Genomic DNA, 57,671 nt, shown 5'->3' with positions numbered 1-57,671 from the left:
TTTCTCTTTAAAAAGCAGAAAAATTGGAATAAATAGGTCCTGTTTTTATACCATCAGAAAGAGTATAATGAAGGTGACTTTATAAAGTGAGGTAACCATATGCTTACATTTCCAAAAGACTTTGTTTGGGGTTCTTCCACATCTGGTCCGCAAACTGAAGGACGCGTGTCTGGTGACGGCAAGGGGGACAATCTCTGGGATTACTGGTACCAAGTGGAGCCCAATCGTTACTACAATGAAATCGGTCCAGAACAAACATCTACTTTTTATCAACATTGGGAGCAAGATATTGATCTTCTAGTCGAGACAGGTCATACAGCCTTCCGAACTTCTATCCAGTGGTCACGGATTTTCCCACAAGGCCGAGGCGAAGTTAATCCTCAAGGAGTGGCTTTCTATAGACAGGTCTTTGGAGCCATTAAGGCTAAGGGAATCCGCCTTTTAGTCAATCTCTACCACTTTGACCTGCCTTTTGCCCTTCAAGAAGATGGGGATGGTTGGGAAAATAAGGCAACCATCAAGGCCTATGTTGACTATGCTCGTTTCTGTTTTGAGACCTATGGGGACTTGGTAGATCAATGGATTACCTTTAATGAACCTATCGTTCCGGTGGAGTTTGGCTATTTTTATGATGCCCATTATCCTCACAAGGTGGATGCAAAAGCAGCAGTTCAGGTTGCTTATCATACACAACTAGCTAGTACCCTTGCAGTCAAGGCTTGTCATGAAATCTTGCCTGACTCTAAGATTGGGATTGTCCTAAACTTGACACCAGCTTATCCACGAAGCCAACATCCTGCTGATGTGAAGGCTGCGCGTATTGCGGACCTCTTCCAAGCCCAATCTTTCTTAGATCCATCTGTTTTAGGGACTTATCCAGAGGAGTTAGTGAAGATTTTGTCTGAGCATGATTTGCTGCCAGATTATACAGCGGAGGAGTTGGAACTCATTCGCGAGCACACCGTGGACTTCCTTGGAGTCAATTACTACCAACCTTTGCGGGTTATGGCACCGCGTTTTGCCAAGCATCCAGACAGTCCACTCCTGCCAGAGCATTTCTATGAGCCTTATGTCATGCCTGGTCGTAAAATCAATCCCCACCGTGGCTGGGAAATCTATGAGCAAGGGATTTATGATATCGCTCAAAATATCAAAGAAAATTATGGCAATATCGAATGGATGCTGACGGAGAATGGAATGGGAGTCGAAGGTGAAGAAAGATTCCGTGAAGATGGCTTTATCCAAGATGATTATCGAATTGACTTTGTCAAAGGACATCTGCGCCAGCTCTACCGTGCCATTCAAGACGGGGCCAACTGTACTGGCTATCTCATGTGGACCTTTATCGATTGCTGGTCTTGGCTTAATAGCTATAAAAACCGTTATGGTCTGATTGAATTGAATTTGGAAACTCAAGAACGAATTATTAAGAAATCAGGTTATTGGTTCCGTAAGCTTAGTCAGCAGAATGGATTTGAAGAATAAATAAGAAGGCCTATCAACAAAAGGTTGGTAGGCCTATGCTATGATTTGAATATCAAAATATGTTATAATAGCACCAATATTTTTGAAAAATGGAGAATAAAAGGTGGATTTCAAGACAGAATTGGGACAAAGGATTCAAAATCTCCGTGAAAGCAAAGGATTAAGTAGACAGGCAATCTGTGATTTAGAAGATGTGTTAACGACACGTCAGCTCCAGCGGATTGAGAAAGGACAGTCTCTGCCCACGATTGCAACAGCAAAGTATATTGCTGACAAGCTAGATGTTTCTTTAGATGTCTTGGCTAACAATAATAGTTTAGAATTACCTCCTGAATACATTGATTTGAAATATCAATTACGAACCTTGTATCATTATGGCGATCCAGAACGTCTTCGTTTACTTGAAAAAATTATTGATGAAATTTATGAAAACTATTTTGAGAATTTACCAGAAGAGGAGCAAATATCTATTCAGGTAGCTCAGGCAACTGTTGACATGATTGGTGCTAAAGATCCTTCCTTTGATCAAGGTTTATTAGATGAGTACCTAGAGCAGGCAATGAAGAAAAAGGAATTAAGCTTTAATGATGTGGAGATTATTCAATTGCGCTTGCTTTCCTTAGCACTAGGAGACTTTAATCAGGAAGAATTTGTAGACTTACTGAGTAAAGTGATCTTGGCTGCAGACTACTTTCCATTATCGGAGCTGGAAAAGGTTCAAAATACGATTGTTTCAGCAGCAGGTGTATTGGCCCATTATGGGATATACGAGATATTACCTGATATTGTAAACGTACTAAATGATATTATGACAAAAAGACGTAATTTTCAGGACAACATTTTTGTTCATGCCCTAAATTGGAAGGTTGCTTTATTTGTAGAAGATAATCTAGAGAAAGCAAAAAATGATTATCAAAAGGTATGCATGATGGCAGATTTATTATCTGAGGATTTAGTGAAAAGAAATATGCAAGAAGAATGGATTGAAGATCTTGGGAAAAAGGGTCTTAAATATACTAATATTTAAAGAATTTAGGCTATCCAGAAGAAACTTGCCAGAAGTTTTTTCTGAGAAGAGTTGCTAATTGATTAAGTTGCCTCAAGGAAATATCAACTATTCAAATTCAGGAAGTTATCATGTGTTAGTTTATTCAACAAATAACCTATCAACTAGAAGGTTGATAGGTTTTTCTTAAGCTTATCTTAACTAGACCAATTTTTAAAGATTTACAGCTTGACAAACAGAAAGAAGCATTGTATACTGACTTCGCCAATGATTTTTCTATAAAATCAGACTATACCAATTTTAAAGGAGAGTAGTGATGTCCTTAGAACATCACTCAATTAGTAAGTATGTGTGGAATTGTCGGAGTTGTTGGAAATCGCAACGCAACTGATATCTTGATGCAGGGTTTGGAAAAATTGGAATACCGTGGTTATGACTCAGCTGGAATTTTTGTAACAACAGGAAAAAATTCTAGCTTGGTCAAATCTGTCGGCCGTATTGCAGACCTGCGTTCTAAAATTGGAATCGACGTAGCAGGTTCGACGGGTATTGGTCATACCCGCTGGGCTACTCATGGGAAACCAAGCGAGAGCAATGCCCACCCTCATCGCTCTGAGGCAGGGCGTTTTGTGCTGGTTCACAATGGTGTGATTGAAAACTATTTGGAAATCAAAGAAGAATACCTTGCTGGTCACCACTTCAAAGGACAGACAGATACTGAAATTGCAGTGCATTTGATTGGGAAATTTGTTGAGGAAGACGGTTTATCAGTCCTAGAAGCCTTTAAAAAAGCTCTTCACACCATCCGTGGTTCATATGCTTTTGCCTTGGTTGATTCAGAAGATTCTGAAGTCATTTACGTTGCAAAAAATAAATCTCCGCTTCTAGTTGGTCTGGGAGAAGGCTATAATATGGTCTGCTCAGATGCTATGGCCATGATTCGGGAAACCAATCAATTTATGGAAATCCATGACCAAGAGTTGGTTATTGTTCGTAAAGACAGTGTAGAGGTTCAGGACTATGACGGTAACCTTCAGAAACGCGAAAGTTATACTGCTGAGTTAGACTTGTCTGATATTGGTAAAGGAACCTATCCTTACTACATGCTCAAGGAAATCGATGAGCAACCAACTGTCATGCGCAAACTCATCCAAGCCTATACAGATGAAAATGGCCAAGTAGTCGTAGATCCAGCTATCGTCAAGGCTGTACAAGAAGCTGACCGTATTTACATCCTTGCAGCAGGTACTTCTTACCATGCTGGCTTTGCTTCTAAGAAAATGCTTGAGGAATTAACAGATACGCCAGTTGAGCTGGGAATTTCATCTGAATGGGGCTACAGTATGCCACTTCTCAGTAAAAAACCACTCTTTATCTTTATTAGTCAGTCAGGCGAAACAGCTGATAGCCGCCAGGTCTTGGTCAAGGCCAATGAAATGGGGATTCCAAGCCTAACAGTTACAAATGTGCCAGGATCAACCTTGTCTCGTGAAGCTAACCATACCATGCTTCTTCATGCGGGGCCTGAAATCGCAGTTGCTTCAACCAAGGCCTATACTGCACAAATTGCTGCCTTGGCATTCTTAGCCAAAGCAGTAGGAGACGCCAATGCTTCTGAAAAAGCTGCAGCCTTTGACCTGGTTCATGAACTATCCTTGGTAGCCCAGTCTATCGAATCAACTCTTTCTGAGAAAGAACTCATTGAGAGCAAGGTTGACAATCTCTTGGGAACAACTCGCAATGCCTTCTATATCGGCCGTGGTCAAGATTACTATGTAGCCATGGAAGCCAGCCTCAAGCTTAAAGAAATCTCTTATATTCAGTGTGAAGGATTTGCAGCTGGTGAATTAAAACATGGTACGATTGCCTTGATTGAAGAAGGAACACCAGTTCTGGCCCTCTTATCAGATCCTGTCCTTGCCAACCACACGCGCGGAAATATCCAAGAAGTAGCAGCTCGTGGTGCCAATGTATTGACCATTGCTGAAGAAAATGTAGCCAAAGATAATGATGATATTGTACTCAGTCAAGTACACCCTTATCTATCACCAATTTCTATGGTTGTTCCAACCCAGCTTGTTGCTTATTATGCAACCTTGCATCGTGGTCTGGATGTCGATAAGCCACGTAACTTGGCTAAGTCAGTAACCGTTGAATAAGATCATAAAACCTAGTTTTGCTAGGTTTTATTTGTTTTCTCAAAAATATTCTGTTATGCTATAAGTTATAAGGACACATTTCTTATATACTACTTATAGATACATGGGGGATCGGATGAAGAAAAAAGGTAATGTCATTGCTCTGATTGTCGGTTTTGTTTTTGGGAGTTCATTTTTGGTTAGAACCTTCTTAATTTATCAGGCTAGAGAGGTCAAAAGACAGGAAGTTGCTAAGGTCAAAGATGTACAGAAAACAATTCAATCTCTGGATGAGGAAAGAAGTGAAGAGGTGAAGAAACAATTGAGTAAAACTCTCAGTAGCGCCTTAGCTTCCAAATCAGCTTATGAAAAGTACACTCAGATTGATAATCAGTACGCGCTAGGTGTTCGAGCAGGAGCTTACTATTTGGTAACCCTTAGTACAAAAGAGGAGCGCTTGCTAGAGGGTGTGGATCAGGCATTTTCTACAACATACAAAGATGAAGATAGCGGAGAGAATGGTGTTGCTTTGCTAGGACATAAAGATGGTGCTTGGCATATATTGGATGAAAAAGGTGAAACGATTATAACACTAGAACAAACGGATATCTCACCAGAATCAAAAATGATCATAAAAAATAATACAGTCAGCTTCCAATGATTTATGAGTAAGAAGTGAATTGACAACTCCCCCGAGAAAACTTGGGGGATATTTTTTAGGAGTAGGATATTGGTTAAATGTCTTGAAAAAAGCATGAAAAAAATTTAGTTTGGTGAAATAGTTGCCGTGAGATATGCTATAATAAATTGAATGCAAAAAAGAAAAACTTGCGAATCAGATTAAAAGTGTCAGGGAAGTCTGATTAACTTAAATCTGATAGCATAAAAGAAGAGGAATTTTATGACAAAATTATATGGAAGTTTGGAAGCTGGCGGGACTAAGTTTGTCTGTGCGGTTGGTAATGAGAAGTTTGAAATTGTTGAAAAAACACAGTTTCCTACTACAACACCGATTGAAACTTTAGATAAAACGATTGAATTTTTCTCTCGTTTTGATAATTTAGCTGGTTTAGCTGTTGGCTCTTTCGGACCAATTGATATTGATCAAAATTCAAAAACATACGGTTTCATTACGACAACTCCAAAGCCTCATTGGGCGAATGTGGATATCGTTGGTGTCCTTCGTCGTGCTCTTAATGTACCAATTTACTTTACTACTGATGTCAATAGTTCCGCTTTTGGAGAAGTGGTAGCTCGCAACAATGCTGGTGGCCGTATTGAAAACTTGGTCTATTATACAATTGGGACAGGAATTGGAGCTGGAGCGATTCAACGTGGAGAATTTATCGGTGGTGCTGGTCACCCAGAAATGGGTCACTACTATGTAGCTAAGCATCCGATGGACGTAGAAAAAGAATTTAATGGTGTCTGTCCTTTCCACAATGGCTGTTTGGAAGGTCTGGCAGCTGGTCCAAGCTTGGAAGCTCGTACCGGAATCCGTGGTGAAAATATTGAGCTTAACAGCTCTGTCTGGGATATTCAAGCTTACTACATTGCTCAAGCTGCGATTCAAGCTACTGTAACTTTCCGACCAGATGTGATTGTCTTTGGTGGTGGAGTAATGGCGCAACAGCACATGTTGGACCGTGTTCGCGAGAAATTCACAGTGCTACTCAATGGCTATCTTCCTGTTCCAGATGTTCGTGATTATATTGTGACACCAGCTGTAGCTGGTAATGGATCTGCAACGTTGGGTAACTTTGTACTGGCTAAAGAAATCAGCGAACGACATGCAAAATAAAGGAGTAAAGGTCTGACTTGATCAGGCCTTTATTATATGAGGTGTAACATGCAACAATCTATTGTAAAAGATATTCTCTTTTTACAGCAAAAATCAGAAGTAGCTGTAAAATCCGATCTCTACCTTGCTCAAGATCTGCAGGATACTCTGCTAGCCAATCAAGAAAACTGTGTCGGTCTTGCGGCAAATATGATTGGGGTTAAGAAGCGCGTGATCATTTTCATGTATGGGATGGTTCCAATCATTATGTTTAACCCAGTCTTGCGCGCTAAGTCAGGTCCTTATCAGACAGAGGAAGCTTGCCTGTCTCTTGTTGGTAGCAGATCTACAACCCGTTATCAAGAAATTACTGTCGATTACCTAGATCGAAATTGGCAACCACAAACCATAACTCTGAAAGACTTTCCGGCTCAAATCTGTCAGCACGAGCTGGATCATTTGGAAGGGATTCTTATATAGGGAGATAGAATGAAAGTATATAAGCGCGATGGCTCAACTTTTTATTTCATAGGCTTTCTCTTGCTCTTGGGTATCTTTTTTACTATGGCTTTTGCCTCTTTAGATAACCAGACCCCTGCATCAGAAAGTCAGAATAATGCTAATCAAATAATTTATCGTAATCCAATCAGCAAAGAGGATGAGAGAAATGGTCAGACTTCTGAAGAAAGTGATGTTATGTTAAATATGGTCTATTGGGGAGTGGGGATCATTGCTATTTTGATGTTTGTTTTAGGCTATATTTCCAATCATAGACCTCCGATTCTAGAGATGGATCAATCGGGAATGAGATTAAGAGGCCTATCTGATAAAAGCGAGAAGTTCTTCTTATGGCAGGAGATTGAGATGATTGAATATGATCTTTACCGGTCTCATAGGACGTCTGCAGATCCGGACATTAGAATTCTATATTTTTATCCTAAGGATCAAGACGCAAGTGCCATTTCTTTAAATTTGGACCATGTGAAAGATGTTAGTTTCAACGAACTCCATCAACAGATTTCCGAATTGGCTCCTCATATTAAGTGGCTATTTCCATAGAAAAGAAGAAAGTAAAGATGAGACGAGGGAACCTCATTTTTCTATTTAATAGACGTTTTTAGAGCATTAAAAGAAGAGTTAATGAGGCGTAGAATAGCTGAAGGGCGAGATCTTTTGAATAGATAGAACTGGGACTTTGGTTCCCAGTTTCTTTTTTTAAAAAATATAGTTCTCACGGAAACTTTTTTCTTGACTTTCATTTTTGAAGTGTTAGAATAGTTCTCACGGAAACTTATTTGTTCTCAAGAGAACTAAATGGAAAGGAGCATGTATTGGAAAAGCCTTTATTAGAATTCAAACGCTTTGGCAGAAAAACTCAACGGATCATAGAGAAACGCGCTAAGGTTTGTGGGATGGAATTTATGGGAGGTCCACAAGGTCAAGTTCTTCATATCGTATCTCACCGAGCGAAGAGAGGACTTTCGACCTTTATTAGGGATATTGAGCATGAGTTAGATATTTCTAAGTCGGTGGCCAGCAATCTAATCAAACGGATGGAAAAAAATGGATCCATCTTTCTTGAGGTAAGCGAGACAGATAAAAGGGCCAAGATGATTCATTTAACAGCCCAGTCTAAACAACAATTGAAAGAGTTACATGATTTTTTTAATGAAATCGATCGCTGTCTCCTCCAGGGTGTTTCAGAAGAAGAATTGGCAACCTTCACTCTGGTTATGGCGAAATTCCACCAAAATATTGAGAAATTAGAAAGCGAGGATGCCAATGTTTAAATTATTTAAACGCTTGACGTCAAAAGAAATCGGCCTGATTTTGATGACAGTTGTTTTTATCTGTCTGACCGTTTATCTAGAGTTGGAAGTGCCAACTTATATGTCGGAAATTACAACCTTACTACAGACACCGGGGACAACGACAGGAGATCTATGGGTGCCAGGTTTGAAAATGCTAGGCCTATCCTTTGCCAGCTTATTCTCCTTGGTAATAGCTGGTTTTGTGTCCTCTCGGATGGCTTCTAGCTATACTACCCGCTTGCGTGAGGATATTTTTAATCGTGTCTTGGATTATTCTAATTCAGAGATTAAAAAATTCTCTATCCCAAGTCTTCTGACCAGAACAACCAACGATATTACCCAAATTCAGGTGTTTATCGCTATGGGACTACAAGTTGTTATTCGAGGAAGCATCATGGCGATTTGGGCTATGACGAAGGTTGTTGGCAAATCAGATGCTTGGTTGATCGCTGTTTTAGTTGCGGTTGCGGCCATTATATTAATGACGATTGTCTTAGTGACTTTGGCTTTTCCAAAGCAATCTATTGTACAAACCTTGACAGATAAATTAAATAGTGTGACACGTGAGAGTTTGACAGGGATTCGGGTTGTTCGGGCCTATAATGCAGAAGATTACCAGGATGCAAAATTTGGTGCAGCAAACGACGAGGTAACTAGCCTTAATATTTTTATTAACCGCTTCATGTCTTTGTTCAATCCGATTATGAGCGGAATTTCAAGTGGTTTAACGCTGGCTATTTATTGGATTGGAGCTTATTTGATTCATAGCGCAGCATCTGCTGATAAGCTTGGTCTATTCAGTGATATGGTTGTTTTCATGTCTTATGGTATGCAGGTTGTAATTGGCTTCTTGCTGATGGGGGCTTTATTTATTGTTTTACCACGTACCCTTGTTTCGGCAGGACGGATTAACAAAGTGTTAGCACTGGATAGCAGTATCAAAGAAAAAGATCAAGCAAAGACTGAAGGCCAAAGCAAAGGTCAAGTAACTTTTGAAGATGTTTCTTTCCGTTATGCCAAAAATTCTGAGGCAGTCATTGAGCATGTTAGCTTTACGGCTAAAGCTGGTGAAACAGTTGCCTTTATTGGATCTACTGGTTCAGGTAAATCAACCCTTGTCAATTTGATACCTCGTTTCTATGATGTGTCAGAAGGTAGGATTCTAGTCGATGGTATAGATGTCCGTGACTACGAGCTTAAAGCTCTACGTAATAAGGTAGGATATATTCCGCAGAAAGCTGTACTTTTCTCAGGAACAATTGCTTCAAATTTGGACTTTGGAGAAAGCATGGAAACTCCACTAGATGAAGAGAAAATGTGGGAAGCCCTTGAACTAGCACAAGCCAAATCATTTGTAGAAGAAAAAGAGGCAGAGCTTGAGTCTGAAGTGTCTCAAGGAGGCACCAACTATTCTGGTGGTCAACGCCAACGTCTGGCTATTGCGCGTGCATTGGCCCGTAAGCCGGAAATTTTAATATTTGATGATTCTTTCTCTGCTTTGGACTATAAGACAGATCGTATTTTACGAAAAGAATTGGCAGAACAGACCCAACATATGACAAAGCTGATTGTCGCTCAACGAATCTCCACTATTATGGATGCCGATCAAATCCTAGTTCTAGACAATGGTAAAGTCGTTGGACAAGGTACCCATAAAGAGTTGTTGACTACGAATGAAGTGTACCAAGAAATTGCTTATTCTCAATTATCAAAGGAGGAACTAGAAAATGGAAAATAAAAAAACACCTTTATTTACCCAGATGAAGCCCTATATTAAAGGCTTCCAGCTTCCTTTTGTCATTGCAGTAACCGGTGCAATCATCTCTAGTATTATTACAGTCTTTGGTCCTTATAAGTTGCGTGAGATCACGAACTTAATTACAGATGGTCTAGTAGGTGAGATGGATTTGGGAGCTATCTCAAATATAGGTTTGTTCTTAGTTTTTCTTTATGTTGTGGGCTCTCTTATCAATTATGCACAGGGTTATGCTATTTCGGATATGATTCAGCACTTTTCAAAACGTTTGAGAACTGCGATTGCAGAGAAAATCAACCGCCTGCCATTAAGTTACTTTGATAGTCATTCTCAAGGCGATACCCTATCACGGGTGACAAATGATGTAGATACAGTCGGACAATCGTTGACACAGAGCTTGGGGACTCTGATTTCTTCGGTCTTACTTTTAATTGCTGTACTCTTTATGATGTTTTATACGAATGTTGTACTTTCATTTGTGACGATTGGTTCGGTCTTATTGGGATTTGTTTTCTCAGCAGTTCTGATGGCGAAATCTCAAAGATATTTCCAAGAACAGCAAAGTAATCTAGCAGCTATTAATGGTTATGTGGAAGAAATGTACTCCGGGCACAATGTTATCACTAGTTACAATGGTGCAGAAAAGACGCGCCTGGCCTTCAATGCCCTCAATCAAAATCTGTATACTAGTATGTGGAAGTCACAATTTATTTCAGGAATTATGTTTCCACTGATGAACTTTGTTGGTAATTTTGGCTATGTGATGGTTGTGATTGTAGGTGCTATAATGGCTATTAATGGCTCCATTAGCATGGGAACGATTGTAGCTTTCATGGTCTATGTACGAATTTTTTCTCAACCTCTTTCCCAAATCGCCCAGGGAATTACAACCCTCCAATCTGCTAGTGCAGCCATGGGACGAGTCTTTGAGTTTTTAGCAGAAGGGGATATGGAAGATGATTCTCATAAACTTCAACAATTAACAAGTGTAAAAGGACATGTCCAGTTTAAAGATGTCTTCTTTGGTTACAATCCTGATAAGACTATTATTCACGATTTCTCAGCAGAAGCAAAGGCTGGACAAAAAATTGCAATTGTTGGCCCTACTGGTGCTGGTAAGACAACAATTGTCAACCTACTCATGAAGTTCTATGATATTGAACGTGGGCAAATCATGATTGACGGTGTGGATATCAAGGATATGCAACGCTCAGAAGTTCACGGTGCTTTCTCTATGGTTCTACAAGATACATGGCTTTTTGAAGGGACTATTAAAGAAAACTTGATCTATAATCAGAAAGATATCACAGACCAAGCAGTTGTTGAAGCTGCAAAAGCGGTTGGTGTCCACCACTTTATCATGACCTTGCCGGACGGCTATGATACAGTTCTGGATGACACAGTCAGCCTTTCTGTTGGTCAAAAGCAGCTCCTGACTATTGCAAGGGCTCTGCTCAAAGATGCACCACTCCTTATCTTAGATGAGGCGACTTCCTCAGTCGATACACGGACAGAGGAATTGATTCAAAAAGCGATGGACAAGCTGATGGAAGGCAGGACTTCCTTTGTCATTGCTCACCGCCTATCCACTATTCGCAATGCTGATCTGATCTTAGTTATGCGTGATGGTAATATTATCGAGCAAGGAAGCCATGACCAGCTCATGGAGCAGGGAGGTTTCTACGCCGATCTTTACAACAGTCAGTTCGTCGAAGAAGAGCAAGAATAAAGAAGAAAGCACTGCAATTGCGGTGCTTTTGAATTTTTCCTAGAAATAAGAGTAATTACTAAATTTACTGTAATTTTTGATATAGAAAGGTGAAGGGAGATTATTTTAGCTTATCTATTTTTTGATATAATAGAGAAAAGTACATTTTGGGGGTAAGATATGTCAGAACCATTATTTCTACAATCAGTCATGCACGAAAAAATTTGGGGTGGAACCAAGCTGAGAGACGAGTTTGGCTATGAGATTCCTAGTGATAAGGTCGGTGAATATTGGGCGATTTCAGCCCATCCAAATGGTGTATCCACTGTGAAAAATGGCCGTTTTGCTGGTCAAAAGTTAGATACGCTTTATGCTGAACACAGGGAACTTTTCGGGGACCGTTCTGAGCCGGTCTTTCCTCTCTTGACCAAGATTTTGGATGCCAATGACTGGCTTAGTGTTCAGGTCCATCCAGATGATGCATACGGCTTGAAACACGAGGGTGAGTTAGGAAAAACTGAATGTTGGTATATTATTGCTGCAGACGAAGGTGCAGAGATTATCTATGGCCACAATGCCAAGAGTAAAGAAGAACTTCGCGAACAAATCGAATCCAAGAACTGGGATCAGCTCTTGACGAAGGTAAAGGTTAAAGCAGGTGACTTCTACTATGTACCAAGTGGAACCATGCATGCTATTGGTTCAGGTATCTTGATTTTAGAAACTCAACAGTCTAGTGATACAACTTACCGTGTGTACGACTTTGACCGCAAGGATGATGCAGGAAATCTCCGTGAATTGCACCTAGAAAAATCTATCGATGTTTTAAATATTGGGGAACCCGCAAATAGCCGACCAGTCAATTTACAAGTGGATAATCTGTCTTCAACTTTACTGGTTGCCAATGATTTCTTTGCTGTCTGCAAGTGGGAACTGACTGGTCAGGCTGATTTCACTAAAACAGCTGACTATACGCTCAACAGCGTATTAAATGGACAAGGTCAGTTGACAGTAGATGGTCAAGTCTATCCAATTCATAAGGGAGACCATTTTATCCTACCGAGCGATGTGGCTAGCTGGAAGTTAGAAGGTCACGATCTAGAAATGATTGTTAGCCATCCATAAATTAAGCTAAGCGGGGAGCGTTCATATTTTTGAAAAACTAAGTAGTATTCGAACAAATAATTTTCAAGTCAATCATTGCTCTCTGGCTGGAACAAGAAGTAGCTCTGGGTGTAGCCCAATGATCCCGTGAATCAATGCTACGAAATTGTTTTTAAAAAATCAGAACGATCTAGTCCTATTTAGCGGAGTCTATACCCTATGTAGAACTTAAACTACATGTCCTTATGTCGATAAAAAAGAGATGAAAACTGACTGAAAACATTTGACAATTTTTCAGGTTTGCGATATCATACTGTTCGGGCACCTCTTTTAGAGGTCAGAGCTTCCTGTTTTCAGGGAGCTATTTTTCTTTTTTAGACAGATTATGGAAAATCCTCCCCTAGATAAGATTCCAGTAACCTTGAGGTTGCTGGAACGAATTGTTTTATGAAAAGGAGCATGTATGTCAACTAAATACATTTTTGTCACCGGCGGTGTAGTTTCTTCTATCGGGAAAGGGATTGTAGCAGCTAGTCTGGGTCGGCTTTTGAAGAATCGCGGCCTCAAGGTTACGATTCAGAAGTTTGATCCCTATATCAACATTGATCCTGGTACCATGAGCCCTTACCAGCATGGAGAAGTGTTTGTCACAGATGATGGAGCTGAGACGGATCTGGATCTGGGGCATTATGAGCGTTTTATTGACATCAATCTCAATAAATACTCCAATGTCACCACTGGTAAAATCTATAGCGAAGTCCTGCGCAAGGAGCGTAAAGGCGAGTATCTGGGAGCGACGGTTCAAGTTATTCCACATATTACAGATGCTCTCAAGGACAAGATCAAGCGGGCAGCACGGACGACGGACTCGGATGTGATTATCACAGAGGTCGGAGGCACAGTGGGCGACATCGAGTCTCTTCCTTTCTTAGAAGCTTTGCGCCAGATGAAGGCGGATGTTGGAGCAGACAATGTCATGTATATCCATACAACCCTCCTGCCCTATCTCAAGGCAGCCGGCGAAATGAAGACCAAGCCGACTCAGCATTCAGTCAAGGAATTGCGAGGTCTAGGAATTCAGCCAAATATGTTGGTCATTCGGACAGAGCAACCAGTTGGACAAAACATCAAAAACAAATTGGCTCAATTCTGCGATGTAGCGCCTGAGGCGGTCATTGAGTCACTAGATGTGGAGCATCTCTACCAAATTCCTCTCAACTTGCAGGCGCAAAATATGGACCAAATCGTCTGTGACCATCTGAAACTGGATGTACCGGTAGCGGATATGACAGAGTGGTCGGCTATGGTAGAAAAAGTGATGAACTTGAAAAAGCAGGTCCATATTGCTCTGGTCGGCAAGTATGTCGAGTTGCCAGATGCCTATATTTCAGTTGTCGAAGCGCTCAAGCATGCTGGCTATGCCAACGATGCAGAGGTTAAGATTGACTGGATTGATACGAATCAGGTAACTGCTGAAAATGCAGCAGAGCTTCTTGGAAATGCGGATGGGATTATCGTTCCGGGTGGCTTTGGTCAGAGGGGAACCGAGGGTAAGATTGAGGCAATCCGCTATGCGCGTGAGCAGGATGTACCTATGTTGGGGATTTGCTTGGGTATGCAGCTGACCTGTGTCGAATTTGCCCGTCACGTCCTAGGTCTGGCAGATGCTAACTCAGCGGAGCTCAATCCAGACACACCGTATCCAATCATTGACCTCATGCGTGATCAGATTGATGTCGAAGACTTGGGTGGAACGCTGAGGTTGGGGCTCTATCCTTCTAAGCTTAAGCGTGGCTCTAAGGCTGCAGAAGCTTACGACCATCAAGAAGTCGTACAGCGCCGTCACCGTCATCGCTATGAGTTTAACAATGCTTTTCGCGAGAAGTTTGAGGCAGCTGGATTTGTATTTTCTGGAGTTTCACCAGACAATCGCTTGGTAGAAATAGTAGAAATCCCAGAAAATAAATTCTTCGTGGCCTGTCAATACCACCCAGAGCTTTCCAGTCGACCAAACCGACCCGAAGGTCTTTATACGGCCTTTGTCACAGCAGCGGTAGAAAAGAGCCAGGAGAGATAGACTTGCTTTGTCTGACCTAAGCGACTTTTCTAGAGAAATGTTATAATGAAAAGCAAAAGGAGGGAAGAAGATGTTTCTAAACATTTTAGCTAGTATTCGTACTAATAATTTTCAAGATGAGCATTGTATAGAAAAAATCCAAACTCTCTGGCAGGAACAAGAGGGAGCTGTGAAAGAAGCTTTTGCCAAAGGGGAACCGGTTTATGCTGTCTATCATGACTATGCTAGTGATTACAAAGGAGACTACAGTCTCTCTATCTGTCGTTTGACAGATGGGGACATCTATGATTTTGATACATCCGAGCAGACCTATCAAGTATTTGAGGCTGATAAGGAGGATCCGCAAGCGATTCTTCATGCTTGGCAGAGGATTTGGCAGGCAGAAGAAAAAGGTGATCTTCATCGAGATTACACTATTGACTTTGAAAAATACGATCCCGACCAAACTGTGGCTGTCTTTGTTGCGACTCAGCAGCACTAAGTTTTCTGTGTTCCTGCATTAGCTTCATTTTCGCTTAGATTTCCTAGCCTTGTTGATTGAGTAGAAAGTTGGTTTTTTGAAATAAACTAAAAAATTTTCTTGACAAGCCTTAACTGTCCTGTTATACTAGTAAGGTACTCAATCGCGGGGATGGCGGAATTGGCAGACGCGCAGGACTAAGGATCCTGTGACCGCTTTAGGTCGTGAGGGTTCAAGTCCCTCTCTCCGCATCGGATAAGCTGGCTTTGGCCGGCTTTTTTATTTTTCAAAGCGAGTCCTTTAGGAAACATTGTTTTTAAGATCTTAAGAGCTCTGTATGGTAAATTCTATATGAGAAAGCGTTTTATATCTATGAAGAAGCTGGTGTTTTTTTTGAAAAAGTGATAAAATAAACAATGTAAGTGGTTTAACCACAAAAAATAAGAGGAGGCCGATTATAATGGCAATCGTTTCAGCAGAAAAATTTGTCCAAGCAGCTCGTGACAACGGTTATGCAGTTGGTGGATTTAACACAAACAACCTTGAGTGGACTCAAGCTATCTTGCGCGCAGCAGAAGCTAAAAAAGCTCCAGTTTTGATCCAAACTTCAATGGGTGCTGCTAAATACATGGGTGGTTACAAAGTTGCTCGCAACTTGATCGCTAACCTTGTTGAGTCAATGGGTATCACTGTACCAGTAGCTATCCACCTTGACCACGGTCACTACGAAGATGCACTTGAGTGTATCGAAGTTGGTTATACTTCAATCATGTTTGACGGTTCACACCTTCCAGTAGAAGAAAACCTTAAATTAGCTAAAGAAGTTGTTGAAAAAGCACATGCTAAAGGTATCTCAGTAGAAGCTGAAGTTGGTACTATCGGTGGTGAAGAAGACGGTATCATCGGTAAAGGTGAATTGGCTCCAATCGAAGACGCTAAAGCAATGGTTGAAACTGGAATCGACTTCTTGGCAGCTGGTATCGGTAACATCCACGGTCCATACCCAGCAAACTGGGAAGGTCTTGATCTTGACCACTTGAAGAAATTGACAGAAGCTCTTCCAGGCTTCCCAATCGTATTGCACGGTGGTTCAGGTATTCCTGATGACCAAATCCAAGCAGCTATCAAACTTGGTGTTGCGAAAGTTAACGTAAACACTGAGTGCCAAATCGCATTTGCAAACGCAACTCGTCAATTTGTACGTGAGTACGATGCAAACGAAGCAGAATACGACAAGAAGAAACTCTTCGACCCACGTAAATTCTTGAAACCAGGATTTGAAGCAATCACAGCAGCTGTTGAAGAACGTATTGACGTATTTGGTTCAGAAGGTAAAGCTTAATCTAGCTGAACATGACAAAACAGAAACCTGCCCGCAAGGGTAGGTTTTTTGGTGTGTGATAAAATATGATAAGTATTTTTAAATTACCTATGTTAGTTTAGAAGTAAAAGTGGTAGTATAGTGAGGAGATAAGATTCTATTTTCCTGAGTTAGGTAGGAAGATGGTCTGTAACATGAATGATAGGATGTTGAGAAACGTATGGCAATGATAGAAGTAGAGCATCTTCAGAAAAATTTTGTGAAGACAGTCAAGGAACCAGGGTTGAAAGGGGCGTTGCGCTCCTTTATTCATCCTGAAAAGCAGATCTTTGAAGCGGTCAAAGATTTGACCTTTGAGGTTCCCAAAGGGCAGATTTTAGGCTTTATCGGGGCCAATGGTGCAGGTAAATCAACAACCATCAAAATGCTAACAGGGATTTTGAAACCGACATCTGGTTTTTGTCGGATTAACGGCAAGATTCCGCAGGATAATCGCCAAGACTATGTCAAGGATATTGGAGTAGTTTTTGGGCAACGCACCCAGCTGTGGTGGGATTTGGCTCTGCAAGAGACTTACACGGTCTTGAAAGAGATTTACGATGTGCCAGACTCGCTCTTTCATAGGCGTATGGACTTTTTGAATGAAGTCTTGGATTTGAAGGAATTTATCAAGGACCCCGTGCGAACTCTTTCACTTGGTCAACGGATGCGGGCGGACATTGCGGCTTCCTTGCTCCACAATCCTAAGGTTCTCTTTTTAGATGAGCCGACCATTGGTTTGGACGTTTCGGTCAAGGATAATATTCGTCGGGCCATTACTCAAATCAATCAGGAGGAAGAAACAACCATTCTCTTGACCACTCACGACCTGAGTGATATTGAGCAACTCTGTGATCGGATTTTTATGATTGACAAGGGGCAGGAGATTTTTGATGGAACGGTCAGCCAGCTTAAGGATACCTTTGGCAAGATGAAGACTCTTTCCTTTGAACTACTACCAGGTCAAAGTCACCTAGTTTCTCACTATGAAGGCTTGTCTGATATGACCATTGATAGACAAGGAAATAGCCTCAATATTGAATTTGATAGTTCCCGTTACCAGTCAGCTGATATTATCAAGCAAACCCTGTCTGATTTTGAAATTCGTGATTTGAAGATGGAGGATACGGATATTGAGGATATCATCCGTCGCTTCTACCGAAAGGAGCTCTAAGATGGTCAAATTGTGGAGACGTTATAAACCCTTTATCAATGCAGGGATTCAGGAGTTGATCTCCTATCGAGTCAATTTTCTTCTCTATCGGATTGGCGATGTCATGGGGGCTTTTGTGGCCTTTTATCTCTGGAAGGCAGTCTTTGATTCCTCGCAAGAGTCCTTGATTCAGGGATTTAGCATGGCAGATATCACCCTCTACATCATCATGAGTTTTGTGACCAATCTTTTGACCAAGTCGGATTCTTCTTTTATGATTGGAGAGGAGGTCAAGGACGGCTCCATTATCATGCGCTTGCTGCGACCGGTGCATTTTGCGGCCTCCTATCTCTTCACCGAACTTGGTTCCAAGTGGTTGATTTTTATCTCTGTCGGACTTCCGTTCCTATGCGTCATTGTTTTGATGAAAATCCTATCTGGGCAAGGCATTGTTGAAGTGCTGGGATTAACTGTCCTTTATCTCTTTAGCTTAATGCTGGCCTACCTGATTAACTTTTTCTTTAATATCTGCTTTGGTTTTTCAGCCTTTGTGTTTAAAAATCTATGGGGTTCCAATTTACTCAAGACTTCCATAGTAGCCTTTATGTCTGGGAGTTTGATTCCCTTGGCATTCTTTCCTAAGGTTGTTTCAGAGATTCTGTCCTTTTTGCCTTTTTCATCCTTGATCTATACTCCGGTCATGATTATTGTTGGGAAATACGATGCCAGTCAGATTCTTCAGGCGCTTTTGCTACAGTTTTTCTGGCTCTTAGTGATGCTTGGCTTGTCTCAGCTGATTTGGAAACGAGTCCAGTCATTTATCACTATTCAGGGAGGTTAGTATGAAAAAATATCAACGCATGCATCTGATTTTTATCAGACAATACATCAAGCAAATCATGGAATACAAGGTCGATTTTGTAGTTGGTGTTCTAGGAGTCTTTCTGACCCAAGGCTTGAATCTCTTATTTCTCAATGTCATCTTTCAACACATCCCCTCGCTAGAAGGCTGGACCTTTCAAGAGATTGCCTTTATCTATGGTTTTTCCTTGATTCCAAAGGGACTGGACCATCTCTTTTTTGACAATCTCTGGGCACTGGGGCAACGATTGGTGAGAAAGGGAGAGTTTGACAAGTATCTGACTCGTCCTATCAATCCTCTCTTTCACATCCTAGTCGAGACTTTTCAGATTGATGCCTTGGGTGAGCTCTTGGTCGGTGGAATTTTACTAGCGACAACGTTCTCTAGCATTACTTGGACTATTCCCAAGTTCTTGCTTTTCCTAGTCTGCATTCCTTTTGCGACCCTGATTTATACTTCTTTGAAAATCGCGACAGCCAGTATCGCTTTTTGGACCAAGCAGTCAGGTGCTATGATTTACATTTTTTATATGTTCAATGATTTTGCCAAGTACCCGATTTCCATTTACAATTCGCTCCTTCGTTGGTCGATTAGTTTTATCGTGCCTTTCGCCTTTACGGCCTACTATCCTGCCAGCTATTTCTTGCAGAACAAGAATGGACTCTTTAATATCGGTGGTTTGATTCTGATTTCCCTTGTTTTCTTTTTCATTTCGCTCAAACTCTGGGATAGGGGATTGGATGCGTATGAGAGTGCAGGTTCGTAAGAAGAATTTCAAAGCCTTGTCTCAGGACAGGCTTTTTTAATCGTGACGAAAATTTCTTGACATCTATTCTCAGAGTGCTATACTGAAAGGGTGATCGCCGATTTAGCTCAGTTGGTAGAGCAACGCACTCGTAACGCGTAGGTCACAGGTTCGATCCCTGCAATCGGCAGATGAAAAGTAAGGAAGCCTTCTAAGAGGGCTTTTTTCTTATCTAAATATTGTGTGAGAAATGATCTAAGGTTATATCGAATGTTTATGACCACTTACCACCTGAAAATAACCACTTACTGAAAATGCCTTGTTTCTTTTTTGAAAATTGTTATAATGAAGTCAGAAGCAAGGAAAGGAGTGGCTATGAAGATTAGGATTGAGCTTGATACAGATATGGCAGAAACTGAAGTCGTTATCCGAACGGCTCAATATGGTGAAGAGGTGGCTCGGATTCAAGCAGCTCTTGAACAAGCCAACCGTCAACCGATAGCTTTCTATAAGGATACAAGTGAATATTTTGTCGATTTGAAGAATATTTTATTTTTTGAAACAGATGGCACTAAAATTTATGCTCATAGTAGGGATGATGCTTATGAAGTCAAATTGAAGCTATACGAATTAGAAGAGAGACTTCCGGCATATTTCTGTCGCATTTCAAAGTCTACTATTGCCAATGCCAAGGCTATTTACGCTTTGGATAAATCATTTTCGGGAACCAGTACTATCCAATTTTATGACACACATAAACAAGTGCACGTTTCCCGACACTATTATCAAATTTTAAAAGAAAAGTTAAACGAAACGAGGTAATTTTCATGAAAAAAACACTGATTGGAATTCTCTTCCTTGGACTAGCAGCATTGGTTTTATTCCAGGGGCAGTTTGGATTTCCTTATTTGAATATTAATATTTGGACTCTTGCAGTGATTGCCGGCTTTGCTTATTTTTCAATTGAGAATTTTGTGAAGCGAAATATGGCTGCTGGTTTTATATTTGGGTACATTGCTTTAGTTATCGCAAATAGTCACTACCACTTCTTGCAAATTTCTAGTGGGACCTTGTTTGCTGCTAGTGTTTTAGCTTGTATTGGTTTAAGCTTGATTCTAAAACCTAAGACGATTTGGCCATCTAGTCGTTTTTGGAAGGAAAAAGCCTTGTCTACAAAAGAAGGTGAAATAGCATTTGGAACTGGGACACGCTATATTCATTCAGAGAATTTCACATATGAAAAAATAGATTGTTCTTTTGGCAGTGCTTCCGTATACTTCGATAATGCGACTATTTTGGGAGAGTCTGCAACCTTCGAGGTAGACTTATCTTTTGGTAACGTGACCCTGTATGTTCCTAGTAAATGGCGAGTAGAAATTGAAGTAGATAATGCCTTTGGTTCTGTTACTAATCCTCGCAATGTCAACGAGAAAGAAAAGACTTTGTATGTCAGAGGTGACGTTGCTTTCGGCTCATTAAAGATTATATATATTTAAGAAAACGGATTAATTTCGAAAGTTTGGAGAATGTACTTGTCAAACGTCAAGTTTTTTGGTAATATAGGAAGGTATGTGGTGCTAGCACATCCGTAATATTAGATCTAATAGGAGGAAACACGATAATGGCTAAAGTATGTTACTTTACTGGTCGTAAGACTGTATCAGGAAACAACCGCTCTCACGCGATGAACCAAACAAAACGCGCTGTTAAACCAAATCTTCAAAAAGTTACTGTTTTGATCGACGGTAAACCTAAAAAAGTTTGGGCTTCAGCTCGTGCCCTTAAATCAGGTAAAGTTGAACGCGTTTAATTAATAAGGTAAAGGAGCCTATCAGGCTCTTTTTCTTTGGGATTGTAAATGAGAAAGGTTTGGATGTATTTTGCTATGCTAATTGTTGATTTTCTAAGTTATTCCCGCCCTTCTCTTTTACAGCCTGTCTAAAATATGGTAAAATAAACTATAAAAACTATCGAGGTACATGTCATGACTGTAAAAATCAATACAAAAGATGGCCAAATCGAGCTGACTGATGACGTCATTGCAACAATTGTTGGCGGAGCAGCGACTGAGATTTTTGGCGTAGTAGGTATGGCTAGCAAGAATGCAATTAAAGACAACTTCCAAGCTCTTTTAGGTAAAGAGAATTACGCAAAAGGTGTTGTTGTGAGAACCACAGAAGAAGGAAGCATTGCAGTTGATGTTTTTGCAGTACTTAGTTACGGAACAAAGATTAGTGAAGTTTCAAAAAACATTCAAGAGCGCGTGAAATTTAGCTTAGAAAATCAACTAGGCATCACAGCACAAACAGTAAATGTCTATATTCAAAATATCAAGGTCGTAGGAGAATAATCGTGACAAATATTACAACTAGTTTATTTCAAGAAATGGTGCAGGCAGCATCAACTCGTCTGAATAAACAAGCCGAATATGTGAATTCTTTAAATGTCTTTCCTGTTCCAGACGGTGACACAGGGACCAATATGGGAATGACTATTGAAAATGGTGCAAAGGAAGTTTCTAGCAAGTCAGCTTCTACAGTGGGTGAAGTAGCTAGTATTTTTGCCAAAGGCCTCTTGATGGGTGCTCGTGGTAACTCTGGGGTTATTACTTCTCAGCTCTTCCGTGGTTTTTCACAAAGTGTGAAAGAAAAAGAGGAATTAGACGGACATGATTTGGCGCATGCTTTTCAGTCAGGTGTAGAAGTTGCATATAAGGCTGTCATGAAGCCAGTTGAAGGAACTATTTTGACAGTTTCTCGTGGTGCAGCAATCGGAGCCAAGAAAAAAGCAGAAGAATCAGATGATGCTGTTGAGGTTATGAAGGCAGCGCTTGAAGGTGCTAAAACTGCTTTGGCTAAAACACCAGATATGTTACCAGTTTTAAAAGAAGTTGGTGTCGTTGATTCAGGTGGTCAAGGCTTGGTCTTCATTTATGAAGGTTTCTTATCTGCTTTGACAGGTGAGTACATTGCCTCTGAGGACTTCCAAGCAACCCCTGCTACTATGAGTGAAATGATCAATGCTGAACACCATAAGTCTGTTGCAGGTCATGTTGCGACAGAAGATATTAAGTTTGGCTATTGTACAGAAATTATGGTTGCTTTGAAGCAAGGTCCAACTTATGTAAAAGACTTTGACTATGATGAATTCCGCAACTACCTAAACGAGCTTGGGGATTCTTTGTTGGTCGTTAATGATGATGAAATTGTAAAAGTCCATGTCCATACAGAAGATCCAGGCCTTGTTATGCAAGAAGGACTTAAGTATGGTAGCCTAGTCAAGGTGAAAGTGGATAATATGCGGAACCAGCATGAAGCGCAAGTTGAAAAAGAAGAAAATGCAGCAAAACCAGCTCAAGAAAAAGAATATGCCATCATTGCCGTCGTAGCGGGTGATGGACTAGCAGAAATCTTTAAGGCGCAAGGTGTTGACTACATTATCTCTGGTGGTCAAACGATGAATCCGTCAACAGAAGATTTCATCAAGGCCGTTGAGCAGGTCAATGCTCGCAATATCATTATCTTGCCAAATAATAAGAATATTTTCATGGCTGCCCAGTCAGCTGCAGAAGTCTTGGAACAACCAGCAGCTGTCATCGAAACACGTACAATTCCACAAGGTTTGACAAGCTTACTTGCCTTTGACGAAAGTAAATCAATTGAAGAAAACCATGATCGCATGACAGCTTCTCTGTCAGATGTTGTTAGTGGTAGCGTGACGACTGCTGTCCGTGACACAACGATTGATGGACTTGAGATTCATGAAAATGACAATCTAGGAATGGTTGATGGAAAAATTGTTGTATCTAATCCAGATATGTTTGCGACCTTGACTCAAACCTTTGAAAAGATGCTAGATGAGGACAGTGAAATTGTTACAATCTACATTGGTGAAGAAGGGGATGAAGACTTGGCCAATAACCTGGCTCAAGATCTGATGGAAAAATATGAAGATGTAGAAGTTGAAATCCATCAAGGAAATCAACCGGTTTATCCATACCTCTTTAGTGTAGAATAATCTATTATTTATTTAATAAGTAGAGATCGGAAAATTTCCGGTCTTTTTTTATGTCATGACATTTGTCATATCAGCTAGTGACAAAATCAACTAGTAGGAAAAATTTCTTTGCCTTATAATATAGTTAACAACATGATAAAAGGTTGCTGTAAAAATTCAAAAAGCATTTGGTCTTTATTCTTATTCCGGCTTTGGAAAAATAAAGGAAAGATGCACAGACGCTTTATCGAATCAAAGGAGGAGCAAAATGGAACTGATTGAAGTAAAGAAGCTTTCAAAAAGCATTCACGGTAAGGAGATTTTAAAGGATATTTCGTTTGAAATCTCCCAAGGTGACTGTGTGGCCTTGATTGGTCCCAACGGAGCAGGGAAAACGACTCTCATGGATTGTTTGCTGGGCGATAAGTTTCTGACAGCGGGTGAAGCAAGGATTCAGGGACTCAAACCAACTGATAATCATCTCAAGCAGTCGGTAGCGATTTTACCACAAGAAAATACAGTGGTGGAGGATTTGAAGGTCAAGGAACTTTTGACTTTCTTCCAAGCAATTTATCCAAATAGTTTATCCAATCAAGAAATTGATGATTTGTTGCAATTTACAGACAAGCAAAAGAATCAGTTGGCCAGCAAGCTATCTGGTGGACAAAAACGTCTCTTCTCTTTTGTTCTGAGTCTGATTGGCCGTCCTAAGATTCTGTTCTTGGACGAACCGACTTCAGCTATGGACACCTCCACTCGTCAGCATTTCTGGGAAATTATTGATCAGCTCAAGAAGCAGGGAGTGACCATCGTCTACTCCTCTCACTATATCGAAGAAGTTGAGCATACAGCAGACAGGATCTTGGTGTTGCACAAGGGTGAGTTGATTCGGGATACAACGCCTTATGCTATGCGCAGTGAGGAGCAGGAAAAACACTTTACCTTGCCACTGACTTATCAGTCTGTGCTGGAAAAGCTGGATAATGTGACTGATTTAGAAATCAAGCAAAAGGCTTTATCTTTTGCTACTAGGGATGCTGGACAGGTCTGGCAGGTTCTTCAGGAAAACGGCTGTACAATCGAAGAGATTGAAGTACGTAACCGTACCCTCTTGGATAGTATTTTTGAAACGACACAAGAATAGGAGAGTAATCATGAAAAATATGGCAAGTCTTATGAAGATTGAGTTGATTTTGATGAAACGGCAGGCTGCTTATTATCTCTTGTCTATTGGTCTGCCCAGCGTCTTTTACCTGATTTTCTCAGGAATGATGTCTGGAAGTGATACGCCTGAACCTGTGCTTCGAGGTTACCTCTTCTCTATGACTCTTTTTAGTATCATGTCTAGTGCCTTCTTTAGCATTCCAAGCACTTTGCAGTCTGATAAAAATAATAACTGGCAAAAAATGATTCAGCACTCGCCAATTTCTATGGTAAAATATTATATATCAAAGCTCTGTAGTACGCTGTTGACTTTTATGCTTTCTATCATCGTAGTCTTCTCGATTGGGCATTTTGTTCGCGGGGTTAATCTGCCAATGGTGGACTGGCTTCTTATTGCCTTGATCCTTCTGGTAGGAAGTGTGGTCTTTATTGCCATGGGGGTATTGGTCAGTCTCTTGCCAAGTGCTCAGCTCATGTCTGTAGTGGGCAATATCGTCTATATGGCACTGGCTGTTCTAGGAGGTCTATGGTTCCCTCTGACTATGTTTCCAAAATGGCTCCAGCCAATTGGTAAGTTGACACCAAGTTATCAACTGATGCAGGTCGTGTCTTCTTATCTAGAACACCATCAGTTTAATGGCAAGGCAGCTTTGATTGTTCTGATTTATACGGTTTTGGTTAGCATTCTTGTGCTACAACTCAAAAAGCGAATTGAGGTAAAATAAAACCATGTGGGAAAAACTTAAACGAGTCCACTATATGTTTCATATTGCGCTGGTTTTTATCATCTTTCCAGTGGCGGGAGCGATTAGCGGGGAATACCCGCTTTTCCTCTTGATGTGGACAGCTATTTTTGTTACGGCTTATTATGCAGTCTTGTTAAGTAACCATCGCCTTATCCAGTTTCTTTCTTGGTGGTTCTTGGTGGCTTACATCTATTATGGTTCTGTCTGGTTAAATGGAGGGTTTACTTGGTACATTTTTTATCTATCCAATCTGCTCATTTATGAATTAGATGATATTTCCTTTAAATCCTGGCGTTTTTTGACCTTTGTCGCCTTGCAGCCTGCTATTGTGATAACTAATTATTTGATGGGGAATTTTGGCCCAGCAGAGCTACTCTTCTTTATTGTAACCTTTCTCTTTTCGGATGGTTTGACTTTTGGTCTCTATCGAATTCAAACTACAGAGCGAATCAAGGAAGAAAAGGTCAAGCAAAATGCCCAGCTGAATCTTTTTATGGCAGAAAATGAGCGCAATCGGATTGGTCGTGACTTACATGATAGTCTAGGACATACCTTTGCTATGCTCAGTGTTAAGGCGGAGCTAGCTCAGCAGTTTTTGCAGATGGAAGCTTACGATAAGGCAGCAAAAGAACTGCAGGAAGTGCAAGAGATTAGTAAGAAGTCTATGGCTGATGTTCGACGGATTATAAATAATCTAAAGGAGCGAACTCTGGATGAAGAACTAGTGACCATTCGAGCTATGCTTGAGATGAGCGGTATTCAGGTAGAAATAGATAATCAACTCAATGTTGCCAGTATCCCACCGAGTCAGCAGTCAACGATTAGTATGATCTTACTGGAGGCGGCGACCAATATCATTAAGCATGCCCAAGCTAAAAAGAGCTGGTTTTCTTTAGTGAAGAAAGACGACAAACTTGTTTTGGACATTCGAGATGATGGTTGTGGTTTTCAAAAACTAACTGGTCAGGAGTTGCATAGCATTCGAGAGCGATTAGTTACTATGTCAGGAAGGGTCGAGATTCTTAGCAGTAAGAACCCGACACAAGTTCGAATAGAATTACCATACGGAGGGAAGGAAGCATGAAACTTTTGTTAGCAGAAGATCAAAGTATGCTGAGAGATGCTCTAGCTCAGCTCTTGCAGTTGCAGCCAGATGTTGAAGAAGTCTATCAGGCAGAGGATGGGCAGAAAGCTATCGATTGTCTCAAGTCAGAAAATCTTGATGTAGCAGTTTTGGATGTGGAAATGCCCAACAAAACTGGACTAGATGTTCTCGAATGGGTCAAGGCTAATCGACCCAACATCAAGGTCATCATCGTCACAACCTTCAAGCGACCGGGCTACTTTGAGCGAGCTGTTAAGGCGGATGTAGATGCCTATGTGCTCAAAGAGCGCAGCATTGCGGATTTGATGAAGACCATCCATACCGTTCTAGATGGGCAAAAGGAATATTCGCCGGAATTGATGGAGGTGCTAATGACCAGTAGGAATCCTCTCTCTCAGCAGGAGAGGCTAGTCCTGCAAGCTGCGGCGACTGGCCTGTCCAATAAAGAAATTGCTGAAAAACTCTACCTGTCAAATGGAACGGTTCGTAACTATATGTCGGCTATTTTGACCAAGCTAGATGCTGAAAATCGAACAGAAGCAGTCCGAATCGGGCAAGAGAAAGGTTGGTTATAAGATCTCGGTTAAAAAAGAAGGTGTCAGATGAATAGCCTTTTGATATTGAACCTTGTCATAGGCATATATCTAAAAGTAAATAGGTTGAATCCTCTAATCCTGTAAGTTCAGAGAATAGCTGACAGGATTTTTTGTTGAAGAAAAAATGCCCATTTCCTTTAGTTATAAAAAGGAAGAGAGTTTCCAAATCACTTTGAAAATATTTTTCTTTTTTGTTGATTTTTCTTTGCTCTCATTTTTGCCTTATGCTATAATACATTCTATAAAAACATGATTTAAAAGGTAGAGTTTAAGCCGTTTCAAGACAGTTTAAAACCCTTTGAATCAAAAAAGGAGAAACACATTATGGGAATTGTTATTCTATTGGTTGTCATCTTTTTAGCTATTTTATTGCTAATAAGTTCCATTTATGTTGTTAGACAACAATCCGTTGCCATTATTGAACGGTTTGGTCGCTACCAAAAGACAAGTTCAAGTGGTATGAACTTCCGTATTCCTTTTGGAATTGATAAAATTGCAGCGCGTGTTCAATTACGTTTGTTACAAAGTGATATCGTCGTTGAAACAAAAACGCAAGATAATGTATTTGTTACGATGAATGTTGCGACACAGTATCGAGTAAATGAAAATAACGTTACAGATGCCTATTACAAGCTGATGCGTCCTGAGTCACAAATTAAGTCATATATTGAAGATGCCTTGCGTTCTTCTGTTCCTAAATTGACCCTCGATGAGCTCTTTGAAAAGAAAGATGAAATCGCACTTGAAGTTCAAAAACAAGTGGCTGAAGAAATGTCTACTTATGGATACATCATCGTTAAAACATTGATTACAAAAGTTGAACCAGATGCAGAAGTTAAGCAGTCTATGAATGAAATCAATGCTGCTCAAAGAAAGCGTGTCGCTGCTCAAGAATTGGCTGAAGCGGACAAGATCAAAATCGTTACTGCTGCTGAGGCTGAGGCTGAAAAAGATCGTCTGCACGGGGTTGGTATAGCCGAGCAACGGAAGGCTATTGTTGATGGTTTAGCAGATTCTATTAAAGAGTTGAAGGGTGCCAATGTAGAGTTAACGGAAGAACAGATTATGTCTATTTTGTTGACCAACCAATACCTTGATACACTGAATAATTTTGCAGATAAACAGGGAAATAATACAATCTTCCTGCCAGCAAATCCTGATGGAGTTGAGAGTATTCGGACTCAAATTTTATCTGCTTTAAAAGCTAAATAGAAGTTATCAGAATATTCTGAAATATTTAATTTCCGTTTACTATCTTGTTCTTATTGACAAATCAACTAAAAAGCTTTAGAATTAAATATCGATAATAATTAGATAGGAGAACGAAATGGCAAAAACAAGTTTTGAAAAAGTAGAAGCAGTCGTAGGTTGGGTTCGTGAAAAAAAATTAACAGGTTACCGTATCAGTAAAGAGACAACAGCCCGCGAAATGTCTATTATTGCTCTAGCTCAAGGTCGTGCTCAAGTTAAAAATATCTCATTTGAAACAGCTCTTAGTTTGATTGACTTTTATGATAAAAACCACGATAAGTATGAAGATAAATAAGGAGTAGGCATAGCCTACTCCTTTGTTTATTTACACAATAACAAACATTTTTTTACAGTTGTTTTTAGGGGCATGTGTTTGTTTGTAGATAAAAGTTTGGAGAAATTATCTAATAAGTCTAAAAATGAATGGCTTTGTCTTTAAACTAGACATTCAAAATGCAAGTTATTTGAAAGTTAAATAGTTTGATTTAAAAATGAATAAAAACACAGAATGAATATCTACCATTCTGTGTTTTTTAGTTGGTCGTTAAGTTAGAACTTATTAGGTATTTTTTTAGATTATTTAAGATAGCGTTGAAGGAATTCTCTGGTACGTTCTTCCTTTGGCTGAGTGAAGATAATTTCAGGTTTAGCTTCTTCAGCAATGACTCCCTTGTCCATAAAGATGACTCGATGCGAGACATCTCGAGCAAATTCCATTTCATGGGTAACGACGATCATGGTTAGGCCTTCTTGAGCCAATTCTTTCATGATCTTTAAGACTTCGCCAACCATTTCAGGGTCCAAGGCAGAGGTCGGCTCATCAAAGAGAATAGCATCTGGATTCATGGATAGGGCGCGAGCGATAGCGACACGCTGCTTTTGACCACCTGACAATTGTTTAGGCTTGGCTTTCCAGTATTGTTCGCCCATGCCTACTTTTTCGAGATTTTCTTTAGCAATCTTCTCTGCTTCAGATCGTTCGCGTTTGAGGACAGTTGTTTGGGCAACGATTGTATTTTCTAAGACATTTAGATTTTCAAATAGATTGAAAGATTGGAAAACCATTCCTAGTTTTTCACGATAGTGCGTTAAATCATAATTTGGTTCAAGGACATTTTGACCTTTGTAAATGATTTCTCCAGCGCTAGGTATTTCAAGTAAATTAATAGAGCGAAGGAAGGTTGATTTCCCACTTCCAGAGCTTCCGATAATGGAAATAACTTCTCCCTTGCGAACGGTGAGTGAAATATCTTTTAGGACTTGATTTTCACCGTAGGACTTTTTCAAGTGTTTGATTTCTAAAATTGTTTCTGTCATGGTTTCAATTCTCCCGTCTGCATTTGATTGGCTCCGGTGGTGTAGCTATCAGTATCAAAACGATGCTCAACATAACGAAGGATTCGGGTTACTGTAAATGTCAGAACAAAGTAGATAACGGCGATGATGGTGAAGGTTTGGAAATACTTGTAGGTTTGAGTCGCTATGGTATTTCCAGAGAAGTAGAGCTCTACTACAGAAATAACATTCAGTACGGAAGTATCTTTAATATTGATGACAAATTCATTCCCTGTAGCTGGTAGAATGTTGCGAATGACTTGTGGTAACACGATTTTTCTCATGGTTTGTCCGTGGGTCATGCCAAGAGCAGTAGCAGCTTCAAATTGTCCTTTATCAACAGCGAAAATTCCTCCACGTACGATCTCACTCATATACGCACCGGTGTTAATGGAAACGATAAAAATAGCAGCAATTGTTCTGTCGATTGAAATACCAAATGCTTGGGCAGAACCGTAGTAGATGACCATGGATTGAACAATCATCGGTGTACCGCGGAAGATTTCAATGTAGACATTTAGGAACCAGCCAAATAGTTTTTGTAAAATAGCAAGAGCTTTATTTTTTGATGTTGGAGCAGTACGGAAAACTCCAATGAGAAGTCCAATCAATAAACCTGTGATGGTTCCTGTGATAGAGATGAGTAAAGTTAAGCCCGCGCCTCTAAGAAATTGAGGCCAATTTTCTTGCCAAATCTTTGTGACTTCTTTTAAAAAGTTTTGTTTTTCTTTGGCAGGTGTTTTTTCTACAGGCTGTTTCTTGATCATCTCATCCATTAACTTCACTTGGTCTTGAGAGCTAATTTTAGAGATCGCTTCATTGACTTTTGCCATTCGTTGATCATCTTTTTGCATCCCAATTGCGATGGAAGCATCTTCTTTTCCAACCTCGAAGCCTTTTTTGAATTGAATCATCTTAAAGGATGAATTGGCTGCTTCTGCTGTCAAAGCTTCTGGACGTTCAGAGATGTAGCCATCTATCACTCCAGATTCGAGGGCTTGGCGCATTTGAGCAAAATCCCCCATTGCAGTTTCTTGTTTAGCTCCCTTGAGTTGCGAAATCAGATTGTAGAGGTAAACTCCTTGTTGGGAGGTGATTTTAGCTCCCTTAAAATCATCCAGTGTTTTGGCTTGGGCATACGCTCCATTTTTTTGGACAAGAACAACTGGTTCGCTGGTATAGTAACTGTTAGAGAAGGCAATTTCTTTCTTTCTCTCTTCAGTTGGGCTCATACCTGCAATAATCATATCGATCTTTCCGGAGGTCAAAGCGGGAATTAATCCATTCCAAGATGTTTTAACAATGAGGGGCTTTTTCCCAAGTTCTTTTGCGATTTTTTTTGCCACTTGAACATCGTAGCCATTGGCATATTGGTTGGTGCCATCTATTTTGACAGCGCCGTTTGAATCATCGTCTTGGGTCCAGTTAAAGGGGGCATAGGCAGCCTCCATTCCAATTCGAAGGTATTCATCCGCCTGAACAATCTGGCTGGCGCCAAAAGTCAGCAGAATCAAAGATAAGATGCTAAAAAATATCTTTTTCATGGGTTCTCCTATCTATCATGTTAAAAAGTAAGTTCTTTCTATTGTACAAGAAAATGTCCTTCTTTTCAATCTTAGAAAGTCTCTATAAGAAAAAAATGATATAATGAGATGAAAATGAAGCCGAGGAATTGATGCTAATTGAATAGTAGGATAGCTGACCTCCTAGCTTCTTTTCGATAATAATTCCTGAATGTGCATGAGGATAAGTGGAATTGGCAGTATATAAAGATGCATCCGAGGGAAGTGCTAGTGATGATTTTGAAGGAATAGAATGGAGAAAACACGTGAAAAAAAGATTACTATTCATTATATCCATCTTATTTTTGGTGACTTTACTGATACCTTTTAGGGGTAAGGCAGCTGAAATTGACAGTCGAATTGAACAATACAATGGGAGATTGGAAATCCATCAAGACAATACAGCAACTTTTATCGAAGAGGTGACCTATGTCTATGATGATCCCTACAATGGTCAATACATTACCCTAGGGCGGGCGGGAAAGGTGCCCTCGAATTTTCAAATAGAATCTAACCCTTTGGTAGAAATTGAGACGAATGGCAAAACCAAGGAACCCGAAAGTATTGAGGATGTACCGATTGAAGACGGGAAAAAACTCAAGATATATAATTCTGGAAATAGTGGGGATCGAGTTAAAATCAAAATTACTTGGCAATTAAAAAACCTTCTTTTTCTGTATCCGGATGTAGCTGAGTTAAATTGGATTCCAATTTCTGACTGGGAGGTTGGGATGGATCATGTCTCATTTGTGGTCACCTCTCAGCTGGATTCTAGTGCTCGCTTGGTTGCTCATACTGGTTTTTTCAAAAAAGATCCAGAAGTAAAGAAAATTGAAAATGGTTTTGAAGTAACTTTGGATTCTTTAGGAGCTAGACACCATTTTGAACTTCATGGTATCTGGGATCGGTCGCTTTTTAGTCAATCATTAACCAATGACGCTGGTACTACAAATCGACGGGATGGTTTTGAAAAACAGGAGCAGGACATTGTCCGAAAAACGGTATTTTATCAGAATCTAGTTTACAAGATACTTCCGGTGGTTTTCTTAGTTATTTTTGTGATTTCTATATACTATTTGATTCGGTATTTTAAGAAGACTCGTCAAAAAACAAGCTTTTCGGATCAGGCTCGACTTTATGAAGTTCCACAAGATCTTCCACCCATGCTAGTAGCTCTAAATATCTATGATGTAGATATCGAAAAGGTAGGGCCTGTACAAGGCAAAAAGGGGCGCCTATTATTTTCTAACTTAATTCAGGCGACCTTACTTGATCTGGTAGATAGAGGGAATCTCAAATATGTGACAGAGGGCCAATCTCATCGCTTAGAGATTGTGCATTATGAAGGGATGGCAGGTTTTGAGTTGACTTTTGTGGAGATGGTATTCGGTGATAAGAGCTCCGTTGAACCAGATACGATGTTTTCTGCCTATCAGATTGACAAAAAAATTCTCAAAGGAGTTAAGGATAAGGACGACGAGGCAGAGGTTCGTAAGGAAGGGAGCGATAAGAGATATCGTTTTATCAAAGATTTACGCAAATTATCAAATAATATAAAAGAAGAGGAACAAAGACTGGGCTTACATCCGCATTTTCGTAGTCTAAACAAGGAAGAAGAAAAAATGAGGAATCGTGGTTGCTTGCTCTATCTCTTTGTTTTTCTGCTACTAATGTTTTCTTTAATTGGATTTGGTTTCCTATTTAGGGAGTTCTTTTGGCAATATTCTTTGGGATTTTTGCTGGTCTTGATTATAGGAATTCCTTTGAATGCCCTTGTGACCAAACGTAGCGATAATCTCCTGAATGAAGATTACATTGATGAAGTGGTGGAGTGGCGGAGTTTTGCCAATATGCTTCGCGATATTGCTAAATTTGATAAAACAGAAGTTGAGGGTGTGATTCTTTGGAATCGTCTGTTGGTCTACGCTACTCTTTTTGGTTATGCAAAACGAGTCAGCAAGGTGATGAAAGTCCAAGATATTCATCTAGAAAATAAAGAGCTAGAAAGATTTGTTTTGACGGATCAAAGTCTTCATTTTGCGGGTGGTGTTAACCTGCTAAACTCCTATGTTCAAACTGCTAGTTCAGCAAGTACTTTCTCCATATCAAGTGGAAGTGATTCAGGCGGTTTTGATGGTGGTGGCTTCTCTGGTGGAGGAGGCGGAGGGGGCGGAGGCTCCTTCTAGAAATTCCCCAGTGACACAGTTTTTAATTGAATTTTTTATCGATGTTTTTTATAATTTTTAAAGTATAAAAGTAAATTTAGGAGAAAAGATGTTCTTCATTGAGATTATAAAGTCCGTTATTTTTGGAATTATCGAAGGGATTACAGAATGGTTGCCCATTTCTAGTACTGGACACCTGATTCTGGTTCAAGAGTTTATTCATTACCAAAAGCAAAATGCTGCTTTTATGGAAATGTTCAACGTGGTTATCCAGCTGGGGGCTATCTTAGCTGTTGTCTTCATTTATTTTGATAAGCTCAATCCTTTTAAACCGGATAAAACACCCCGCCAAGTTCAGAAAACATGGCAACTCTGGGCTAAAGTAGTAGTGGCTTCCTTGCCAGCAGTTATAATAGGAATTCCACTTGATAACTGGTTTGAAAAGAATTTCCATAATTTTGTTTCTGTAGCAATTATGTTGATTATTTATGGGATTGCCTTCATTCTTATAGAACGACGTAATCAGGAAGTAGAGCCAACTGTGACAAATATAGAGAAGCTTCCTTACAAAACAGCTCTCTACATAGGTTTCTTCCAAGTTTTGTCGCTCTTTCCAGGGACCAGTCGGTCAGGAGCAACTATTGTTGGTGGTCTTTTAAATGGAACTAGTCGTTCTGTTGTGACAGAATTTACCTTTTTCTTAGGAATCCCAGTTATGTTTGGGGCTAGTGGTATTAAGGTTCTGAAGTTTATCCTAAAAGGAAATAGTCTTGATTTGGGTCAATTGACTCTCTTGCTGGTGGCTATGATTGTGGCCTTTGGAGTGAGTATGTATGTCATTCGATTCTTGACTGATTATGTGAAAAAACATGATTTTACCGTGTTCGGTAAATATCGGATTGGCCTGGGCGCTTTATTGCTTATTTATTGGGTTTTTAAGGCTTTGTTTGCAAAATAAACTGAAAGAGTTGGGATGCCAGCTCTTTTCTTTTGAAATCAAGAAGAAGACTGACTTTAACCTTTGAAAAACAAAGGGGAATTTAGTATAATGGAAGGACTAGTATGTACGAGGTAGAACAATGGAAGTGAAGCAAATTAGTGAATCAACAATCAAGATCACCATCAAATTAGAAGATCTAGAAGAGCATGGTATGGAAATGGCTGATTTTCTGGTTCCTCAAGAAAAGACGGAGGAATTTTTCTATACCATTTTGGACGAACTAGAAATGCCAGAAAGCTTTTTAGATAGTGGAATGCTGAGTTTTCGGGTGACTCCAAAACCAGACAAATTAGACGTTTTTGTCACAAAATCTAAAGTAGACAAAAATTTAAATTTTGAAGATTTGGCTGACTTGCCTGGTATGGACGAACTTTCTCAAATGACTCCGGATGAATTTCTAAAGACGCTTGAAAAAAACATCTTTGAAAAAAGCCGTGATGATATAGATGCTGTTCAAATGCTGGAAAAAGCAGAAGAGGAAGATACATCTGAACCAGAGGAAGGGCAAGAACAAGATCGCTATATTTATTATATCTTGCGTTTTTCTGACTTGAAAAATCTGATTGCATTCACCAAAACAGTTGACTATCCGGTGGATACATCAGAGTTATACAAGATGGATCAGCATTACTATTTGACTATTTTAGTAGATATTGAAGGTCGTCCGAGTCGTTATCCAGCTTGGCTTCTGGCAGCAATGCGTGAACATGCTGAGGATACAGATACGACGAGAGCCCTTCTTCAAGAGCACGGTCACTTGTTGATTGTAACAGATGCTGTGCAACATCTTCAAAAGGTAAACTGCTGATGGTTACATTTCCTTTGAAATTTATTATGGTCTTGCTGTGCACCTTTTTTATTGGTATCTTGTTAACGCCTCTGGTTCGCATTTTGGCCTTTAAAATTGATGCAGTTGACTATCCTAATGCCCGACGAATTAATAAAAAGCCTATGCCTAGTGCAGGTGGCCTAGCGGTCGTTATAGCTTTTTCTATCACAAGTTTAATCATGATGCCAACCATTGTGCAGGTTACTTTTCGTGGAGAAACTTATTTCGATTATATTTGGCCAGTTGTCCTAGGAGGTGGAGTGGTAGCCTTAACAGGTCTGATTGACGATGTAAAAGAGTTATCTCCTTTGCCTAAGTTGCTTGGAATTGTTGTTGCTGCTTCTTTGATTTGGCTTTTGACAGATTTTCGCTTAAATGACTTTAAAATTCCTTTCGGTGGTCCTCATCTCTTTTTCCCTCCTTGGTTATCCTTTATTTTAACCTTGATTTGGATCGTATCTATTACAAATGCAGTGAATCTTATGGATGGGTTAGATGGTTTGGTTAGCGGTGTATCAATAATCTCCTTGCTAACAATGGGAGTTGTATCTTATTTCTTTCTACCTGACCATAATTTATTCTTAACCCTGACAATTTTTGTCTTAGTAGCTTCGATTGCAGGCTTCTTCCCTTATAATTACCATCCAGCAATTATATATGGTGGAGATACTGGAGCCCTTTTTATTGGGTTTATGATTTCGGTTCTGTCTTTGCAAGGTTTGAAAAATGCAACGGCTGTTGCTGTGGTGACGCCTATGATTATTTTAGGTGTGCCGATTGCGGATACTTTCTTGGCGATTGTCCGCCGGACTTTATCTGGTCAAAAATTCTATCAGCCTGACCGCAATCACTTGCATCACCGTTTGCTTTCTTTAGGCTTGACTCATAGAGGAACGGTTTTGGTGATTTATGGGATTTCGTTGATTTTTGCTACAATCTCTCTATTACTAAATATTTCCAGTAGAGTTGGTGGTGTACTTCTAGTTATTGGTTTGCTTTTTGGAGTAGAGCTGTTGGCAGAACTGATTGAAATTTTAGGACCAAACCGTACACCGCTTTTAAAGATTATGCGGTATATTGGAAACTCTTCTTATAGGGAAGAAGTGCGTCGACATTGGAAAAATAAAGAACATAAATAAGAACAATTCTAATCAAAATAAAAGCCTTTTGGGCTTTTTTTTGCTATACTAATGAGTGGAATACGATAAAGAAAGGAATGGACGCAATGTCTGTATTAGAAATCAAAGATCTTCATGTTGAGATTGAAGGAAAAGAAATTCTCAAGGGGGTTAACCTTACCTTGAAAACAGGAGAAGTGGCTGCTATCATGGGACCAAATGGTACAGGTAAATCCACTCTTTCTGCTGCTATTATGGGGAATCCCAATTACGAAGTTACCCAAGGAGAAATCCTCTTTGACGGAGTTAACATTTTAGAATTGGAAGTAGACGAGCGTGCTCGTATGGGACTCTTCCTTGCGATGCAGTATCCTAGTGAAATTCCTGGTATTACCAATGCCGAATTTTTGCGAGCAGCCATGAATGCTGGCAAAGAAGATGAGGATAAGATCTCTGTCCGTGATTTTATCATGAAGCTAGACGAAAAGATGGAATTGCTCAACATGAAAGAAGAAATGGCTGAGCGCTACCTTAATGAAGGTTTCTCCGGTGGTGAAAAGAAACGCAATGAAATCCTCCAGTTACTTATGCTTGAGCCTACTTTTGCGCTTTTAGATGAGATTGACTCAGGGCTTGATATTGATGCTCTTAAGGTTGTGTCTAAAGGGGTTAATGCCATGCGCGGTGAAGGATTTGGTGCTATGATTATTACCCACTACCAACGTCTGCTTAACTACATCACTCCAGATAAAGTTCATGTTATGATGGAAGGTAAGGTTGTTCTTTCTGGCGGTCCTGAATTGGCAGTACGCTTGGAAAAAGAAGGTTATGCTAAGTTGGCTGAAGAATTGGGCTTCAACTACAAGGAAGAAGTTTAGTCAAACACTCTTTTGACTTTGATAAAAGATAGGAGAATGACATGACTAAAGAATTAATTCAAGAATTTTCACAGTTGCACGCAGAGCCAGAATGGTTGGCTAGTCTCCGTCAGAAGGCTTTTGACAAGATTGACCAACTAGATTTGCCTGTCATTGAGCGGGTTAAATTTCATCGCTGGAATCTGGGAGACGGACGGATTTCTGACAGCGAGCCTTTGAACAGTGTGCCAGATTTTACGTCTCTTGGGGACAATCTCAAGTTTATCCAAATGGGGACTCAAACAGTCCTTGAGCAATTGCCAGCTGACTTGGCAGAGCAAGGGGTTGTTTTTACAGATTTTCACACGGCCTTAGAAGAGATTCCAGAGCTGGTAGAGAAGCATTTTATGTCTGCGGTTAAGTATGACGAGGATAAATTGGCTGCTTACCATACGGCTTATTTCAACAGCGGCGCAGTTCTTTATGTACCTGACAATGTTGAGATTGACCAGCCGATTGAAGGAATTTTTTATCAGGACAGCGAAAGCGATGTTCCTTTTAACAAGCATATTTTGATTATCGCAGGCAAGCATTCTAAGGTTAACTACTTGGAACGCTTGGAAACTTATGGTGAAGGAGCTGTTCCAGCGACAGCTAATATCACAGTAGAAGTCATTGCTCAGGCTGGAGCTCAGATTAAGTTTTCAGCGATTGACCGCTTGGGCCAAAACGTCACAGCCTATATCAGCCGCCGTGGTAAGCTGGACAACGACGCTATGATTGACTGGGCTATCGGTGTTATGAACGAAGGCAATGTCGTAGCGGACTTTGATAGTGACCTCTATGGCAAGGGTAGTCATGCGGATATGAAGGTGGTGGCTCTCTCAAGTGGTAAGCAGGTTCAAGGGATTGATACCCGCGTAACTAACTATGGCTGCAACTCTATCGGAAATATCCTGCAGCACGGGGTTATCCTGGAAAAAGGGACTCTGACCTTCAATGGTATCGGCCATATTATCAAAGGCGCTAAGGGAGCAGACGCCCAGCAGGAAAGCCGGGTTCTCATGCTGTCTGACCAAGCACGATCAGATGCTAATCCAATTCTCTTGATTGATGAGAATGATGTGACAGCTGGTCACGCTGCTTCTATCGGCCAGGTGGATCCAGAAGATATGTACTATCTCATGAGTCGGGGTCTTGATAAGGCGACGGCAGAGCGCTTGGTTGTACGTGGTTTCTTAGGCTCAGTGATTGTAGAAATCCCTGTTAAAGAAGTCCGTGATGAAATGATTGAAAATATTGATATTATTCTCGCGAAAAGATAAAAAGCTGGGCCTTGGCCCGTGTAGTAGATAGGAGTCTTTATGTCTGGATTTAATGCAGAAGCAATCAAGCAAGATTTTCCCATTTTGGACCAAATTGTCAATGATGAGCCTTTGGTTTATTTAGACAATGCTGCGACAACTCAGAAACCCACGCGGGTGCTAGCAGCTATCGAAAACTACTATCTTAGTGACAATGCCAACGTCCACCGTGGTGTGCATACGCTAGCCGAGCGGGCAACAGCGTCCTATGAAACAGCCAGAGAAAGAGTTCGTGCTTTTATCAATGCCGCTTCTAGCAGAGAAGTCCTCTTTACACGAGGAACCACGACGAGTCTCAATTGGGTAGCTCGCTTTGCAGCTGAAAGGCTACAGTCTGGTGATGAAGTGATGATTTCTATCATGGAGCACCATTCTAATGTCATTCCCTGGCAGGAAGCTTGTAGGAAGACTGGAGCCAAGCTGGTCTATGTCTATCTCAAGGATGGTGCTCTGGATATGGAAGATTTCCGTGCCAAGCTCAATGAGCGGACCAAGTTTGTCTCGCTGGCTCAGGCTTCTAATGTCCTCGGTGTCATCAATCCCATCAAGGAGATTGCCCAGCTGGTTCATCAGCAAGGAGCGCTTTTGGTGGTGGATGGAGCTCAATCCATTCCGCACATGAAGGTTGATGTGCAGGATTTGGATGTGGACTTCTTCGCCTTTTCGGGACATAAGATGGCAGGCCCAACTGGTATCGGGGTTCTCTATGGTAAGGAAGAACTGCTAGAGCAGATGTCACCGGTCGAATTCGGTGGCGAAATGATTGATTTCGTTTATGAGCAGGAAGCGACATGGAAGGAGTTGCCTTGGAAGTTTGAGGCTGGAACGCCAAATATAGCAGGAGCAATCGGTCTTGCAGCGGCTATTGATTATTTGGAAGGCTTGGGTATGGATGCCATTGCTCAGCATGAGCAGGACCTGATTGCCTACGTATTTCCTAAGCTGCAGGCGGTAGAAGGTTTGACCATTTATGGCTCTCAGGATTTAGCTCAGCGCTCAGGCGTGATTGCCTTTAACCTGGATGGTCTTCATCCGCATGATGTCGCGACGGCTCTAGACTATGAGGGAGTGGCTGTTCGGGCAGGTCACCATTGTGCCCAGCCTTTGCTCACTTATCTGCAGGTACCAGCGACTGTGCGAGCCAGCTTTTATATCTACAATACCTATGCGGATTGTGACAAGCTGGTAGATGCTTTAGAAAAGACAAAGGAGTTTTTCAATGGCGCTTTCTAAGTTAGACAGTCTTTACAAGGCGGTTGTGACCGACCACTCGGCTCACCCTCATCATCATGGTAAGTTGGAAGATGTGGAGCAAATAGTCCTCAATAACCCGACCTGTGGCGATGTCATCAGTTTGTCTGTGAAGTTTAATGATAAAGATGAGATTGAGGATATTGCCTTTGTGAATTCTGGCTGTACTATTTCAACGGCTTCGGCCAGCATGATGACGGATGCGGTTCTGGGCAAGACAAAAGAGCAGGCGCTGGAATTAGCAGAAGTCTTCTCGCAAATGGTTCAGGGCCAGGAAGACAGTCGCCAGAAAGAATTGGGTGATGGAGCCTTTTTAGCTGGCGTTGCCAAATTCCCGCAGCGGATTAAGTGTGCGACCTTGGGTTGGAATGCCCTCAAGCGAGCAATTGAAGAAGATAAAAAGTAAGAATGTGAAAGGAAATTATGTCAGAAGAAAGAGTAGAACCAAAACCGATTGATCTCGGTGAATACAAGTTTGGTTTCCATGACGATGTTGAACCTGTCCTCTCGACAGGAAAAGGGCTGAATGAAGCGGTCATTCGCGAGCTTTCTGCAGCCAAGGATGAACCAGAATGGATGCTGGAGTTTCGCCTCAAATCTTACGAGACTTTCAAGAAGATGCCGATGCAGACTTGGGGTCCGGATTTGTCAGAAATTAATTTTGATGACTTGATTTACTATCAAAAGGCGTCTGATAAACCGGCTAGAAGTTGGGATGAAGTGCCTGAGAAGATCAAGGAAACCTTTGAGAAGATTGGGATCCCAGAAGCGGAGCGGGCATATCTGGCTGGTGCGGCAGCCCAGTATGAGTCCGAAGTGGTCTACCACAATATGAAAGAAGAGTTCCAAAAGCTAGGCATTGTCTTTACGGATACCGACTCAGCTCTTAAGGAATACCCTGAGCTTTTCAAGCAGTATTTTGCTAAGCTGGTTCCTCCAACAGATAATAAGTTGGCGGCCCTCAACTCTGCTGTCTGGTCTGGTGGTACCTTCATCTATGTTCCAAAAGGTGTCAAAGTGGATATTCCGCTACAAACCTACTTCCGAATTAACAATGAGAATTCTGGTCAGTTTGAGCGGACATTGATTATTGTTGACGAGGGAGCAAGTGTACATTATGTAGAAGGGTGTACAGCTCCGACATACTCTAGTAATAGTCTCCATGCGGCTATTGTTGAAATTTTTGCCCTTGATGGTGCCTATATGAGGTACACAACTATCCAAAACTGGTCAGATAATGTCTACAACCTCGTGACCAAGCGGGCGAAGGCTTTGAAAGATGCGACAGTTGAGTGGATTGACGGGAATCTCGGTGCGAAAACAACTATGAAATATCCGTCTGTCTATCTGGATGGACCTGGGGCGCGTGGAACAATGCTTTCCATTGCCTTTGCCAATACCAATCAGCACCAAGATACAGGTGCTAAGATGATTCACAATGCTCCGCATACTAGCTCCTCTATTGTGTCTAAGTCAATTGCTAAGGGTGGGGGTAAAGTGGATTACCGCGGTCAGGTAACCTTTGCTAAAAATTCCAAGAAATCAGTCAGCCATATTGAGTGTGATACGATTATCATGGATGACCTTTCGGCGTCAGATACTATTCCCTTTAATGAAATTCATAACTCTCAGGTGGCTCTGGAGCATGAGGCTAAAGTTTCTAAGATTTCAGAAGAGCAGCTCTACTATCTCATGAGCCGTGGCTTGTCTGAATCCGAAGCAACAGAAATGATTGTTATGGGCTTTGTTGAGCCTTTTACCAAAGAACTGCCTATGGAATATGCTGTTGAGCTGAATCGCTTGATCAGCTATGAAATGGAAGGGTCGGTTGGATAAAACCTGTGAGACAAAAGTAAATTATTTTTACAACAAAGATTGTTCCTCTTGTTTCTAAACTTAGGTTTAGAAGACTATTTAGGTTTTTTGTTAAAGTATCTTTTGAATATGAAAAAGCCAGACTGGGATAAAAACATCTCAGTCTTTTTTAGTGTGGATGAAGTGTGTGCTTCAAAAAAACAGAAGGGTTGGAAAGAGAAATGAAGATAATAGAAGTTGTCCACGCATTTCTTCTGACTTTATCTGGAGGTGTCCTGAGTGGCGAAGAAGTTCAAGTGACTATTTTGTGCTACCTTTAAGATTTGGTGAAATTATGTGTTGTAGCTTAGAGTAAAATACAAGGTAAAAACGCCAATTCTGTTGATTTCTCTATTCATAAAAAACATCAGGAAGTTTTCCTTCCTGATGTTTCTATAATTTTTTATTAACGTATTCTACAAAGTTATTCCACCAGACTTTCAAGAAAAAGCCTTGCGCAACTTCCTTTTCCGTTTCCATCGTAATGCTGGGTTGTTCTTTTAAGTAGCCCTTTCCAATTAAATCAGTGTCTTTGTAGCTTAAAGTTCCGATTGGTGTATGAGCTGCAAGAGGAGCCTTGAACTCCTGTTTATTTTTTTTGAAAGTGACTTTTGGTTCTGAGTCACTCCCGATTCTCTGGATAATATTCAAATCATTTGATGCAACAACTTTGATTTGATCTTCGCTTCCGTTAATGACTGAAATGTGACTGTCTTCGTAAGGTGATCCTTTTTCGGCTAGTGTAGTCACTACGAAGTTGTTAGTGATATAGTCCATGATGCTGGCAGTGGCTAGGAAAATAGCTTTTAAATCTTCTTCAGCATTTTCGACATTTAAAACGACTGTAATGAGTCTCATATCTCTTTCGTTAGCAGAAGCGATGAAGGAGAGGCCGCCTTGGTCGGAGATTCCGATCTTTAATCCATCCACCCCCTTGCGATAAGAAGGCATGTCTTTTAACATATAATTCGAACTATTGACTTCTAATCCGTCAAAGTTGAAGCTAGTTTTTTCGGTAATATTTAAAACTTGCGGATAATCTTTAATGAGATGATAAGATATAAGGGCCATATCATAGGCGCTTAGCTGATTTTCTTCATCTTTTTTGGAATTAGGATAGATATTATCTCCGAGATGAGAGTTGTTTAAACCAGTTGAATTGACAATTTTCGCGTCAGAAATTCCCCATTCTTTCAGTTTGGCTTTCATAAGATCGACAAACTTTTTTTCGCTTCCAGCAATTTTTTCAGCTAGGGCGATAGTAGCGCTGTTAGCATTGGCGATAAGAGAGGCTTCTAATAATTCTTCGACAGAGTAGCTTCCTTTGTCTAGAGGGAGGTTGCTGATGTCATAATTAGTTGTCAGATTTAGAGCATATTCGGAAATTTCAACCTGGCTGTCCATAGTAATTTTCTCAGCTTTTATGGCATCATAGACCAGATAGGCTGATAGCAGTTTGGTCAGACTTCCTATTGGTACAGGGCTAGTAGCCTCTTTTTCATAGAGAATTTTTCCAGTATTTACGTCAAAAGCGATAGCATTTTTGGCGGCAACATCAAAGTCATCTGCAGAAACAAGAGTACAGAAGCTGCAAAATAAACAAGTAAATAAAAGTACTATAATTTTTTTCATATCTCTTCCTTTGAGTAGGGTTAATCCTATTGTACCATAAAAATAGCTGTTGTAGAGGTTTGCCTTCTTTGAAAAAAGTATTATGAATAAATATACTTTGTGAATATGAACGTTTTTTTAATGATCTTTTTACATTATTTTTATTTTAAACAAAAAGACGAACAAAAGTGAATGTGTAGGCGTTCGTGGAACAAAAAATAATATAATGCTTAAAATTTTTTAAAAAAATACTTGTTTTTATAAAATAATAGAGTATAATAATACAAATAACATTAAAAGGAGATGCGACAATGAAACCAGTGAAAAAATTAGCTGTTTTAGGGCTTACGCTTGCTTCTGTTTTTACCTTAGCAGCATGTGGAAATTCTAACTCAGGGGCTTCAAAGACTTATTCTTATGTCTATTCAACAGACCCAGATACCTTGGATTATACAAATACTAATCGTTCAACTACGTCTGATGTTATTGCAAACTTAGTGGATGGACTATTAGAAAATGATAGATACGGAAATCTTGTGCCATCTCTAGCAGAAGATTGGACGGTATCAAAAGATGGTTTGACTTATACATATAAGCTTCGGAAGGGTGCTAAATGGTATACTTCTGAGGGTGAAGAATATGCAGAAGTCAAAGCGCAGGACTTTGTTACTGGTTTGAAGCACGCGGCTGACAGCAATTCAGATGCGCTTCCAATTGTTCAAAGCTCTATCAAAGGTTTGGATGCTTATGTAAAAGGTGAAAGTAAGGACTTCTCAACGGTTGGAGTTAAGGCGATTGACGATTATACAGTCCAATATACACTCAATCAGCCAGAGAGTTATTGGAATTCTAAAACCACATTGGGTATTCTTTTCCCAATTAACGAAGAATTTTTAAAATCATCTGGTAAAGATTTCGGTACTGTAAAACCTTCAGGAATTCTCTATAACGGTCCATATTTCCTGAAGTCCTTCACATCTAAATCATCTATTGAATATACAAAAAATGACAACTATTGGGATAAGAACAATGTGAAGATTTCAGACGTCAAGTTGACTTACTTTGATGGTTCTGATCAAGAGGCGCTTGTTCGTAACTTTAAAGATGGTACATACACACAAGCTCGTTTGTATCCAAATAGTTCAAGTTATGCTTCAGTGCAAAAACAATACAAAGATAATATTGTATACTCTCCTCAAGATGCAACGACATTCTTCTATGCCTTTAACTACAACCGTAAAGCCTACAATTTCACAGCCAAGACAACAGATGCACAAAAGACATCTACAACAGCTGCTCTCTTAAACAAAGATTTCCGTCAGGCAATCAACTTCGCTTTTAATCGGACGGCTTATGGAGCGCAGCAAAACGGTCAAGAGGGGGCAACTAGCTCACTTAGAAACAGCTTAGTACCGCCAACATTCGTTCAGATTGGCGAAAAGAACTTCGGAGACATCGTTAAAGAAGATTTGGCGAGCTATGGTGATGAGTGGAAGGGTGTCAAATTAGACGATGCTCAAGATGGACTCTTTAATGTTGAAAAAGCTAAGGCAGAATTTGCCAAAGCAAAAGATGCTCTCCAAGCACAAGGTGTTGAATTCCCGATTCACTTAGATCTTCCTGTTGATCAAACAAACAACCTCTTGGTACAACAGGCTAATTCATTTAAACAATCAGTTGAAGAAGCCCTTGGTAAAGATAATGTTGTTATTGATGTACAGCAAATGTCTACAGAAAATAAAAATAATGTAACGTACTTTGCGGAGACTGCGGCTCAAAAAGACTACGATATCAACATTGCTGGTTGGGGTCCTGACTTCCAAGATCCATCAACTTATTTGAATATTTTTGATCCAGATAAAGGAGATATGCTCCAAAATATCGGTTTGGAAAAAGGACAAAATGCTGATTTAGCAGACAAACTGGGCTTGAACGAATTTAAGAAATTAAATGAAGAGGCAGATTCTGAAAAACAAGATACAACTGCTCGCTATACAAAATATGCAGCAGCTCAAGCTTGGTTAACAGATAGCTCTTTGGTCATTCCAATTCAATCAAACGGTGGTATTCCGCTTGTTATGAAGGCAGTTCCGTTCACAAAACCTTACTCTCTGGTTGGTATCAAAGGTGATGTTTACGTCTTTAAGTACAGAGAAGTTCAAAATGACATTGTAACGGCGAAAGACTACAAAGCCGCTGAGAAAAAATGGAAGAAAGAAAAAGAAAAATCAAATGCCAAAGCTCAAGAAGAATTGGCTGATCATGTTAAATAGACCTAAGGCTCTACATCTTTGTGATGTAGAGTTTTTTACTCATATGTAATGTTTTCTGACATGAAAAATGAAAAAATAGTCAATTTTTACTTAAAACGATTTATTTTTTCAGGGAAATAGGGTATAATGGACAAAATGGTAAAAAACTAGAGTGATATTTCAGAGAAAACCTCTCATGGATGATTTGAATATCTCTTATTTTGAAAGGAGTATTTCATGAATAAGAAAAAAAGATTTGTTGGAGTTGGACTTGCAGTTTTATCTTCTGTGATTTTAGCTGCTTGTAGTTCAACAGCATCTAATACAAAGGTGTATTCTTATGTATATAGTAATGATCCAGATTCTTTGGACTATGTAGTTGCTAATCGTGCTACCACTTCAGATGTGACTGGAAATCTGATTGATGGTTTGCTTGAAAATGATAAGTATGGGAATTTGATTCCGTCTCTTGCTGAAGATTGGACCGTATCTAAGGATGGTTTGACCTATACTTACAAGCTTCGAAAAGATGCTAAGTGGTATACCTCAGATGGCGAAGAGTATGCTGAGGTAAAAGCTCAAGATTTTGTGACAGGATTGAAGCACGCAGCCGATGGCAAATCTGAAGCTCTTTACCTTGTTCAAAATTCTATCAAAGGATTGGATGCCTATATCAAAGGGGAAACTAAAGACTTTTCTACTGTAGGTGTAAAAGCACTGGATGATTATACAGTGCAGTATACTTTGAATAAGCCAGAAAGTTACTGGAATTCGAAGACGACTAGTGGTATCTTATTCCCGATAAATGCTGATTTCTTAGCTTCCCAAGGAAATAGTTTTGGCTCAGCTAAACCGTCTAGTATTTTGTACAATGGTCCTTATATTTTGAAGTCTTTAACGGCAAAATCTTCTATTGAATATAAGAAAAACGAAAATTATTGGGATAAAGAAAATGTTCCGATTGAAGATGTAAAACTATCTTATTATGATGGATCTGATCAAGAATCCTTAGTTCGTAATTTTAGCGATGGTGCCTATACCCTGGCTCGTGTATTCCCAAATAGTTCGAACTATGCTTCTGTTAAAAAGAAATATGCGGATAATATTACTTATTCTCAACAAGGTGGAACTTCATTTTTCTATGTCTTTAATGTAAATCGTCAGTCTTATAATCATACTTCTAAGAAAGACGACAAGCAAAAATCAGATACCAAGGCTGCTATTTTAAACAAAGACTTCCGTCAGGCAATCGGTTTTGCCTTTGATAGAAAAGCTTACGCAGCTCAAACGAATGGCGAAGACGGCGCATCAATGATCTTGCGCAATCTTGCAGTACCTCCGACATTTGTGCAGATTAGGGATCGGAATTTTGGAGATGTCGTGAAAGAAAAACTAGCGAGCTACGGTCAAGAGTGGTCTGATGTCAAGTTAGAGGATGCCCAAGACGGTCTATATAATTCTGAAAAAGCTAAAGCAGAGTTTGCAAAAGCTAAAGAAGCGCTGCAGGCTCAAGGTGTAAATTTCCCGATTCATCTAGATTTGCCAGTAAGTCAGTCTGATAAGGCCGGAATCCAACAAGCTAGTTCCTTTAAACAGTCTGTTGAGTCAGCGCTTGGAAAGGACAATGTAGTAGTTGATCTCCAGCAGATGTCCGAAGATGACTTTAATAATACGGGTTATTTCGCCAACTCGGCTGCTCAAAAAGATTATGATCTTTCAACCAGTGGTTGGACTCCTGATTATCAAGATCCTTCTACATATTTAGATGTTTTTGATCCGACAAATGGTGGATTGCTACAAGCGATTGGAATTGAACCGGGTCAAAATCAAGACGTTGTGTCAGCTCTAGGATTAAATGATTATAAAGCTCTGAATGATGATGCAAATAAGGAAACGTCTGATACGAGTGTGCGTTATGAAAAATATGCAAATTCTCAAGCCTGGTTGACAGATAGTGGTTTGACCCTTCCAAGTATCTCAAACGGTGCTAATCCGCTGGTTCAAAAATCAGTTCCATTTACTAGAGCCTACTCTTGGATTGGAAGTAAAGGGACAGCTACAAATTATAAATACATGCAACTTCAAGACGATGTCTTGACTTCTAAGGATTATGAGAAGGCATTTAAAACTTGGATGAAAGAAAAAGAATCATCTAATGAAAAAGCTCAAAAAGAGTTAGAAAAACATGTAAAATAACAATTACCCTAACGAGGAGGCTAAATAGCTTTCTCGTTTTTTGTAAGCTTGAGATTATCAAGCCTTAAGTAGTGTCTTTGCTTGGTTTGATCGTCTCTTTTGGATGATTTCACAGGCACGTCCCAATATGCTATAACCAGCTATAAAAAATAATTATAACAATATAGATTTTTTTTGATAAAAAGGTTTTCATTTCTATTTGAGAAGTGTTATAATCTAAGATAAATCTAACCTAAATAGGAGAATGTTATGAAGAAACGCAATGTTTTAGCCATGGCAGGTGTTACTTTACTTGCTGCTGGTGTCTTGGCTGCCTGCTCTAGTTCTAAGTCTGGATCATCAAACACAAATACTAATTTTACTTATGTTTATCAAACAGACCCAGAAACTTTGGACTATACCTTATCAAATAAGACCTCTACCCATGAAATCACATCTAATGTCATTGATGGTTTGCTTGAAAATGACCAATATGGTAATCTTGTTCCATCTCTTGCAGAAGACTGGAGTGTATCTAAGGACGGCCTGACTTACACCTACAAATTGCGTAAGGGAGTTAAATGGTATACATCCGATGGCGAAGAATATGCAGATGTAACTGCTAAGGATTTTGTGACAGGTTTGAAACATGCTGTAGATAAAAAGTCAGAAGCTCTTTATATGGTGGAAAATTCCATCAAAGGATTGGATGCCTATATCAAAGGGGAAACAAAGGACTTCTCAACAGTAGGGATTAAAGCTGTCGATGATCATACCTTGCAGTTCACTTTGGAACACCCAGAAAGCTTCTGGAATTCTAAATTAACAATGGGTGTCCTATTCCCTGTTAATGAAGAGTTCTTGAAATCTAAAGGAGACAAATTTGGTCAAGCTACTGACCCGACAAGTATCCTTTATAATGGTCCTTTCTTGTTGAAAGGTATAACTTCGAAGTCCTCTATCGAGTTTGCGAAAAATCAGAACTATTGGGATAAGGATAATGTCCATGTTGACAATGTTAAATTAGCTTTCTATGATGGGCAAGACCAAGAATCCTTAATTCGTGGCTTTAAAGACGGCTCTTATAGTAAGGCACGTGTTTATCCTCGTAGTTCAAACTATGCGTCTGTAGAGAAAGAATATAAAGACAATATTATCTTTAGTCCTCAAGGTTCATCTACTTTCACTGTTTTCACAAACATTGATCGCCAAAGTTATAATCATACTTCTAAAACGACAGATACACAAAAAACATCTACCAAAAAAGCTATCTTAAACAAAGACTTCCGTCAGGCTTTGAACTTTGCTTATGACCGTAAGGCCTATTCTGACCAAGTGAACGGTGAAGAAGGAGCCCTTAAATCTGTTCGTAACCTCTATGTCCCACCAACATTTGTTCAAGTTGGTGACAAGAATTTTGGAGATGTCGTAAAAGAAGATGTTGTCAAATACGGCGATGAGTGGAAAGATGTTGATTTCTCAGATGCGACTAACGGTCTCTACAATCCAGAGAAAGCAAAAGCAGAATTCGCCAAAGCAAAAGAAGCTCTTCAAGCAGAAGGCGTGGAATTCCCAATTCATCTGGACATACCAACAATCCAGACCAATACTCTTATTGTAAAACGGGCTCAATCTTTGAAACAGTCTATTGAAAAGAGTTTAGGAACAGACAATGTTGTGGTTGATATTCAAATGTTATCCCAAGAAGATGTTCAGAACATCACTTACTACGCTCCAAATGCAGCTGCTTTGGATTGGGATATCACAGACCAACTTGGCTGGACTCCTGACTTCCAAGATCCGTCATCCTACTTAGAGATTCTACACCCAGAAACAGGTGATAACACGAAGTCTTTCCTTGGATTTGAAGCTGGTAGTGGAAATGCTGCTGCTAAACAAATCGGCATGGATGAATTTGGAAAATTGTTGGATGAAGCTGCTGCTGAAAAGACAGATACAACAAAACGCTATGAAAAATATGCAGCTGCTCAAGCTTGGTTGACAGATAGTTCGATCTTGATTCCAAGCACTTCAAATGGTGGAGGAGCTGGTGTAACTAGGGTTGTGCCATTCACTGCTGCTTTTGGTTGGACAGGTAACAAATCAGATGGTGCCTTCCTCTACAAATACATCAAGCTTCAAGATAAACCAGTGACGAAGAAAGAGTATCAAGAAGCTGAGAAGAAATGGATTAAAGAAAAAGAAGAATCTAACAAAAAAGCTCAAGAAGAACTTGAGAAGCATATAAAATAATCCATAATTCCCCCTATCTCAATGAGAGATAGGGGTGTTTTAGTAATTAAGTGAGAAGAAGGATAGTTGTTTTTTTAGAACGAAAAGAGGATAATAAGACCCGTTTTTTTGAAATCGCCAATATTTCACAAGTTGAATATCCTATAGGAACCATTGTATTTGTGGGCTATGTAGGTCAATATCACAAAATATTCTGACAATTCTGGTTTACATTTAAATTATTATGTGATATAATCTTAGACAAAACTAAATTTGAAATTGAAATGGAGAATATACGATGAAGAAAGGTAAAATCCTTGCACTTGCGGGAGTTGCTCTCTTGGCTACTGGCGTTCTTGCAGCGTGCTCAAATTCTACATCAAACACATCAAACACATCAAGCTCTGGCGCAGATCAAGCTTTTAACTATATCTACGAAGTTGATCCAGAAAACTTGAATTATTTGATCTCTAGTAAAGCAGCAACAACTGACCTTACAGCTAACTTGATTGATGGTCTTTTGGAAAATGACAACTATGGAAACTTGGTTCCATCGATGGCTGAAGATTGGACAGTGTCTAAGGATGGCTTGACTTATACTTATAAACTTCGTAAGGATGCTAAATGGTATACTTCTGATGGTGAAGAATATGCTGATGTCAAGGCACAAGACTTTGTGGCAGGTCTAAAGTACGCTGCTGACAACAAGTCTGAAACTCTTTATCTTGTTCAAAGTTCTATCAAGGGCTTGGATGACTACGTTAATGGTAAAACAAAGGATTTCTCATCAGTTGGTGTTAAAGCAGTTGATGACCACACAGTTCAATATACTTTAAATGAGCCAGAAAGTTTCTGGAACTCTAAAACAACAATGGGTATCCTTTATCCAGTCAATGAAGAGTTCTTGAAGTCTAAAGGCGACAAGTTTGCTCAAGCTGCTGACCCAACTAGTCTTCTATACAACGGGCCATTCCTACTAAAATCTATCACATCTAAATCATCTATTGAATTTGCTAAAAATCCAAATTATTGGGATAAAGATAATGTCCATGTGAGCGATGTTAAATTAACATACTTTGACGGGCAAGATCAAGGTAAACCAGCTGAGCAATTTGCTAAAGGTGCTCTAAGTGCGGCTAGACTGGCTCCTACAAGTGCTACCTTCTCTAAAGTAGAAAAAGAATTCAAAGATAATATCGTTTATACTCCTCAAGATTCTTCAAGCTATTTAGTTGGGGTGAACATTGATCGTCAAGCGTACAATCACACAGCTAAGTCAAGTGATGCACAAAAATCATCAACAAAGAAAGCTTTGATGAATAAAGATTTCCGTCAAGCTTTGAGTTTTGCATTCGACAGAACGGCTTATGCTTCACAAGTTAACGGTAAAGAAGGGGCTACGAAAATGCTCCGCAATCTCTACATTCCACCTACTTTTGTTCAGGCAGATGGTAAGAGCTTCGGCGAACTTGTGAAAGAAAAAGTGGCTAGCTATGGAGATGAGTGGAAAGATGTAAACTTCGACGATGCTCAAGATGGTCTTTACAATAAAGAAAAAGCTAAAGCTGAATTTGCGAAAGCTAAAAAAGCTCTCCAAGAAGAAGGTGTAGAATTCCCTATTCATTTGGATATGCCAGTAGACCAAACTGCTAGTGCTAAAGTTCAGCGTGTTCAATCTTTGAAACAATCAATTGAGAGCTCGCTTGGGACAGACAATGTGGTTGTTGACATTCATCAAATGAAGACTGATGATGTTTTGAACATCACATATTATGCTGCTTCAGCTGCTGAAGAAGACTGGGATATTTCTGATAATGTTGGTTGGTCTCCTGACTATCAAGATCCATCAACTTATCTTGAAATTATCAAGCCTGGCGGTGAAAATACCAAGACATTCTTAGGGTTTGATGGTAAAGAAAATGCAGCTGCAGACCAAGTTGGTTTGAAGGAGTATGCTAAGCTAGTTGATGAAGCTAGCGCTGAAAAGACAGATGTAAATAAACGCTATGAAAAATATGCAGCCGCTCAAGCATGGCTAACAGATAGCGCCTTGTTGATACCAACAACAAGTAGGACTGGACGTCCAGTTTTAACTAAGATTGTACCATTTACAGCTCCTTTTGCTTGGTCTGGTGCTAAAGGTCGTGACATGGCAAGTTACAAATATCTGAAATTACAAGATAAAGCTGTCACAGCCAAAGAATATCAGAAAGCTCAAGAAAAATGGAATAAAGAACGTGCAGAATCTAATAAAAAAGCACAAGAAGAGTTAGAAAAACACGTGAAATAACCAAACATTAGAACTTTCTCTAAAAGGAGAGAAAGTTCTTTTGGGATTTTAAAGGAAACGATAAATGAAGAAATATATATTTATGCGTATCTTACGCTCCCTGGTGTCGATTTTCTTAGTAACGGCTTTGACCTATACCATTATTTATACTATGGTGCCAAGAAAATTGATTTTTAAACAGGATCCTAACTATAACAAGATAGCAACCACAAAAGATAAAAAAGCCAATTACGAAAACACAATCTATGAACGTATGGGCTATGTGGATTATTATGATACGAAAGAGTTACAGGAGAAAGCTAGCAAGGAAGATAGCTCTGTAACTGTTGAAGGAACTGATGCAAACAAAAAAATCTACGAAGCTTATATCAAAAAATTAGGTAATGGCTGGAAGCTTCACCAATTTGAAGAAAGCAAGCAGTTTTATGCTGTTCGTGAGGTGCCAGTTCTTGAACGTGTTCTTGGCTTCTACGGGAATTTGATTCAATTTGACCATACTGGTTTTGTCAAAGATGAAACGAATCCAAAACTTAAACGTTATATTCGTATTGAAAACGACCCTGCTATTGGTTGGTCTGTAGTTGGATCAGGGACTAAGCATAAATATTTACTATACTTTAATGCTCAATTTCCGTTTGTTCATCAAAATTTTGTGACCTTGAACTTAGGAAATTCTTACCCAACTTATGCAAATATTCCTGTGTTACAGGTTATTTCACAAGGCCAAGGACAAACAAAGTCAGCTGAAGTTCAATTCCCTACAGGAAAGAAAATTTCATCAGTTAATATCTATTCACGAACTTACAAGTCACCAAGTAAAGCTGATTCGCGAGATATTGCAAACTATGGAAAAGATGATCCATATACAGCTACAGAGAGCAACTATCAATATCCATCCATGCTTGTTAGCTCAGCGATTATTGGTTTGATTGGTATTGCAATCTCTTATCTGATTGCTGTCCCATTAGGGTCTTACATGGCTCGCTTCAAAAACACTTGGATTGATAGTTCATTAACAGGTCTCTTGACCTTCCTTTTGGCCCTGCCAACAATTGCCTTGGTTTATATTATTCGCTTAGGTGGTTCTTCGGTTGGTCTTCCAGATTCTTTCCCAGTTCTTGGCGCAGGAGACTGGCGTTCATATGTTCTTCCGGCAGTAATTCTGGGACTTTTGGGTGCGCCAAGCACAGCTATCTGGATTCGTCGCTATATGATTGACTTGCAATCCCAAGACTTTGTACGTTTTGCTCGTGCTAAAGGATTATCTGAAAAAGAAATTTCAAATAAACACATTTTCAAAAATGCCATGGTTCCATTGGTATCAGGAATTCCAGGGGCTGTTATTGGAGTTATTCAAGGGGCAACCTTGACAGAGACTGTCTTCGCCTTCCCTGGTATGGGTAAAATGTTGATCGACTCAGTTAAAGCTTCAAATAACTCTATGGTAGTCGGATTGGTCTTCATTTTCACTGGTTTATCAGTCTTTGCCTTACTCTTAGGTGATATTTTGATGACAATGCTTGACCCACGTATTAAATTAACAACAAAAGGAGGTAAATAATGGCTTCTATTGATAAAAATAAATTCCAATTTGTCAAACGCGATGATTTTGCCTCTGAAGCAATTGATGCTCCAGCCTATTCATACTGGAGATCTGTTATTCGTCAATTTCTGAAAAAGAAATCTACCATTGTTATGTTGGCGATTTTGCTAACCATTATTTTAATGAGTTTTATTTACCCAATGTTGTCTGACTTTGATTATAACGATGTAAGTAAAGTTAATGATTTTAGTGCTCGTTATATTGCGCCAAATGGAAAATATTGGTTTGGTACAGATAGCAATGGTAAATCTCTCTTTGATGGAGTATGGTTTGGTGCTCGTAATTCTATCTTGATTTCCGTTATTGCGACAGCCATTAACTTGATCATTGGGATTGTTGTTGGTGGTATTTGGGGGATTTCTAAATCTGTTGACCGCGTTATGATGGAAGTTTATAATGTCATCTCAAATATTCCGCAATTATTGATTGTTATTGTCTTGACTTATTCGATCGGAGCTGGATTCTGGAATCTAATCTTTGCCATGACAATTACTTCATGGATTTCGATTGCTTACTTAATTCGTGTACAAATCATGCGGTATCGTGATTTAGAGTACAACCTTGCCAGCCGTACTTTGGGAACGTCTACTTTTAAAATTGTTGCTCGAAACATTATGCCACAACTGGTATCTGTTATCATGACAACTAGCTCTCAAATGCTGCCAAGCTTTATCTCTTATGAAGCCTTCCTTTCTTTCTTTGGTTTGGGGCTTCCAGTAACTGTGCCAAGTTTAGGGCGTTTGATTTCTGACTATTCACAAAACGTTACAACCAATGCTTACCTTTTCTGGATTCCGTTGACAACCTTGATTTTGGTATCCTTGTCCCTTTTCATCGTCGGACAAAATTTGGCGGATGCTAGTGATCCACGTACACATAGATAGGAGTAAATATGATACAAAATAAAAATGTAATATTGACTGCTCGCGATATTGTCGTGGAATTTGACGTTCGTGATAAAGTCCTGACAGCCATTCGAGGTGTATCCCTTGATTTGGTTGAAGGAGAAGTATTAGCTTTGGTAGGAGAATCAGGATCAGGTAAGTCTGTGTTGACTAAAACATTCACTGGGATGTTGGAAGATAATGGGCGCGTTGCGCAAGGTGTTATTAACTACCGTGGTCAAGATTTGACAACTTTAAAATCAAATAAAGATTGGGAAAAAATTCGTGGTGCTAAGATCGCTACGATTTTCCAAGATCCTATGACTAGTTTGGATCCAATCAATACAATAGGAAGCCAAATTACTGAAGTTATTATCAAACACCAAGGCAAAGATGCAAAAGAAGCCAAAGAAATGGCAATCGACTATATGAAAAAAGTTGGAATACCTGATGCAGAACGTCGGTTTGAAGAGTATCCTTTCCAATATTCTGGAGGAATGCGCCAACGTATTGTTATCGCGATTGCTCTTGCCTGTCGTCCAGATATTCTAATTTGTGATGAGCCAACAACAGCTTTGGATGTGACAATTCAAGCACAAATTATCGAACTTTTGAAATCATTGCAGAACGAATACCGCTTTACAACTATATTTATCACTCATGACTTGGGTGTTGTTGCTAGTATTGCCGATAAAGTAGCGGTTATGTATGCTGGTGAGATTGTTGAATACGGGACGGTTGAAGAAATTTTTTACGATCCACGCCATCCTTATACATGGAGCTTGTTATCTAGCTTGCCACAGTTGGCCAATGATCATGGTGAACTCTTCTCTATCCCAGGAACTCCTCCGTCTCTTTATACCGAGTTGAAAGGTGATGCCTTTGCTCTTCGTTCGGATTACGCTATGCAAATTGATTTCGAAGAAAAAGCACCACAATTCCAAGTCACAGAAACTCACTGGGCTAAAACTTGGTTGCTTCATGAAGATGCACCAAAGGTTCACAAGCCTGAAATTATTGAAAATTTACATGATAAAATTCGCTTGAATATGGGCTTTGCTCATTTAGAAGGCTAGGAGGAAGGAAATGTCTGAAAAATTAGTAGAAGTTAAAGATTTGGAGATTTCCTTTGGTGAAGGGAAGAAGAAATTTGTCGCTGTTAAAAATGCAAATTTCTTTATTAATAGAGGTGAAACTTTCTCGCTCGTAGGTGAATCTGGTTCAGGGAAAACTACAATTGGTCGTGCAATCATTGGTTTGAACGAAACGAGTAAAGGTGAAATCTTCTTTGATGGAAAGCAGATTAATGGGAAGAAGTCTAGAAAAGAATCTGCGGAGATTATTCGTAAGATTCAAATGATTTTCCAGGATCCTGCGGCAAGCTTAAATGAGCGTGCAACAGTTGACTATATCATTTCTGAGGGCTTGTACAACTATCATTTGTTTGAAAATGAAGAAGAAAGAATACAAAAGGTTAAGAATATTATTCATGAAGTTGGATTGCTTTCCGAACATTTGACACGTTATCCGCATGAATTTTCAGGAGGGCAACGCCAACGTATTGGGATAGCGCGGGCTTTAGTCATGCAACCAGATTTCGTTATTGCTGATGAACCAATTTCTGCTTTGGATGTATCCGTTCGTGCTCAAGTCCTAAACCTTCTAAAGAAATTCCAAAAAGAGTTGGGGTTGACCTACCTATTCATCGCTCACGATTTGTCAGTGGTACGCTTCATTTCGGATCGTATCGCAGTAATCTATAAAGGTGTTATTGTTGAAGTTGCTGAAACAGAAGAGCTCTTTAACAATCCAATTCATCCTTATACCAAATCGTTATTATCGGCCGTTCCAATTCCAGATCCAATCTTGGAGCGTAAAAAAGTCCTTAAAGTCTACGATCCAGATCAACATGACTATTCAGTTGAAAAACCTGAAATGGTTGAAATTAAATCTGGCCACTTTGTTTGGGCTAACAAAACTGAATTAGAGAACTATAAAAAAGAACTCTAATATCTAATAACAAATCATTCTTGAGGATGATTTGTTTTTTTGCAAAAAAATTCACCAAAGAGTATGTGAAAAGCAATTTTAAATTCATTATAAAAATAAATTAGTGACAAATACCGAACAACGTCCAAGAACACCAGGATCTTTGATAGATTAATAGATGAGGATAAAACCTCTAAAATCAAAAGAAAGGACTAGTCAATGAAGTTTGAGGACGTATACAAACAAGTTGAAGGGATAGTCAGACGATGTTATAAAGATTATTATCTGCACTTATGGGAGTATGCAGATTGGAGGCAGGAAGGGATGATGGTTTTGTACGAATTGATAAAGAGCCATCCTAATCTACTGGAAGATCAACCACGACTGTACCGTTACTTCAAGACCAAGTTTCGGAACAGAATTCATGATTTGATTCGCCGACAAGAGAGTCAAAAACGCAAATTGGACAGGCAACCCTATGAAGAGGTCAGCGAGATAGGCCATCGTTTAAGAATGAAGGAGCTTTATCTAGATGAACTGGTAGCCTTTAGAAGTGCCATGTCAGAGTATAGAAGCCGTCTCAGCCCAGAAGAGGCAAAACAATACGAGAGGTTGATGGCAGATGAAAGATTCAAAGGACGTAAGGCAATGCTCAAAGATTTGTCTTACCACTTAAGGGATTTTAATCCTCGTTTAGATTAAAAAGAAGGGAGAGGCAATCTCCCTTTCGGTCTGTTTTCACATTTTAAGTTTAAAAAAGCCAAAGAAAAGAATAATAAAAAAAGATAAAAAATTTAAAAAAAGTAGTTGACAGTTTAGCGAGTAGATGATATACTAAGATAGTTGTCTCGGAGGGAGACAAAGACCTTTGAAAACTGAACAAGACGAACCAAGTGCAGGGTGACATAGAGATATGTGACCTGTCAAAGAACGAAAAATAAATCTGTCAGTGGACAGAAATGAGTAAGACTCAAACGATTAAATGAGAGTTTGATCC

The 57,671-nt window shown here is 39.8% G+C and carries 49 protein-coding genes and 2 tRNA genes; 48 read left to right on the top strand and 3 right to left on the bottom strand.

The window, feature by feature from the left end:
• The first annotated feature begins 99 nt into the window (after window positions 1-99).
• From AWH02_RS00255 to AWH02_RS00110, 30 genes are all read left to right on the top strand, one after another.
• Window positions 100-1,485: a glycoside hydrolase family 1 protein gene (locus AWH02_RS00255; protein ID WP_060553892.1), complete on the top strand. Its 1,386-nt coding sequence runs from the start codon at window positions 100-102 to the stop codon at window positions 1,483-1,485.
• Between the two features lie 103 nt (window positions 1,486-1,588).
• Window positions 1,589-2,512 carry a helix-turn-helix domain-containing protein gene (locus AWH02_RS00250; protein WP_060553893.1) on the top strand — a complete coding sequence of 308 codons (924 nt, stop codon included), beginning with the start codon at window positions 1,589-1,591 and terminating at the stop codon, window positions 2,510-2,512.
• 326 nt (window positions 2,513-2,838) lie between these two features.
• A complete protein-coding gene (gene glmS, locus AWH02_RS00245) occupies window positions 2,839-4,650 on the top strand; it encodes a glutamine--fructose-6-phosphate transaminase (isomerizing) (protein WP_060553894.1) in 1,812 nt (603 codons plus the stop codon).
• A 115-nt stretch (window positions 4,651-4,765) separates the two neighbouring features.
• Window positions 4,766-5,290 carry a hypothetical protein gene (locus tag AWH02_RS00240; RefSeq protein WP_060954889.1) on the top strand — a complete coding sequence of 175 codons (525 nt, stop codon included), beginning with the start codon at window positions 4,766-4,768 and terminating at the stop codon, window positions 5,288-5,290.
• Between the two features lie 240 nt (window positions 5,291-5,530).
• The gene (gene scrK, locus AWH02_RS00235; RefSeq protein ID WP_045504231.1) at window positions 5,531-6,430 is read left to right on the top strand and encodes a fructokinase ScrK; all 900 of its coding nucleotides are present in this window, start codon (window positions 5,531-5,533) and stop codon (window positions 6,428-6,430) included.
• Between the two features lie 48 nt (window positions 6,431-6,478).
• The gene (locus tag AWH02_RS00230; RefSeq protein ID WP_060553895.1) at window positions 6,479-6,889 is read left to right on the top strand and encodes a peptide deformylase; all 411 of its coding nucleotides are present in this window, start codon (window positions 6,479-6,481) and stop codon (window positions 6,887-6,889) included.
• 9 nt (window positions 6,890-6,898) lie between these two features.
• Window positions 6,899-7,468 carry a hypothetical protein gene (locus AWH02_RS00225; protein WP_060553896.1) on the top strand — a complete coding sequence of 190 codons (570 nt, stop codon included), beginning with the start codon at window positions 6,899-6,901 and terminating at the stop codon, window positions 7,466-7,468.
• A gap of 272 nt (window positions 7,469-7,740) precedes the next feature.
• Complete coding sequence (locus AWH02_RS00220; protein WP_012130789.1) at window positions 7,741-8,199, top strand: MarR family winged helix-turn-helix transcriptional regulator; 459 nt, start codon at window positions 7,741-7,743, stop codon at window positions 8,197-8,199.
• On the top strand, window positions 8,192-9,958 hold the full coding sequence (locus AWH02_RS00215) for an ABC transporter ATP-binding protein (protein WP_060553936.1): 1,767 nt from the start codon (window positions 8,192-8,194) through the stop codon (window positions 9,956-9,958). Before AWH02_RS00220 ends, AWH02_RS00215 begins: the two co-directional genes overlap by 8 nt.
• Window positions 9,948-11,705, top strand: a complete 1,758-nt coding sequence (locus AWH02_RS00210; RefSeq protein ID WP_060553897.1) for an ABC transporter ATP-binding protein — start codon at window positions 9,948-9,950, stop codon at window positions 11,703-11,705. Before AWH02_RS00215 ends, AWH02_RS00210 begins: the two co-directional genes overlap by 11 nt.
• A gap of 159 nt (window positions 11,706-11,864) precedes the next feature.
• A complete protein-coding gene (manA, locus tag AWH02_RS00205) occupies window positions 11,865-12,809 on the top strand; it encodes a mannose-6-phosphate isomerase, class I (protein ID WP_060553898.1) in 945 nt (314 codons plus the stop codon).
• Between the two features lie 442 nt (window positions 12,810-13,251).
• Complete coding sequence (locus AWH02_RS00200) at window positions 13,252-14,865, top strand: CTP synthase (RefSeq protein WP_060553899.1); 1,614 nt, start codon at window positions 13,252-13,254, stop codon at window positions 14,863-14,865.
• A 70-nt stretch (window positions 14,866-14,935) separates the two neighbouring features.
• Window positions 14,936-15,346: a GyrI-like domain-containing protein gene (locus AWH02_RS00195; RefSeq protein ID WP_060553900.1), complete on the top strand. Its 411-nt coding sequence runs from the start codon at window positions 14,936-14,938 to the stop codon at window positions 15,344-15,346.
• Between the two features lie 144 nt (window positions 15,347-15,490).
• Window positions 15,491-15,576 (top strand) — tRNA-Leu (locus AWH02_RS00190).
• Between the two features lie 209 nt (window positions 15,577-15,785).
• Complete coding sequence (locus AWH02_RS00185; RefSeq protein ID WP_060553901.1) at window positions 15,786-16,667, top strand: class II fructose-bisphosphate aldolase; 882 nt, start codon at window positions 15,786-15,788, stop codon at window positions 16,665-16,667.
• Window positions 16,668-16,866: 199 nt separating this feature from the next.
• The gene (locus tag AWH02_RS00180) at window positions 16,867-17,859 is read left to right on the top strand and encodes an ABC transporter ATP-binding protein (RefSeq protein WP_060553902.1); all 993 of its coding nucleotides are present in this window, start codon (window positions 16,867-16,869) and stop codon (window positions 17,857-17,859) included.
• Between the two features lies 1 nt (window position 17,860).
• Complete coding sequence (locus tag AWH02_RS00175; RefSeq protein ID WP_060553903.1) at window positions 17,861-18,679, top strand: ABC transporter permease; 819 nt, start codon at window positions 17,861-17,863, stop codon at window positions 18,677-18,679.
• Window position 18,680: 1 nt separating this feature from the next.
• The gene (locus AWH02_RS00170) at window positions 18,681-19,466 is read left to right on the top strand and encodes an ABC transporter permease (protein WP_060553904.1); all 786 of its coding nucleotides are present in this window, start codon (window positions 18,681-18,683) and stop codon (window positions 19,464-19,466) included.
• A gap of 96 nt (window positions 19,467-19,562) precedes the next feature.
• Window positions 19,563-19,635: transfer RNA gene (locus tag AWH02_RS00165), tRNA-Thr, on the top strand.
• 185 nt (window positions 19,636-19,820) lie between these two features.
• Window positions 19,821-20,267, top strand: coding sequence for a LytTR family DNA-binding domain-containing protein (locus AWH02_RS00160; RefSeq protein ID WP_045504207.1), 447 nt, complete (start codon window positions 19,821-19,823; stop codon window positions 20,265-20,267).
• A 5-nt stretch (window positions 20,268-20,272) separates the two neighbouring features.
• Window positions 20,273-20,941 carry a hypothetical protein gene (locus AWH02_RS00155; protein ID WP_012130779.1) on the top strand — a complete coding sequence of 223 codons (669 nt, stop codon included), beginning with the start codon at window positions 20,273-20,275 and terminating at the stop codon, window positions 20,939-20,941.
• Window positions 20,942-21,066: 125 nt separating this feature from the next.
• Complete coding sequence (rpmB, locus tag AWH02_RS00150; RefSeq protein WP_001140948.1) at window positions 21,067-21,255, top strand: 50S ribosomal protein L28; 189 nt, start codon at window positions 21,067-21,069, stop codon at window positions 21,253-21,255.
• A gap of 174 nt (window positions 21,256-21,429) precedes the next feature.
• On the top strand, window positions 21,430-21,795 hold the full coding sequence (locus AWH02_RS00145; protein ID WP_012130778.1) for an Asp23/Gls24 family envelope stress response protein: 366 nt from the start codon (window positions 21,430-21,432) through the stop codon (window positions 21,793-21,795).
• A 2-nt stretch (window positions 21,796-21,797) separates the two neighbouring features.
• Window positions 21,798-23,462 (top strand): DAK2 domain-containing protein, encoded by a 1,665-nt coding sequence (locus AWH02_RS00140; RefSeq protein ID WP_012130777.1) that lies wholly within the window; start codon window positions 21,798-21,800, stop codon window positions 23,460-23,462.
• Window positions 23,463-23,709: 247 nt separating this feature from the next.
• Window positions 23,710-24,585 carry an ABC transporter ATP-binding protein gene (locus AWH02_RS00135; protein WP_060553905.1) on the top strand — a complete coding sequence of 292 codons (876 nt, stop codon included), beginning with the start codon at window positions 23,710-23,712 and terminating at the stop codon, window positions 24,583-24,585.
• A gap of 10 nt (window positions 24,586-24,595) precedes the next feature.
• Window positions 24,596-25,330, top strand: coding sequence for an ABC transporter permease (locus AWH02_RS00130; RefSeq protein WP_008809645.1), 735 nt, complete (start codon window positions 24,596-24,598; stop codon window positions 25,328-25,330).
• Window positions 25,331-25,334: 4 nt separating this feature from the next.
• The gene (locus AWH02_RS00125) at window positions 25,335-26,435 is read left to right on the top strand and encodes a sensor histidine kinase (protein WP_060553906.1); all 1,101 of its coding nucleotides are present in this window, start codon (window positions 25,335-25,337) and stop codon (window positions 26,433-26,435) included.
• Window positions 26,432-27,031 carry a response regulator transcription factor gene (locus AWH02_RS00120; protein ID WP_060553907.1) on the top strand — a complete coding sequence of 200 codons (600 nt, stop codon included), beginning with the start codon at window positions 26,432-26,434 and terminating at the stop codon, window positions 27,029-27,031. Before AWH02_RS00125 ends, AWH02_RS00120 begins: the two co-directional genes overlap by 4 nt.
• 345 nt (window positions 27,032-27,376) lie before the next feature.
• A complete protein-coding gene (locus AWH02_RS00115; RefSeq protein WP_008809642.1) occupies window positions 27,377-28,264 on the top strand; it encodes an SPFH domain-containing protein in 888 nt (295 codons plus the stop codon).
• A gap of 115 nt (window positions 28,265-28,379) precedes the next feature.
• Entirely contained in the window at window positions 28,380-28,598 is a 219-nt protein-coding gene (locus AWH02_RS00110) for a capsule biosynthesis transcriptional regulator (protein WP_008809641.1), read from the top strand.
• 281 nt (window positions 28,599-28,879) lie between these two features.
• On the opposite strand, the gene AWH02_RS00105 is transcribed toward AWH02_RS00110, so the two are convergent.
• On the bottom strand, window positions 28,880-29,620 hold the full coding sequence (locus AWH02_RS00105; RefSeq protein WP_060553908.1) for an amino acid ABC transporter ATP-binding protein: 741 nt from the start codon (window positions 29,618-29,620) through the stop codon (window positions 28,880-28,882).
• Window positions 29,617-31,182 (bottom strand): ABC transporter substrate-binding protein/permease, encoded by a 1,566-nt coding sequence (locus AWH02_RS00100; protein ID WP_060553909.1) that lies wholly within the window; start codon window positions 31,180-31,182, stop codon window positions 29,617-29,619. The genes AWH02_RS00105 and AWH02_RS00100 overlap by 4 nt, the downstream gene beginning before the upstream one ends.
• A 212-nt stretch (window positions 31,183-31,394) precedes the next feature.
• Between AWH02_RS00100 and AWH02_RS00095 the strand changes: the two genes are divergently transcribed.
• The 9 genes from AWH02_RS00095 (at window position 31,395) to sufB (ending at window position 41,620) form a co-directional block, all read left to right on the top strand.
• Complete coding sequence (locus AWH02_RS00095; RefSeq protein WP_223358713.1) at window positions 31,395-33,386, top strand: DUF2207 domain-containing protein; 1,992 nt, start codon at window positions 31,395-31,397, stop codon at window positions 33,384-33,386.
• 88 nt (window positions 33,387-33,474) lie between these two features.
• On the top strand, window positions 33,475-34,323 hold the full coding sequence (locus tag AWH02_RS00090; RefSeq protein ID WP_060553910.1) for an undecaprenyl-diphosphate phosphatase: 849 nt from the start codon (window positions 33,475-33,477) through the stop codon (window positions 34,321-34,323).
• A gap of 121 nt (window positions 34,324-34,444) precedes the next feature.
• The gene (mecA, locus tag AWH02_RS00085) at window positions 34,445-35,173 is read left to right on the top strand and encodes an adaptor protein MecA (RefSeq protein WP_060553911.1); all 729 of its coding nucleotides are present in this window, start codon (window positions 34,445-34,447) and stop codon (window positions 35,171-35,173) included.
• Window positions 35,167-36,333: a glycosyltransferase family 4 protein gene (locus AWH02_RS00080; protein ID WP_060553912.1), complete on the top strand. Its 1,167-nt coding sequence runs from the start codon at window positions 35,167-35,169 to the stop codon at window positions 36,331-36,333. Before mecA ends, AWH02_RS00080 begins: the two co-directional genes overlap by 7 nt.
• Before the next feature lie 86 nt (window positions 36,334-36,419).
• Window positions 36,420-37,190, top strand: a complete 771-nt coding sequence (gene sufC / locus AWH02_RS00075) for a Fe-S cluster assembly ATPase SufC (RefSeq protein WP_046164600.1) — start codon at window positions 36,420-36,422, stop codon at window positions 37,188-37,190.
• A gap of 41 nt (window positions 37,191-37,231) precedes the next feature.
• Entirely contained in the window at window positions 37,232-38,494 is a 1,263-nt protein-coding gene (gene sufD / locus AWH02_RS00070; protein ID WP_060553913.1) for a Fe-S cluster assembly protein SufD, read from the top strand.
• 39 nt (window positions 38,495-38,533) lie between these two features.
• Window positions 38,534-39,766 (top strand): cysteine desulfurase, encoded by a 1,233-nt coding sequence (locus tag AWH02_RS00065; protein WP_060553914.1) that lies wholly within the window; start codon window positions 38,534-38,536, stop codon window positions 39,764-39,766.
• Window positions 39,753-40,190, top strand: coding sequence for a Fe-S cluster assembly sulfur transfer protein SufU (gene sufU / locus AWH02_RS00060; RefSeq protein ID WP_060553915.1), 438 nt, complete (start codon window positions 39,753-39,755; stop codon window positions 40,188-40,190). Before AWH02_RS00065 ends, sufU begins: the two co-directional genes overlap by 14 nt.
• Before the next feature lie 17 nt (window positions 40,191-40,207).
• On the top strand, window positions 40,208-41,620 hold the full coding sequence (gene sufB / locus AWH02_RS00055) for a Fe-S cluster assembly protein SufB (RefSeq protein WP_060553916.1): 1,413 nt from the start codon (window positions 40,208-40,210) through the stop codon (window positions 41,618-41,620).
• A 411-nt stretch (window positions 41,621-42,031) separates the two neighbouring features.
• On the opposite strand, the gene pbp3 is transcribed toward sufB, so the two are convergent.
• A complete protein-coding gene (gene pbp3 / locus AWH02_RS00050) occupies window positions 42,032-43,270 on the bottom strand; it encodes a D-alanyl-D-alanine carboxypeptidase PBP3 (protein ID WP_060553917.1) in 1,239 nt (412 codons plus the stop codon).
• 290 nt (window positions 43,271-43,560) lie between these two features.
• Between pbp3 and AWH02_RS00045 the strand changes: the two genes are divergently transcribed.
• From AWH02_RS00045 to AWH02_RS00005, 9 genes are all read left to right on the top strand, one after another.
• Window positions 43,561-45,522, top strand: a complete 1,962-nt coding sequence (locus tag AWH02_RS00045; protein WP_060553918.1) for a peptide ABC transporter substrate-binding protein — start codon at window positions 43,561-43,563, stop codon at window positions 45,520-45,522.
• A gap of 216 nt (window positions 45,523-45,738) precedes the next feature.
• Window positions 45,739-47,697: a peptide ABC transporter substrate-binding protein gene (locus AWH02_RS00040; RefSeq protein WP_060553919.1), complete on the top strand. Its 1,959-nt coding sequence runs from the start codon at window positions 45,739-45,741 to the stop codon at window positions 47,695-47,697.
• 249 nt (window positions 47,698-47,946) lie between these two features.
• Window positions 47,947-49,929, top strand: coding sequence for a peptide ABC transporter substrate-binding protein (locus AWH02_RS00035; RefSeq protein ID WP_060553920.1), 1,983 nt, complete (start codon window positions 47,947-47,949; stop codon window positions 49,927-49,929).
• Between the two features lie 277 nt (window positions 49,930-50,206).
• Window positions 50,207-52,198, top strand: coding sequence for a peptide ABC transporter substrate-binding protein (locus tag AWH02_RS00030; protein WP_060553921.1), 1,992 nt, complete (start codon window positions 50,207-50,209; stop codon window positions 52,196-52,198).
• A 64-nt stretch (window positions 52,199-52,262) separates the two neighbouring features.
• Complete coding sequence (locus AWH02_RS00025) at window positions 52,263-53,759, top strand: ABC transporter permease (RefSeq protein WP_045634046.1); 1,497 nt, start codon at window positions 52,263-52,265, stop codon at window positions 53,757-53,759.
• A complete protein-coding gene (gene oppC, locus AWH02_RS00020) occupies window positions 53,759-54,685 on the top strand; it encodes an oligopeptide ABC transporter permease OppC (RefSeq protein WP_045634045.1) in 927 nt (308 codons plus the stop codon). The genes AWH02_RS00025 and oppC overlap by 1 nt, the downstream gene beginning before the upstream one ends.
• 8 nt (window positions 54,686-54,693) lie before the next feature.
• Window positions 54,694-55,761, top strand: a complete 1,068-nt coding sequence (locus AWH02_RS00015) for an ABC transporter ATP-binding protein (protein WP_008809622.1) — start codon at window positions 54,694-54,696, stop codon at window positions 55,759-55,761.
• Between the two features lie 10 nt (window positions 55,762-55,771).
• Entirely contained in the window at window positions 55,772-56,695 is a 924-nt protein-coding gene (locus AWH02_RS00010) for an ATP-binding cassette domain-containing protein (RefSeq protein ID WP_060553922.1), read from the top strand.
• Window positions 56,696-56,893: 198 nt separating this feature from the next.
• Complete coding sequence (locus AWH02_RS00005; RefSeq protein WP_060553923.1) at window positions 56,894-57,376, top strand: sigma-70 RNA polymerase sigma factor region 4 domain-containing protein; 483 nt, start codon at window positions 56,894-56,896, stop codon at window positions 57,374-57,376.
• Window positions 57,377-57,671: the final 295 nt, after the last annotated feature.

The organism is Streptococcus gordonii (genome assembly GCF_001553855.1).
GTDB lineage: Bacteria > Bacillota > Bacilli > Lactobacillales > Streptococcaceae > Streptococcus > Streptococcus gordonii.
Note: the sequence above shows the minus strand (reverse complement) of the source record. Positions and strands in the feature narration are given on the sequence as shown.

Excerpts from the sequence above, each read along its gene's own strand:
- AWH02_RS00160 (WP_045504207.1), top strand. The coding sequence starts at position 19,821 with ATGAAGATTAGGATTGAGCTTGATACAGATATGGCAGAAACTGAAGTC.
- AWH02_RS00240 (WP_060954889.1), top strand. The coding sequence starts at position 4,766 with ATGAAGAAAAAAGGTAATGTCATTGCTCTGATTGTCGGTTTTGTTTTT.
- AWH02_RS00255 (WP_060553892.1), top strand. The coding sequence starts at position 100 with ATGCTTACATTTCCAAAAGACTTTGTTTGGGGTTCTTCCACATCTGGT.
- AWH02_RS00005 (WP_060553923.1), top strand. The coding sequence starts at position 56,894 with ATGAAGTTTGAGGACGTATACAAACAAGTTGAAGGGATAGTCAGACGA.
- AWH02_RS00180 (WP_060553902.1), top strand. The coding sequence starts at position 16,867 with ATGGCAATGATAGAAGTAGAGCATCTTCAGAAAAATTTTGTGAAGACA.
- manA (WP_060553898.1), top strand. The coding sequence starts at position 11,865 with ATGTCAGAACCATTATTTCTACAATCAGTCATGCACGAAAAAATTTGG.
- sufD (WP_060553913.1), top strand. The coding sequence starts at position 37,232 with ATGACTAAAGAATTAATTCAAGAATTTTCACAGTTGCACGCAGAGCCA.
- AWH02_RS00215 (WP_060553936.1), top strand. The coding sequence starts at position 8,192 with ATGTTTAAATTATTTAAACGCTTGACGTCAAAAGAAATCGGCCTGATT.
- AWH02_RS00230 (WP_060553895.1), top strand. The coding sequence starts at position 6,479 with ATGCAACAATCTATTGTAAAAGATATTCTCTTTTTACAGCAAAAATCA.
- AWH02_RS00015 (WP_008809622.1), top strand. The coding sequence starts at position 54,694 with ATGATACAAAATAAAAATGTAATATTGACTGCTCGCGATATTGTCGTG.
- rpmB (WP_001140948.1), top strand. The coding sequence starts at position 21,067 with ATGGCTAAAGTATGTTACTTTACTGGTCGTAAGACTGTATCAGGAAAC.
- mecA (WP_060553911.1), top strand. The coding sequence starts at position 34,445 with ATGGAAGTGAAGCAAATTAGTGAATCAACAATCAAGATCACCATCAAA.
- AWH02_RS00210 (WP_060553897.1), top strand. The coding sequence starts at position 9,948 with ATGGAAAATAAAAAAACACCTTTATTTACCCAGATGAAGCCCTATATT.
- AWH02_RS00155 (WP_012130779.1), top strand. The coding sequence starts at position 20,273 with ATGAAAAAAACACTGATTGGAATTCTCTTCCTTGGACTAGCAGCATTG.
- AWH02_RS00175 (WP_060553903.1), top strand. The coding sequence starts at position 17,861 with ATGGTCAAATTGTGGAGACGTTATAAACCCTTTATCAATGCAGGGATT.
- AWH02_RS00185 (WP_060553901.1), top strand. The coding sequence starts at position 15,786 with ATGGCAATCGTTTCAGCAGAAAAATTTGTCCAAGCAGCTCGTGACAAC.
- pbp3 (WP_060553917.1), bottom strand. The coding sequence starts at position 43,270 with ATGAAAAAAATTATAGTACTTTTATTTACTTGTTTATTTTGCAGCTTC.
- AWH02_RS00115 (WP_008809642.1), top strand. The coding sequence starts at position 27,377 with ATGGGAATTGTTATTCTATTGGTTGTCATCTTTTTAGCTATTTTATTG.
- AWH02_RS00135 (WP_060553905.1), top strand. The coding sequence starts at position 23,710 with ATGGAACTGATTGAAGTAAAGAAGCTTTCAAAAAGCATTCACGGTAAG.
- AWH02_RS00125 (WP_060553906.1), top strand. The coding sequence starts at position 25,335 with ATGTGGGAAAAACTTAAACGAGTCCACTATATGTTTCATATTGCGCTG.
- sufU (WP_060553915.1), top strand. The coding sequence starts at position 39,753 with ATGGCGCTTTCTAAGTTAGACAGTCTTTACAAGGCGGTTGTGACCGAC.
- AWH02_RS00130 (WP_008809645.1), top strand. The coding sequence starts at position 24,596 with ATGAAAAATATGGCAAGTCTTATGAAGATTGAGTTGATTTTGATGAAA.
- sufC (WP_046164600.1), top strand. The coding sequence starts at position 36,420 with ATGTCTGTATTAGAAATCAAAGATCTTCATGTTGAGATTGAAGGAAAA.
- AWH02_RS00010 (WP_060553922.1), top strand. The coding sequence starts at position 55,772 with ATGTCTGAAAAATTAGTAGAAGTTAAAGATTTGGAGATTTCCTTTGGT.
- AWH02_RS00105 (WP_060553908.1), bottom strand. The coding sequence starts at position 29,620 with ATGACAGAAACAATTTTAGAAATCAAACACTTGAAAAAGTCCTACGGT.
- scrK (WP_045504231.1), top strand. The coding sequence starts at position 5,531 with ATGACAAAATTATATGGAAGTTTGGAAGCTGGCGGGACTAAGTTTGTC.
- AWH02_RS00025 (WP_045634046.1), top strand. The coding sequence starts at position 52,263 with ATGAAGAAATATATATTTATGCGTATCTTACGCTCCCTGGTGTCGATT.
- AWH02_RS00195 (WP_060553900.1), top strand. The coding sequence starts at position 14,936 with ATGTTTCTAAACATTTTAGCTAGTATTCGTACTAATAATTTTCAAGAT.
- AWH02_RS00040 (WP_060553919.1), top strand. The coding sequence starts at position 45,739 with ATGAATAAGAAAAAAAGATTTGTTGGAGTTGGACTTGCAGTTTTATCT.
- AWH02_RS00065 (WP_060553914.1), top strand. The coding sequence starts at position 38,534 with ATGTCTGGATTTAATGCAGAAGCAATCAAGCAAGATTTTCCCATTTTG.
- AWH02_RS00145 (WP_012130778.1), top strand. The coding sequence starts at position 21,430 with ATGACTGTAAAAATCAATACAAAAGATGGCCAAATCGAGCTGACTGAT.
- sufB (WP_060553916.1), top strand. The coding sequence starts at position 40,208 with ATGTCAGAAGAAAGAGTAGAACCAAAACCGATTGATCTCGGTGAATAC.
- AWH02_RS00045 (WP_060553918.1), top strand. The coding sequence starts at position 43,561 with ATGAAACCAGTGAAAAAATTAGCTGTTTTAGGGCTTACGCTTGCTTCT.
- oppC (WP_045634045.1), top strand. The coding sequence starts at position 53,759 with ATGGCTTCTATTGATAAAAATAAATTCCAATTTGTCAAACGCGATGAT.
- glmS (WP_060553894.1), top strand. The coding sequence starts at position 2,839 with ATGTGTGGAATTGTCGGAGTTGTTGGAAATCGCAACGCAACTGATATC.
- AWH02_RS00120 (WP_060553907.1), top strand. The coding sequence starts at position 26,432 with ATGAAACTTTTGTTAGCAGAAGATCAAAGTATGCTGAGAGATGCTCTA.
- AWH02_RS00110 (WP_008809641.1), top strand. The coding sequence starts at position 28,380 with ATGGCAAAAACAAGTTTTGAAAAAGTAGAAGCAGTCGTAGGTTGGGTT.
- AWH02_RS00225 (WP_060553896.1), top strand. The coding sequence starts at position 6,899 with ATGAAAGTATATAAGCGCGATGGCTCAACTTTTTATTTCATAGGCTTT.
- AWH02_RS00100 (WP_060553909.1), bottom strand. The coding sequence starts at position 31,182 with ATGAAAAAGATATTTTTTAGCATCTTATCTTTGATTCTGCTGACTTTT.
- AWH02_RS00035 (WP_060553920.1), top strand. The coding sequence starts at position 47,947 with ATGAAGAAACGCAATGTTTTAGCCATGGCAGGTGTTACTTTACTTGCT.
- AWH02_RS00200 (WP_060553899.1), top strand. The coding sequence starts at position 13,252 with ATGTCAACTAAATACATTTTTGTCACCGGCGGTGTAGTTTCTTCTATC.
- AWH02_RS00030 (WP_060553921.1), top strand. The coding sequence starts at position 50,207 with ATGAAGAAAGGTAAAATCCTTGCACTTGCGGGAGTTGCTCTCTTGGCT.
- AWH02_RS00090 (WP_060553910.1), top strand. The coding sequence starts at position 33,475 with ATGTTCTTCATTGAGATTATAAAGTCCGTTATTTTTGGAATTATCGAA.
- AWH02_RS00170 (WP_060553904.1), top strand. The coding sequence starts at position 18,681 with ATGAAAAAATATCAACGCATGCATCTGATTTTTATCAGACAATACATC.